Below are 56592 nucleotides of genomic sequence, written 5' to 3'. Positions count from 1 at the left end.
GCATGCCGCGCTCGTGGCATTTCTCCCGTAGCGCGGCGAAGTAACCTTCGGGCGGTTCGATGATCCCGCCCGCGCTGAGGATCGGCTCGACGATGCAGGCGGCGAGGCTGCCGACCGACTGAGCGTCGATCAGCTCGAAGCCGAAGTCCAGTTGCCGCCGCCAGTCGAGTTCACCGTCGGCGGTGGTGAAGTCGGGCCGGTACGCGTTGGGCACGGGGATGGCGAAGTTGCCCGGGACGGCCGGGCCGTAGCCCTTGCGGCCCGCGCTGTACGTGGCGGACGCCGCGGCCTGCGTCATGCCGTGCCACGAGCGGGCGAAGGACACGATCTCGTGCTTGCCGGTGACGAGCTTGGCCAGCCGGATCGCGGCCTCGTTCGACTCGCCCCCGGTGGTCAGCAGCAGGGCCTTCTCCAGGGGAGCCGGCAGCGTCTCGGCCAGCCGCCGGGCGAGGTCGACGACCGGACGGCTCAGCATGCCGCTGAAGAGGTGGTCGAGCCTGGCCACCTGGTCCCGCACGGTGGCCACGATCTCCGGGTGCGAGTGGCCGAGGATCGCGCTCATCTGACCGGAGGTGAAGTCGAGGATCTTCCGGCCGTCCTCGGTGTACAGGAAGCTCCCGGCGGCACGGTCGATGATCTCGCCGGTGAACTCGCCGGCACCGGCGTAACGCACGAGATGCCGGTCGGCGTCGGCCCAGAAGGCTTCGGCGGACAGCGGGGCGGAGGTCGGAGCAGCCATGCCCCCGACCGTAAGAGCCCGCCGAGTGACACGTCCATCTCACGATCCCGGCGGTACTGTTCGGAAGAACCGCACAACAATGGACGTGTGATGTTCAACCCATGGCGGCTGCGGCTGCTGGTTCAGCTGGACACTCTGGGCACCGTACGCGCGGTCGCCCAGGCCGCGAACCTGAGCGCGTCGAGCGTGTCCCAGCAGCTGTCCGTGCTGGAGGCGGAGACGCGCACGCGTCTGCTGGAACGCACCGGGCGGCGGGTACGGCTCACCCCGGCCGGGCTGATCCTGGCGCGGCGAGCCCGGGAGATCCTCGACCACATGACCGCGGTCGGAGCGGAGCTGCGCGGCCTTGGCGAGGAACCGTCCGGGCTCGTCCGGCTGGGCGTGTTCCAGAGCGCGATCCACAGCCTGGCCGTCCCGGCGGTCACCCGGCTCGCCGAGGCGTACCCGCATCTCGACGTCGAACTGCTGGAGCTGGAACCGCACGAGAGCATGCCCGCCCTGCGCGTGGGCGACGTCGACGTGATCATCACGACCACGGACTTCGTCGAGCAGCCGCTGGGACCCGACCTCGACATCGTGCCGCTGGCCACCGACCCGATCGTGCTGGTGATGCCGCCCGGACATCCCGCCGCGGGCCGCGGCCCGGCCGACCTGGCCGCCTTCGCGGACGAGCCGTGGGCGTTCGACATGCCCCAGTCCTACATGGCGAACCTGGCCACCCGACTGTGCCGCGAAGCCGGGTTCGAGCCGCGGGTGGTGTGCCGCTTCAGCAACTACATGCTGACCACGCAGCACGTCGAAGCCGGCCTCTCCATCGCACTGCTGCCCGGCCTGGCCGTCGACCCGCGGTACCGGGTCGCCACCCGCGACCTCGCCGCCCCGGTCACCCGGACCATCACCGCGGCGATCCGCCGCGGCTCACCGCCGCGGGCGGCGGTCAACGTGGTCCTCGACGCCCTACGCCACGACCCAGACCACCCCGAACTGACACCACAGGCCCATCCTGGAAGCGTTCAGCACCTTCCGGGCGACGCCCACGCGGGGCACCTGAAAATGAGCACTGGGGAGGCATCACATGACGCATGACCAGCACGGCCACTCCGTCACCACCGTTCAGCTGAACCACACCATCGTCTACGCCACCGACCGGCGGCGGTCGGCCGAGTTCATCGCCGGGATCCTGGGACTGGAGGTCGGCGCGCCGTTCGGGCCGTTCCTGCCCATCGACCTCGGCAACGGCGTGACGCTCGACTACTTCGAGAGGCGCGACGAGCCGGTCCAGCCGCAGCACTACGCGTTCCTCGTGCCGGAGGGGCGGTTCGCCGAAATGATCGCCCGCTTGGAAGCGGCCGGCGTCGCGTACTACGCCGACCCCCATCACTCCGAACCCGGCCGGACCAACGACCTGTTCGGCGGCCACGGCGCGTACTTCGACGACCCGGACGGCCACAACATGGAGATCATGACCCGGCCTTACGCACGTCCCTAGCAGGCCGGCGGGCGGCCAAGCACCTAGCTTGTTCTTCAACCTCTTCGATCTTGATGTTCCCGGTCATGGTGAGGTCGCGCGGTTTTCCGACGTTGTAGCGGGGTGCGGGTCGGCGGTTTTTCGAGCCGGGTGGGCATCCGGGACCGGGCTTGCCGGGTTTCGGCGCGCTGGCGGGCAGAGTGGTTGTCGGGCGGATGTTCCGGAACCCGCGCCGGACCCGCGCGGGGGTGAGTTGTCCCGGTTCGGCGGCCGATCGGAACGTACGGCCGGACCGGGGACGTACGTACGGGCCGGCTGCTACCGTTCCCGGCATGACGCAGCCGCGACACCCGGCCGGGGCGCCCGACCTGCTGGAGGTTCTGCGGCGGGACTCCGAGGCCGCGCAGACGGCGGCCTGCCCGTTCGAGTTCGACATCGCGCGCGCCGACCATGTCGAGCCCGTGCGGCTCGCGTCCGGCGCGACGCTGGAGGCCATCGCGGGCGACGACACCGGCGGAACGTACTTCCTGTGCGGAAACCACCCCGCCCGGCGCGATCTGCGGCCCGTCCTCTACGCCGACTCCGAGGGGGCCGCCGGTCTGATCGCCGACCGGCTCGGCGACGCGCTGGAAATCCTGATCGGGCTGCCGTCCTGGCTCGGCCTGGCCTGCAGGCCGGCTGCTGGCGGGGACGAGGCGCTGGCGGGGGCCGTCGCGGAGGCGGAGGAGGAACTGCGCGAGGACAATCCCGACATCGAGGAGGAGCGCGGTGCGCTGCTGGCCTCCCTCGGCCTGCGCAGGCTTCCCCCCGTGGACCTCGTGCACCGGCTGCGGGATGCGCTGGCGCGCACCGAGCCCTGCTACGTACTCCTCAACGCCGAGGAGGGGCACGCCTACAGCCGTCTCGACCGCGCCCCGGTCCCGCCCCTGAGCGACACCCTCCTGGCGGAGGCCGCGGCCGGTCTCGCCCGGCTGCGCGCGGCCCCGGACGCCGGGGACGAGGCCGGCGGCGGTCGGCGCGCCGCCGTCCTGCGCGCGGCCCAATACGACCGCGGGGACGGCGACGCGCCGCTCTTGCACCGTCTGCTGGAACAGGAACTCGCCCACCGCCAGGGCGGCGGGCGCACCGAGCCGGACGGTGAACTCGCCCTTGCCGCCGTCCTCCTGGCCGGTCATGGCAGGCTGGCCGACCTTCCGCTGCTGGGCCGTGCCCTCGATGCCCTGGGCGCCGTCCCCGGAGCTGGCGCCGAACAGGAGGAGGTCCTGCGCTGGGCGCGGCAGACCGACGCCGCGTACTTCGGGCAGGACCGGCGGTACGAGGACGACGTCGTCTGGGCCGGCGTCGCCCGGCGCTTGGGCCTGACCGAGACCGCGCGGGTGATTCTTCTGCACCTGCTCGACGAACACCAGTTCGGCCGCTACCTGGAGGCCCACGACCCAAAGCTCGCCCGCGAGGAGGCGCTGCGCACCCTCGGCGTCCCCGCGCTGACCGCCCTGCGCGACGAGTTCAGTCGGCTCGGCGACGCCTGGCAGACGGGGCGGGCCCAGCGGGTCCTGGACCAGGAGACCGCCTGGACGCCGCGCAGTAGGACAGCGGGGCTTTGAGACAGGCCTTAGCGCCTTAGGTCCGACGGACGAGGGCGGATCGGTCCCTGGGCCGGTGCGCGCGAGCCGACCCGTGGTCGACGATCGGGGACATGGACGGAAACGGCACGCTGGAAGAGGCCTACGAACGGCTCCATCAGACCGGACCGGAGTTCGAGGGCTGGCTCACCAATCACGGGCCCATGGCGGTCGAGGCCATGGTCCGGCACGGGCATTCACGGCAGGTCCACCGCTGGCTCGACGTCTACGCACGCCGACTGGACGATCTGCCGCGTGGCTCCTCGCCCATCACCGCCGACGAGTGGCGTTCGGCGCTGGGAGACCCACACCGTCTCGGGGACTGGCTCGCGTTCTTCGCACGCGAGGTGACCGAACAGCCCTGGCGTACGGTGCTGGAGACCTGGTGGCCACGGCTGCTCCCGGGCATCGCGGCCGGCGCCACCCACGGAGTGATCCGTACGGGCCACGCGGTCCATGCCCTGCTCGACCACGAAGACGGCCCGCTCCTGGCCGAACTCGGCCAGGCCCTCGGCTACTGGGCGGCCCGCTGGCAGCAGGTCGCCGGATTCACCGCGCCCTCCGGCACCACCGGTCCGGCGGCGGCCCTCGCCGCCGTCCCGCGCGTTCCCGAGCAGGCGGCCGGTATCAACCACCGGCTCGGCCAGCTGACCGACCTCGCCGGATGGCCGGTGGCGCTCGCCGCGCTGCGACCCGCCGTCGACGCCGAGCAGGCCCGGAACCTCCTGGCCGACCTGACCACCGCCGCCACCGTGCGCTACCTTCCCAACGCGCACGGTTCGGCCGTCATGCTGGTCCACGCCGCGACCGCACCCATGGCCGTACTCCGCGCCCTGCCCGCGCTGCCGCGCACCCAGTGGGCCGAGAGCCTGTACGCCGCCTGGGCCGCGAGCGCGGCCGTGACCGCCGCGTACGCCCCCGCCGCACCCGCGCCCAGGCACGGCCTGCCCGCCGCACCGGACTCGGCCGACGAGGTGTTCGCCCGTGCCGTCCGACACGGAGACGAGCACGTCATCAAGCTCGCCGACACCAGCATCGACGTCCATTGGCGAACGGGCGACTCCGACGCCCTCGCCGCCGTCATCCGCGCGACCGAACTGATCGACAAGCTCTGACGGGAGGATGGGCGGCATCCGGTCCGCTCAGGCCCTGACGCCGTAGCCACCCAGGGACGGCTCGAGCAGGTCGAAGGCCCGGCCGGCTTCAGCCGCGAGCACCTGGAAGATCTCGTCGTGCGGCCGGCCGGCCAGGCTGTGCCTGGTGCCTTCGGCGAACAGGACCCGATGAACCGATGCCAGCTGGGCCGCCACGATCCGCTGCCGCGCGTCGTCCACGCCGGTCTCGGCGGCGATGGCGTCGCCGAGCGCCCGCTCGCACAAGTCGGCGATCTCCAGGGCCCGGCCGGTGAGCACGTGGCTGTTTCGAACCATCCGGGCGAACGACGCGGTGGGCACACCGAGGGTGGCGTCGCCCGCGGCGATCCGCTCGGCGTAGTCACGGCGGATCGCCGCGAGCAGGCTCTCGCCGGGAGCGCGCGCGGCGACGGCATCGGCCAGGCTGCGGATGACCACCTCGGCGCGGTCGAAGACCAGGTCCTCCTTGCGCGGGAAGTAGTTCGTGACGGTCATCTTCGACACCCCGGCCGCGTCGGCGACCTGGGCGATCGTCACCTCGTCGAAGCCCTTGGCCTCGAACATCTCCATCGCGACGCCGGAGATGGCCTGCCGGGCCTCCTGCTTCCAGCGCTCCCGCAATCCCGTGGGCATGCTGTCACGCTACCACTACATAGGTCGAATCAATGACTTATGTTTGACATAATAATTATGTCCGACCTAGAGTCCATCCCATGTTCGATGAGACCACTGAACGCCGGGCGATCCTTGAGCTCGGCCGGGCCCTGCAGGACGCCTGGAACCGCAACGACGCCGCGGGCTATGCGTCGCTGTTCACCGACGACGCCGACTTCGTCGCCTGGACCGGGGAGTACGGACAGGGTCGGCAGGCCATCGAAGACGGTCACCGACCGCTCTTCGACGGCCCGTTGGCCGGCTCCCGGATGGTTCTGGTGGACGACAACGCGGAATCCGCACGCCCCGAGTCGCTGCGATTCATCCGCCCGGATGTGGCGATCATGGTCACCTCGGGCGTGGTGACGCTCGCCGACCAGAACGCGACCGGCGCGGACCACGAATCCGTGCAGACCTTCGTGCTGACCAAGACCGACGGCCGTTGGCGGGCCGCGGCCTTCCACAACACCCGCCGGCAGGTGTGATCAGCCCGGCCGCGCAGGTTTCATGACCTCTCACGTAATCGCCCCGGTGCGGTGTTCCACGGCAATGTCGACCTCGCAGGCCGACAGAGCAGGAGAGGAACACCATGACCGCCATCGAGGCGCCCGCGTCCGCCCCCGTACGGGTGGCGGCTCCCGGTTGGGGGACCTTGCTGGTCCTCCTCACCGGGGTCTTCATCACCACTCTCGACTTCTTCATCGTGAACGTCGCGATCCCCGCCACCCAGCGGGATCTCCAGGCCACGGTGTCACAGGTCCAGTTCCTCGTCGCGGGCTTCGGGATCGCGCTGGCCGCCGGGCTGATCACCGCCGGGCGGCTCGGCGACCTGTACGGGCGGCGGCGGATGTTCACGATCGGCCTCGCCGTGTTCACGCTGGCCTCGGCGGCCTGCGGGGAGGCCCCGACCGCCGGGGCCCTCATCGGTGCGCGGGTCGCACAGGGCCTCGGCGCGGCACTGCTGATGCCACAGGTCCTGGCGATCATCAACACCGTCTACACCGGCGAGCACCGGGCCAAGGCGTTCAACGCCTACGGCGTCGCGATGGGCTTCGGCGGCGTGTTCGGGCAGCTCATCGGCGGAATCCTCATCAAGGCGGACATCGCCGGCTTCGGCTGGCGCACCATCTTCCTGATCAACGTGCCGGTGGGCGCGGCCGCCCTCGCGCTGGTCCCGCGGCTCGTGCCCGAGTCCCGCGCCGAGGCCGGCGCCCGGCTCGACCCGATCGGCACCGCGCTGGTCTCCCTCGGCCTGGTCGCGATCGTCTTCCCGCTGGTGCAGGGCCGCGCGCAGGGCTGGCCGATGTGGACGTGGGAGTGCCTGGGCGCGGCGGCCGTCCTGCTGACGGCGTTCGCCCTGTACCAGCGGCGGGCGGCGGCGCCCCTGGTCGCCCCGGCTCTGTTCCGGCACCGCTCGTTCACCGCGGGCGCGGTCGTCAGCCTCCTGCACGCGATGACGATGGGCTCGTTCTTCCTGGTCCTGGCCCTCTATCTGCAGCAGGGACGTGGCCTGTCCGCCCTGGGCTCCGGGCTGATCTTCCTCCCGTTGGGACTCGGCTACTTCCTGTCCTCGACTCGTGCCGCAGCGGTCGCCGAAAGGCTCGGACGGCAGGTCATCACGGTCGGCGCGCTGAGCATGGCGCTCGGCTACGCGACGCTCGCGCTGACCGTCTCCGGCCTCGGCGGACACGGCGCCGTCGGCTGGGTCATCCCCGGCCTGGTGGTCGCGGGCGCCGGGATGGGCCTGGTCATGGCACCCCTGCCCGCCCTGGTGCTGAACGGTGTAGAGCCCCGGCACGCCGCCGCCGCGTCCGGCGTGCTCAGCACCGCCCAGCAGGCCGGCGGCGCGATCGGCGTGGCCCTCATCGGCGTCGTCTTCTACGGTGCCCTCGGCACCTTCCCGCACGCCTTCGCCGCCGGGCTCATCCTGCTGATCGTCCTGGACGTGCTGGTCGCGGCCCTCGTACAGGCCCTCCCCCGCTCACGGTGAGACGCGCGTCCCCACGCCGGGCGACCCGGCATCCGGACGGCTCCCCGACCTCCCGCCTCGACGCACACGCGTCGAGGCGGTTCGGCTTTTCCGCCCGCTTCTCCGGGGAGCCCATCCGCGTCGCGAAGGCGCGTCGCAAGTCGGCACGCCACGGCCAAGGGCGGACACGGAGGTGCGCTCGCCGGCCGCGGTTGGTTCGATGTCTTCATGGACGAGGCGCTGGAGTGGGCCGAGCGCCGGTTGGCCGGCGGAGGTGTCGTCGAGCGATCGTTCCGGCTCGTCCGGGCATCGGGCACCGTTCCGGGCATGCTGTGGCTGCCGCCTTCGGTCTCCGCCCCTCCCCTGGTCCTGCTGGGGCACGGGGGCAGCGGGCACAAACGAAGTGAGCGGATCGTCAGCCGCGCCCGGTGGTTCGCGTCCCAGGCCGGCCTGGCGGCACTCGCGATCGACGGGCCGTACCACGGCGACCGCGTTCCCTCCCCGATGGCCGCCGAGGAGTATCAGCCGCGCATGGCGGCGGAGGGGATCGAGGTCGTCCTCGACCGGATGACCGACGAATGGCGGGCGACCGTGGACGCCCTCGGGGCGCTGGGCATCGTGGACACGTCCCGCCTCGGATATCTGGGAATGTCCATGGGAACGCGGTTCGGTCTTCCCCTCGCGGCCGCCCTGGGCGACGAGCTTCGCTGTGTGGTCTTCGGGAAGTTCGGTCTTCGGCAGTGCACGGCCATGGATGAGGGCTTGGCCGTGCCGGAACGGGTCGCGGAGGACGCCCGGCGGGTCACCGCTCCCGCCCTCTTCCACCTCCAGTGGGACGACGAGGTCTTCCCTCGGGACGGCCAACTGGACCTGTTCGACCAACTGGGATCACCGGACAAACAACTGGTCGGCTACTCCGGTACGCACGGCGAGACCAGACCTACGGCCATCGACCTCTGGCGCGACTTCATCTCACGCCACCTGGCCACCGGCACCTGAGCCCCTTTACATCACCTGCGCCGCGCGCGCTTGCCGGATCAATGCTCGGCCGGGTCACAGATCAACGTTTTCTGCCCGGACGTCACCGTGACCTGGGGGTAACCGGCATGCGGGATCTCCGGGAATTTCAGGTCCTTCACCTGCTGCCCCTTGGTCACGGTGAACTGCTGGTGCGCCTCCGGTGGCGGCTCGGACTGGTCCGCCATCGACAGGTCGACGCTGATGTTCGCCGGGCCGGGATACTGCACGTGAACCCGTGTACCGGAGCTCGCGGTGGTGTACCACGAATGCAGGCACACGCCGAACGCGTGCGTGACACCAGCGGATGATGCGACCGGCCCGGAGAATCCGGGAACGTTCGCGTTGTTCGCCGGGAGGCCTGCGGAGTCGGCCTTCGGCGACTTGGCCGGCGCCGCGGCAGCCGATGCGGCCGGGTGGGCGTTCGAACCACAGGCCGACGTCAGCGCGAGTGCAGCGACGGTCATGATCGTGAGGGGGCGCATGCACGTATCATCGTGCAGACGCTTAGTCCTTCGCCAAACGACCCGCCGAAAGCGACGCCCGCACGTCCGGGCACCCGATGGGCTCGTGCTCTCCCACCACCAGTGACGAAAGCCGACTACCCAGCCGCCTTCTCCGCCACGGCGACCTCCACGCACGCGCCACCGTTCTCTCCGCTGCGCTTCGACTTACGCCAGTCAGTGATCAGAACCATCGTTCCTCCGCCGTTCTGCGAATGAAATCGATTGACTCGTGCTGTGGCATTGCGAACGACCGAACGGACTCCCAGGCACGCGAAAGGATCGAGACATCGTCCTGCGCGCTGGTGACCAGACCGCGCACCGCAGTCTCCAGGTAGGCCACGTCGCGTCCGCCCGCCGTCGCAAGGATGTACGCCCCAAGTGAGCGGGGATTCACGTCCGAGCGTACAACCTGAATCGTGAGACGAGGCCCAACGGAGTCGGCGATATGCATTAACTGGTCATGCATGACCTTGGATCCCCCACGTCCTCGATAAAGGACCGCTTCATCGAGCACAAAGTGCAGTGCAGGTGGGGACGGGGACTCTCTGGTCAGGATCTGCTGGCGGTCCATCCGGGCTGCGACGGCCGCCTTATCCCCTCCCAGCAGGACGGACGCGTAGTCCTCGGTCTGGAGTAGCCCAGGGATGATCGACAACTCGACCCAGCGGAGGACGTCGGCGGTGGTCTCGACGTCGCGCCACTCGCGGAACCACTGGGGCGTGGGGTCGATGTCGAGTTGCTTGCAGACCTCCATGAGGACGCCGGCCGGGACGTGGAGCGCCTCCTCGATCGCCGCGATCTGATCCGCTTTCGGAAGCAGCCGCCCGGTCTCCAGGGCGCTCATCCACGGCTCGCTGTAACCGAGAAGGTCGGCCAGCTCGCGCTGACGCAGCCCGGCCGCGTCGCGGTACCGCCGGATTTGACGCCCGAGAGTGATCAATGCTGGGCTCGGCATCCTGCCCATTTTTGTCCCCTTTCGCCGGACCATAGCGCGCATTAACCTGCGCCGCTGCACCGTCGCCTTGCCGTGACAAGCATCTGAATGCGTTCCGATCATAAGTGGTCAGAGGAATTCTGGAGGCACCATTCAAGAAAGGAACGCCGACATGCAAGATCAGACGACCGAAAAGACACGCGCCTACGCGAAGTGGCTGGCTCAGGCCTGCCAGGTGGCCGGCCTCGACGCGGAGCAGTACGGCGAGTCGGTGTGGGTCATCGCCGAGGATCATCGCCTGTCCGAGCAGGTCACCTGTGGGCCGGATGAGAACGGCGCCCTTCGGTGGCTGTGGTCCTGGGGCAGTCCGATCACTCACCTCCGCGACAGGACGCGGATCCTCACGCCGGATGAAGTCGACGAACTCGTCGCGGCGATCAAGAACGTCGTCTCCATTCAGGTACGTCGGTGATGACTCCCGAAGAAGAGCTCATGCGCTCGCTCTCGCGGCTACGGAAGTCGATTGACTCATTGACGGAGAAACCGCCGTCCTCGTCCACCGAGTTGCTCCAACTCGACTCTCTCATCCGCAAGTATCCGGCGGCGGCGAGCATGAGCTTGAAATTCGCGCAGCGTATCCCCGCCGACCTTCCCGCGCCTCCGGGCTGGTCACCGACCTCGAATCTGAACGGCGTCCCGCTATGGGAGTGGCACGGCGACGGTCCTGTCTACGTGGCGACCGCGGACCTGGACCAACTGCGGTTCCTCGGCGTCGCGCTTTCCCACTTCGACCGCATGACCGCCGAACAACTCCGCGCCTACGTCAAGGGATGACCCGTCGGGCGTCCCGGAACGGCGTAGGGCATCGGCGGCGCCCATCGCGGGTAGGTTCGTCGCCGGAAGCGATCTCTTCATGGCCTGGTGGAACGCGCATGGATTTCGGGCTCAATCTTCCCTCGTACGGGTCGGTGGCGTCACCCGCGACGATCGTCCGGTTCGCCGAAGAGGCCGAGCGGATCGGGCTCGGGGCGGTGTGGACGTTCGAGCGGCTGCTGCGCGTCGTGGAGCCGGTCTCGTACGGCGGGTTCGCGCCGCCGGCGCCGCTGCCGAAGGCGTACGCGACCGTCTATGACCCGCTGGAGACGCTGAGCTACCTGGCGGCGCGGACGAGTGGGATCCGGCTCGGGACCAGTGTGATCCCCGCCCCGCTGCACAGCCCGGTCGTGCTGGCCAGACGGCTGGCGACGCTCGACGTGCTCAGTGGCGGGCGGCTGGTCGTCGGGCTCGGGCAGGGGTGGATGCGGCAGGAGTTCGCGGCGGCCGGTGTGCCGCCGGAGCGACGCGGTGCGCGGTTCGCGGAGCATGTCGCGGCGATGCGGGCGGTCTGGGGGCCGGACCCGGTGCGGTTCGACGGGGAGTTCTACGAGATCGCCGAGTCCCAGATCGGCCCGAAACCCGTATGGCCGGGTGGGCCGCCGCTGATCGCGGGTGCCGTCGCCCCGGCCGCGGTGGCGCGCGCCGCGCGGCTGGGGCTCGGACTGAACCCGGTCGTCATGTCCTGGGAGCAGCTCGACGAGACGGTCGCCGGATTCCGGCGGGCGGCGGAGCAGGCCGGGCGCGACCCGGCGTCGTTGCCGGTCGTCGTACGGGTCAACGGCTCCGTCACCGCCAAGCCGCTCGAGGAGCGGGCGCCGCTGACCGGATCGGTGGATCAGGTTCTGGAGGATCTGCCCCGGGTCCGGTCGCTGGGCGCCGCCCACGTGCTGTGGGCGATGCGGACGCACCCGGACGCGCAGCTCGCGGTGATGGAGGAGCTGCTGGCCCGGGCGCCGTCGTGATCCACGGCGCCCGGACCGTCGTGCGTCAGCGCGGATCGGCACCGGCCGCCGCGGCCATCGCCTCGACCGCTTTCTCGGCCTGCTCTACGGTGTGCCGGCCAAGGCCGCAGGCCGTGGCGACCGCGTACACCTCGCGGCCGGCCGCGGCCTCCACGAGTCTCAGGCTTTCGGCGCTCCCCTCCGAGTCGGTCGCGGCCGCGACGCCCGCGATCACCTTCCACTCGGGGTCGAGCCGCCGCAGCGGCCGGTAGAACTCCTCCGTCTTCGGCGATGGGTGCGCACCGTACGCCGCCGGGATGTGGACCGGCGGCAGCGGACGGCCGCGGCGGCGCAGGGCGCCCGCGAGGAGGTTGAGGTACTCCACGGCCGGTCCCAGGTCGCGAGGGGCTACCAGCTCGGTGTTCCGGTGGTTGCCGTAGCACAGGTGCAGGATCATCTCCGCGTTCGCCGGGAAGCGCGCGAGCAGGCCGGCGACCTGGCGGGTCAGCAGCCGCGCGGCGAAGGTCCGGCCGCCCGGCAGCCGCCTGGCCATGTCCATTCCGATCAGGACGGCGGGCGTCTCCAGCTGGAACACGACGTCCTGTCCCGCGTCGGCGGTCAGTGCGGTGACCTCGTCCACGGCGGCCTGGGCGAACACCGGCAGGTGTCGCAGGGACCACCACGGGCGACCGCTGAAGACGAAGATCGCCAGGTCGAGAGGGTTGGGGATGCCGAACTGCAGCCGGACGTCGGCGAGTTCGGGACGCTCGGCGCGCAGCGCGCGGAACTCCTCCAGGATCTGCCGGAGCCGGTCCTCGCGGTTCATCGACACGTCGGCGGGCCGCAGTTCGTGGCCGCGGCGCACGCCGTACGTGCGCATGTCTTCGTAGTCGGCGTACTCTCCCGGACGCTTGATTTCGAACGCCGGCCGCTCGGCGAGATTCCGCAGGTAGGCGACGATCCAGTTGGGATCGATGTCGCAGGGCAGCGTGGTGAGCCGGTGGCCGTCGGCCTGGTCGACGATCCACCGCATGGCCTGCTGCGGGGAGCCGCACAGGTCCGGCGGCAGACTACCGACAAAGTGCATGGTGCGTGACATAGCGTTACTTTCGCATGGAACGCTTCCAATTCGGGCGAAGATCGCTTGCGAACACGCCGCCGTGACACCGGGAAGGCCACGCCCCGCCGGGTCGCGACTGTTCCCCTTACGGTCTGCGGAAGCGGGATCATTCGGACCGGCCGTCCTTTGCGGCACCGCTCAGTACGATTTTCCGCGTTCCCGTCGGTGATTGGCAGGGCAAGGGGGACGCACCGGGCGTCGCGTGGTGATCCGCCGGCCTACGGTTTGCGGGCGTACCCCAGGTAGGTGACGACCGGGCGGTGGTCCGGGTCGAGGACGAAGGGGCACGCCTCGGCGATGTCGTCGTCGGTGATGCGGCCGCGCCGGCGGGCGAGCACCGCGGTGACGAGGTCGCGCGGGCGGGTCGGTTTGAAACCGCAGACGTCCTCGCCGTGCAGGCCGTGGCGCTCGAGTACGCGGGCCACCTCGGCCGGTGGGCGCAGGCGCGCCGCGGCGTATCGCCCACGCGGCATGATGCGGGTCTGCGGAACACCCTGGAAGGCGCCCAGGTAGATGAGCCGGGAGACGAGCGTCCGCGTGACCGTGTCGTACATCAGCACACCGCCGGGTCGCAGGACCCTCGCCGCGTGCCCGACGACACGGTCCAGGTCCGGCGTGATCTCGAACGTGTCGGCGTAATAGGCGAGGTCGAACGATCCGTCCTCGTGGCCGAGATCCTCGGCCGTGGCCGTCTCGTGGACGATCCGGTCGCCGTGCCGCTGCCGCGCCAGCGCCGTCGCGGAGGGCGACGGGTCGACGGCGGTGACGTCGAAGCCGAGCCCGCCGAGCGCGGCGGCCAGGTCGCCTCGGCCGCTGCCGACTACCAGTGCCCTGCCGCCGTGCCGCTCCAGCACGCGCTGGACGTACTCCACGCGCACCTTCTGAAAGGCGACCGCCCGGATGTGGCGTCCGTCGATCGCGTCGGGTGAGTCCAGTTCGATGTGCGGTGCCGCCATGCCGCGCCTCCCGAGTGAGTTCCCTAAAGGAATCTAACAGGGTTCGTTTCCTGAGGGAACTCGGGGTACATTCGGGGCGTGACCCGGACCCGACTCACCGACGTGGCCTGCTCGATCGCGCGCGCGACCGACCTGTTCGGTGACGCCTGGACGGCGCTGATCATGCGTGACGTCATCACCGGTGTGACGCGTTTCGACGACATCGCCCGCGACCTGGGCATCTCGCGGAAGGTGCTCGCCGCCCGGCTGACCCGGCTCGTCGAGGAGGGCGTCCTCGTCCGCGAGCGTTACCAGGAGCACCCGCCGCGCGACGACTACCGCGCGACGCGCAAGGGCGAGGAGCTGTACCCCGTACTGCTCGCCCTGATGGAGTGGGGTGACCGCTGGTACGCCGAGCCCGCCGGGCCACCGGCCCGCATCCACCACCTCGACTGCGGCCACGACACGCACGCCGTGGCCGCGTGCGCGCACTGCGGCGAACCGCTCACCGTGCACAACACGACTCAGCTCCCGGGGCCGGGCGGGCGGATCGGCCCCGGCACGCGCGTGCTCGGCCCGCTCATGGCCGCCCGCGGGCCCGACGCATCGTCCGCCGGAAAATAAAACGTCCAGGTCGGCCCGTGCGGGCCGGCCTGGACGTTCTGATCAGGCGAGATCAGACGAGGTCGAACCGGTCGAGGTTCATCACCTTGTCCCACGCCGCGACGAAGTCCGTCACGAACTTCTCCTTGGCGTCATCGCTCGCGTAGACCTCGGCGAGCGCGCGCAGCTCGGAGTTCGACCCGAAGACGAGGTCGGCGCGGGTGCCGGTCCACTTGACCTCGCCCGTGGCGTCGCGACCCTCGAACGTGGTCGCGTCCTCGGACGTCGACTTCCACGTCGTGCCCAGGTCGAGCAGGTTGACGAAGAAGTCGTTGGTCAGGGTGCCAGGGTTCGCGGTGAGGGCACCGAGCTTCGACTGCTGGTGGTTCGCGCCCAGGACGCGGAGGCCACCGACGAGGACCGTCATCTCGGGGGCGCTCAGGGTCAGCAGGTTGGCCCGGTCGAGCAGCAGGTACTCGGCCGGCAGCCGGTTGCCCTTCCCGACGTAGTTGCGGAACCCGTCGGCGGTCGGCTCGAGCGCGGCGAACGACTCCGTGTCGGTCTGCTCCTGCGACGCGTCCGCGCGGCCCGGCGTGAACGGGACCTCGATCTCGAAGCCGGCGTCCTTGGCGGCCTTCTCCACGGCCGCGCAGCCGGCGAGCACGATCAGATCGGCGAGCGAGACCTGCTTGCCCCCGGTGTTGAAGGTCTCCTGGATGTTCTTCAGGGCGCTCAGCACCGTCGCCAGCTGGTCGGGGTCGTTGACCTCCCACCCGGCCTGCGGCTGGAGGCGGATGCGGGCACCGTTGGCGCCGCCGCGCTTGTCACTGCCGCGGAAGGAGGAGGCCGACGCCCACGCGGTGGACACGAGCTGGGACACCGACAGGCCGGAGGCGAGGACCTGGCTCTTGAGAGAGGCGATGTCCTCGGCGTCGACGAGCTCGTGCGTCACCGGCGGCAGCGGGTCCTGCCACAGCAGCACCTCGTCCGGGACCTCCGAGCCGAGGTAGCGCACGACCGGGCCCATGTCGCGGTGGGTCAGCTTGAACCACGCCCGGGCGAAGGCGTCCGCGAGCTCGTCGGGGTTCGCCAGGAAGCGCCGCGAGATCGGCTCATAGACCGGGTCGAACCGCAGCGCGAGGTCGGTCGTGAGCATCGTCGGGGCGTGGCTCTTCGACGAGTCGTGGGCGTCGGGAATGGTGCCCGCGCCGGCGCCGTCCTTCGCCGTCCACTGGTTCGCGCCGGCGGGGCTCTGGGTGAGCTCCCACTCGTAGGCGAACAGGGTCTCGAAGAAGGTGTTGTCCCACTTGGTCGGGGTGGGCGTCCACGTCACCTCGAGACCGCTGGTGATCGCGTCGCCGCCCTTGCCGGTGCCGAAGGAGCTCTTCCAGCCCAGGCCCTGCTCCTCGATCGGGGCGGCCTCGGGGTCGGCGCCGACGTTGTCCGCCGGGCCCGCGCCGTGGGTCTTGCCGAAGGTGTGACCGCCCGCGATCAGGGCGACCGTCTCCTCGTCGTTCATCGCCATCCGGCGGAACGTCTCACGGATGTCACGAGCCGCGGCGAGCGGGTCCGGGGTGCCGTTCGGGCCCTCCGGGTTGACGTAGATGAGGCCCATCTGGACCGCGCCCAGAGGGTTCTCCAGCTCACGGTCGCCGGTGTAGCGCTCGTCGCCGAGCCAGGTGGTCTCCGGACCCCAGTAGACGTCCTCCTCGGACTCCCAGACGTCCGCGCGGCCACCGCCGAAGCCGAAGGTCTTGAAGCCCATCGACTCCAGGGCGACGTTGCCGGCGAGGATCATCAGGTCGGCCCACGAGATCTTCTGGCCGTACTTCTGCTTGACCGGCCACAGCAGGCGGCGCGCCTTGTCGAGGTTTCCGTTGTCCGGCCAGCTGTTGAGCGGGGCGAAGCGCTGCTGCCCGGCCCCGGCGCCGCCGCGGCCGTCGCTGATCCGGTAGGTGCCCGCGCTGTGCCACGCCATCCGGATGATGAGCGGGCCGTAGTGACCGAAGTCGGCCGGCCACCAGTCCTGCGAGGTGGTCAGCACCTCGGCGATGTCGCGCTTCACGGCGGCGAGGTCGAGGCTCTCGAACGCCTCGGCGTAGTCGAACGCCTCACCGAGGGGGTTGGCCACGGCGGGGTTCTTGGCGAGGATCTTCAGGTTGAGCCGGTCCGGCCACCACTGGCGGTTTCCGCCACCCTGCGTCGGGTGCGCGGCACGACCGTGCGCGACCGGACAGCCTCCTCCGGCCTCCTCCGTCTTCGACTCAGTGACGATCGCGTCATGGTTCTCGGTCATGGAAATCCTCCGGACTAGTCGGATCGCAATGCTCAGGAACTACGGGTGGTGGAACAGTCGGAGCACAGGCCCCAATAGATGACCTCGGCCTCGTCGATCGCGAAGCCGTGGTCGTCGGACGCGATCAGGCACGGCGCCTCGCCGACCGCGCAGTCGACGTCGGCGACGACGCTGCACGACCGGCAGACGATGTGGTGATGGTTGTCCCCGACGCGTCCCTCGAACCGGGCCGGGCTGCCGGGTGGTTCGATCCGTCGTACGAGTCCCGCCGCGGTGAGCGCGTGGAGGGCCTCGTACACGGCTTGAAGCGAGATGTGGCCCACGCGCTCGCGCACGCCGGAGGCGAGCGCCTCGACGTCGAGGTGGTCACCGCTCCGGACGGTCTCGAGCAGTGCGACGCGGGCAGCCGTCACCCGCAGGCCGGCACCGCGCAGCTCATCGGCGGTGGCCGGATTCCGGGGTGCGGTCATGCCGCCCAACCTACCGCCAGAAACACGAACGATTCAAGGGAACGAACCTTCCAAGTTTCGTAACGTGTCAGGCAAAGGGACGGTTCTGCCTGCTCGCGGCCCTCGTCGCCGCCGCGACGCTCGTGCTGTGGCTCACCGGGATGGAGACCGCCGGGCGGCCACTGGTCGAGGCGGAGACGGGCTGACCGGATCGGCGGCGGGCTCGGCCTGGTCCACCGGCTCGGTGCGGCTGGACCGCTCGGTACGGGTGGACCGCTCGGGCGACTCGGCACCGGTGGACCGCGTGGCCGGGGCCGTCCGCTCGGCGGGCAGCCGGACGGTGAAGGCCGCCCCCGCGCCGGGGCGGCCGTCCACCTCGATCGTGCCGCCGTGGCCGTCGACGACCTCGCGCACCAGGGCCAGCCCGAGGCCGAACCGGCGGCCCGCCCCGTGCTCCCCGCGGGCGAACCGGGTGAACAGCCGCTCGGCGTCCCGCGGGTCGAGCCCCACGCCGTCGTCGCGGACCTCCAGCTCGACCATGGCCCCGTCGCGGAAGAGCGTCACCGTGATGTGGCCGCCGGGCGCGGTGTGGCCGAAGGCGTTGTCGACCAGTGAGGTGACCACCCGCCGCAGCGCGGGTTCGACGCCGCGCACGACGTGCGGGCCCAGGTCCCGGAGCCGTACCTCCAGGGTCACCTCGCGCGCCTCGGCGCGGGCGCTCTCGGCGGTGATCAGGCCGTCGGCGATGGCGCCGAGGTCGACCGGGCCGAACATCCGGCGCGTCTGCCGCAGCTGTGCGGACAGGAGCAGGTCGTCGATCACCTCGCCGAGCTGGCGGGTCCCGGTGACCATCCGGCTCACCTCGACGGCCAGGGCCGACGGGTCGGCGTCGGGCCGCAGCCGCCGTTCCAGCAGCTGCGCCCGCGTGTGCAGCTGGGTCAGCGGCGTGCGCAGTTCATGGCTCGCGTCGGCCACGAACCTCCGCTGGCGGGCGAGCGCCTCGCCCAGCGGCGCGATCGCCCGGCGGGCGAGCAGCTGACCCACGAGCAGCGCGGCCAGCAGCCCGGCGGCCTCGGCCGCGGCCAGCGCGACGTACAGGCGACGCCGCTCCTCCACCTGGTAACGCAGGTCGATGAGCGCCTGCCGGACCACGCCGACCCGGAACTCGGTCCGTACGATGTAGGCCCGCCCGCCGACCGTGAGCCGACCGGTCCGGGGGCGGTGGTCGGCGGCGACCCGGCGCAGGTCGGCGCGCAGGGGCAGATCGGTGGGTGCCCCGGGGGACGCGGTCAGGGCGTCGCCCCGCAGTTCGAAGAGCCAGATGCAGGGCGGCGGGTGGGCGAGGTCGGCACGCGCGACCGCGACGGCCAGGTCCCGCCGTGCGGAGGAGACCTGGCCATCGATCGTCACGCAGTAGACCAGCACCCCGACGAGTGCGATGACGAGGGTGACCGCGCCGGCGACCTGAGCGGTGATGACCATGCGGGCGCGGATCAGCAGACGGCGCTCGAGGTCCGGTGCTCTGGTCACGGCTCTCCCATCCGATGGTCCGGCGATCCGCTCACGGCTCCCCCGCGTGCCGCCCCCGATCCGGCTCACAGCTCACCTGCCTGGTAGCCCACGCCGCGCACGGTGCGCACGGCCTTCCGGCCGAGCTTGTTGCGCAGGTAGTAGACGTAGGTGTCGACGATGGACTCCGCCTGTGCCGCCTCGAAGACGCGTTCGCGCAGCGCGGCACGGGTGTGCACCTGGTCGGGGCGCGCCGCCAGCACCCGCAGCAGCTCGTACTCCCGGCCCGACAGCGCCACCTGCCCGCCGTCGGGCAGGGTCACGACCCGGGTCGTCAGGTCGAACCGGCCGTCGCCCAACGGCAGGACCTGGGCGCTGTCGCGGTTGCGGCGGTGCAGGGCGCGTACCCGCGCCAGCAGCTCGTCGACCTCGAACGGTTTGATCAGGTAGTCCTCGGCGCCCGCGTCGAGCCCGGCGACCCGGTCGGCGAGGGCGCCGAGCGCGGTCAGGACCAGGACGGGGGTGGCGACCGCCCGCCGGCGCAGCCGGATCAGCAGGTCGAGGCCGTCGATCGCGGGCAGCCCCCGGTCAATGATCATCGCGTCGTACGACCGGCTGAGGCCCAGGTGCAGGCCGCGCTGGCCGTCGCGGGCGACGTCGACGATGTAGCCCTCGTCGGAGAAGAGCCGGGCGAGCATCTCGCTGAGTTCCCCGTCGTCCTCGACGAGCAGAAGGCGCGACCGCGGCGCGTCCCGCGGCTCGGCTTGGGCGGTCATGACACCACCGTGTCATCTCGGATTCGATCTTGGTCAGAATTCCGCCAAAACCGTAGATCCTCGGCGCCATCGGCGTCTACGCGGGCCATGGTCCACCGGCGGCCGGTCGGCCGCCTTCCGACCGCGAAGTGCTGGGCACCACTCGGACGGATCGCTGGAGAGGCGGCTTTCGGCGGCACCCGGATCGCCGGGACCGCCCGTTACGAGCCCCTGGCCCGTTCCGGCCATGTGAAAAGCGCACGGGTGTGATGCGCGGCAATTTTCACGAACCGCGAAAGACGCCTTCCATGTCTGCACCCCGCTGATCCGGCCGCCGGCGAACACGCCCTCGACGGCGGCCCGGTCATGCCTGGAGATCGGCCGGGGGCGAGGGGTCGACGTTCAGGGTCGCCAGCGCCTGCCGGACCCGCCCACCGGACATCTCCAGCGCCGCTCGGCACTGCTGGGGCGCCGCCGCCGTGTGCCGCCGCGCGAGCAGGAAGACCAGCGCGGTCTTCAGGTCACCGCAGAGATCGAGTGCCTCCGCGCATTCGGCATCGTCCGCTCCGGTGGCCTGCACGAGCAACCGCATCGTCCGTCCGCGCAGTTTCGCGTTGGTCGCCCGCATGTCGACCATCAGGTTGCGGTAGGTGTGGCCCAGCCGCACCATCAGCGCGGTCGAGAACGCGTTCAGGATGAGCTTCTGCGCGGTGCCGGCCTTGAGCCGGGTGGAACCCGTGATCGCCTCCGGGCCGGTGTCGGCGACGAGCAGATGGTCCGCGAACTCTGCCAGCGAGGCGTTCGGGTTCGAGGTGATGAGCGCGGTGGCCGCCCCGGCGGTGCGAGCGGCCGTCAGCGCCGCCCCGACATAGGGAGTACGACCGGAGGCGGTCAGGCCGATCACCATGTCCGCCTCGGTGACGTCGGCGGCGTCGGCCCCGTGGTCCTCGTCCTCGGCGTCCTCGACGGCACGAACCAACGCCTTGGCGCCGCCGGCCTGATGGGCGATGACCACGTCATCGGGCAATCCGAATGTCGGGAGCAGTTCAGCCGCGTCGAGCACGCCGAGCCGTCCGGACGTCCCCGCACCGAAGTAGTGCACCCGGCCACCGTCGGTGACCCGCATCGCCGCGTCGTCCACCAGCGCGGCCAGTCGGGGCAGCACCACGGCGACCGCGTCGGGGACGGTGCGGTCCTCCTCGTGAAGCAGGCAGACGAGCTCGAGCGTCGACACGGCGTCGAGTTCGGCGGTCCGGGTGTTGACCTGCTCGGTCGGGGACGCGACCCGGATTCCGAAGTGGTTCACGAACGGCCTTTCTGTCGGAGACTTCTCTCAGCGGGCGGCCCTACCGCGCGGTCGAGGAGCGGCCCGTGGCCATGGTCACCGGCCCGCCCCCTCGGCCGTCGTTTCGCTGTTCACGACGTGGCAGGCCAGCCGATGCCCGCCGGACTCGGGAAGCATGAGCGGTTCGACCCCACGGCAGCGATCTTCGGACAGCGGGCATCGCGGGTGGAAACGGCATCCCGACGGCGGGTCGGCGGCGTCCGGAACCTCCCCGGTGACGACCACGTCGGCCGGCGGAGCGTCGAGCCCGGGGTCGGCGATCGGCACCGCCGCCTGCAGCGCCCTGGTGTACGGATGCCCCGGGGTATCGGACACGACGTCCCACGGTCCGTACTCGACGATCTTCCCGAGGTACATCACCGCGATCTGGTCGGCGAGATGGCGCACCATGCCGAGGTCATGAGAGATGAAGACGAACGTCAGCCCGAGCTCACCGCGCAGCCGGGCCAGCAGGTTGATGATCTCCGCGCGGACCGACACGTCCAGCGCCGACACGGGTTCGTCCAGCACGAGGATCTGTGGCTGGACGGCGAGCGCCCGGGCGATCCCGATGCGTTGCCGCTGTCCGCCGGAGAGCTGGTGGGGGTACCGGTCGGCGGTCGACGGCGGCAACCCGACCGTGTCGAGCAGCTCTTCGACACGGCCCGAACCGGCCCCCAGCCGGTGCACCGTCAGGACCTCGGCCAGCGCGGCGCCGATCCGCTGTCGTGGATCGAGGGAGGCGTACGGGTCCTGGAACACGAGCTGGACGACGCGCCGCAGTTCGCGCAGTTCTCGTCGCTTGGCGAGGTCGATCCGCCGGCCCATGATCTCGACGCTGCCGGAGTCCGGCCGTTCGAGTCGTGTCAGCAGCCGCGCGAGTGTCGATTTCCCGCAGCCGCTCTCCCCGACGACGCCGAGCACCTGACCGCGTCCGACGCTCACGCTCACCCGGTCGAGCGCGTGGACCTCGCCGCGCCCCGGCGTGCGGTAATGCTTTACGACGTCGCGGACCTCGATCGCGATCTCTCGGGAGGGGCCCTCCGCACCGGGCATCGGCCGGTCAGGCACGGGAGGTCACCTCCGCGGACGGCGCGCGCCATTCCCCGCGCGGCACCCAGCATGCGGCTCGTGAGCCGCCACGGTCGATCAAGGGAGGTTCCTCCGTGTCGCAGCGATCCTGTCGTTCGGGGCAGCGCGGCGCGAACGGGCAGCCCGGCGGGAGCGCGGACAGCGCGACCGGGCTGCCGCCGATCTGCGGCAACGGCGCCTGGTGCGGATCGGCCGGTGTCGGCAGCGAGCGCAGGAGGCCGTCGGTATAGGGGTGGTTCGGGGTGGCGAACAGCTCGCGCGTACGAGCCAGCTCGATTCCCCGGCCGGCGTACACGACGGCGACCCGATCGGCGATCCGCGCCACCACGCCGAGGTCATGGGTGATCCAGACGACGGCGAGCCCGTACTCGTCCCGCAGCCTGGAGACCAGCTGAAGGATCTGCTGCTGGATCGTCACGTCCAGCGCCGTGGTCGGCTCATCGGCGATCAGCACCTTGGGCCGGGGCGCGATCGCGCACGCGATCAGCACCCGCTGCCGCATGCCGCCGGAGAGCTGGTGCGGGTAGAGCCTCATCAGCGCCCGCGGCGACGGCAGGCCGACCTCGCCGAGCACGGTCAGCGCCCGTTCGCGGGCCTCCTCCTTCGACCAGCCGTGCGCCCGCAGCCCCTCGGTCACCTGTCTGCCGACGCGCATCATCGGGTTCAAGGACGTCATCGGATCCTGGTAGACCATGCCGATCTCGGCGCCGCGTACGGCACGGCGCTCGGCCTCGCGCAGTGCCACCAGATCCCGGCCCTCCAGGAGGACCTGACCACTGGTGACGGAGGCGCCGATCGGCAGCAGGCCGGCGATGCTCAGCGCGGTGAACGACTTGCCCGAACCGGACTCGCCCACCACTGCGAGGGTCTCGCCACGGTCCACCTCGAGGTCGATCCCCCGGAGGATCTCCAACGGCCCGGACGGAGTGCGGATCGCGGTGTGCAGGCCGCGAACCGCCAGCATCGGTTCGCTCATCGGCGGGAGTCCCTTCGCGGGTCGAGTGCGCTGCGCAGGCCGTCGCCGAGCAGGTTGAGTGCTATCACCGCGACGACGATCGCGAGCGCCGGGAAGGTCAGCGTCCACCACGCGTCCGCGACGGTGTTCCGGGCCTCGGAGACCATCAGGCCGAGGCTGGGCGTCGGGGGGCGTGTTCCCAGGCCGAGGAACGACAGCGCGGACTCGGTGAGGATCGCCCAGGACAGCGCCAGCGTCACCTGCACGATGATCGGCGCGCTGACGTTCGGCAGTACGTGGCGGAGGAGGATCCGCGGCAGTGGCGTGCCGAGCACCCGCTGTGCCTTCACGTACTCCGAGACGCCGACGGCGAGTGTCGGCCCACGTGACACCCGGGCGAAGATCGGCGTGTACACGACGGCGATCGCGATCGCGGTGTTCTGCCATCCGCTGCCCAGGGCGCTGACGACCGCGAGCGCCAGCAGGATCGCGGGGAACGCGAAGAGAATGTCGACGAAGCGGCTGACGACCTGGTCCACCCAGCCGCGGAAGAAGCCGGCGCTGATGCCCAGGATCGAGCCGATCACGGCCGCGGCCGCCACCGAGACGACCGCGACACGCAGCGACGTCCAGATTCCGGCGGCGGCCCGCGCGGCGATGTCCCGGCCGAACTGGTCGGTACCGAACCAGTAGCGGCCGGACGGACCCTGCAGCCGGGCGGCCGGGTGCTGCGCGATCGGGTCGTGCGGCAGCACCCCGAACGCGCCGAGCACGGCGACGACGGCGAGCACCAGGATGGCGGTCAGGCCGATCCGCCCGTTGCGGTCCCGCCAGACCCGGGCGAGCAGCCACGACCGTCCGGGCGCGGCCGGGGCGGAGTCGATGGGCTCGGCCACCGTGGGCAGTACGCTCATGCGCCCTCCTCCGTACTCATGCGGCACGCGTCCGTGGGTCGATGATCCGGTAGAGCAGGTCGACGAGCAGGTTGACGAATACGAACAGCACCGCGATGACCAGCACCGTGCCCTGCACCACCGGGTAGTCCCGGTTGGAGATGGCGGTGAACAGCAGGCGTCCCATACCGGGCAGCGCGAAGATCTGCTCGATGATCACGGTGCCGCCGAGCAGGTAGCCGAACTGGATACCGGTCAGCGTGACGATCGGGATGGTGGCGTTACGCAGGATGTGCGAGGTTCGGACCCTGCCCGGCGACAGCCCCTTGCCACGTGCGGTGCGCACGTAGTCGGCCTCGGCCATCTCGACGTACTCCGATCGGGTCGTGCGCATCACGTTGGCCGCGAACGCGACCGCGAGCACGAGGGACGGGTAGAGGATCTGGCTCATGTTCCCCGCCACCGAGCGGGTCAGCGGCACGAACGTCCCGGTGTCGGGGAAGTAGTGGAACGCCTCGGCGAGGAGTGTCACCACGGCGGTGCCGAGCACGAACTCGGGGATCGCCAGGCCGACCAGCGACGCGCCCTGGGTGAGCGAGTCGGAGGCCCGCCCCGGCCGGCTGCCGGCGAGCACACCGAGCAGCACGCCGAAGGCGGTACCGATCACCGCGGACAGCACGGCGAGTTCGACCGTAACCGGCAGCGCCTTGCCCACCAGGCCGGTGACGGACTGGCCGCTGGTCAGCGACAGCCCCAGGTCGCCGTGCGCGACGCCCGAGATCCACCCCCAGAGCTGGGCGAACCAGGGCTTGTCGATCCCGTAGAAGTGCTCGAGCGAGGCCCGCTGCGCGGGGGTCAGCGTTCCGGACTCGACGCCGAGCGACGCGGTGATCGCGTTTCCCGGAATGGCGCGCAGGACGACGAAGACGACCACCGTCACCCCCAGCAGGGTGATCAGCGCGCCCAGGAGCCGGGCGCCCAGCCATCGCCAGTTCAGCATGCTCGCCGCTCTCAGGACGCGCCGGCCAGGGAGCTGAGCAGCTCGTCCGGACGCGGCGTGAACCCGTGGACGCCCGAGCCGACCAGGTAGTAGTCGTCCGAGCGGAACATCCAGACCCACGGGGACTCGGCCAGCAGCTCCTTCTGGAGGTCGCGGAAGGCCTGCTGCCGCTTGCCCTCGTCGCTGGTGGAGTTGCCCTGGCCGAGCAGGCCGGACAGCGTCGAGGAGTCCAGGCCCGCCGGTTTGGCGAGGCTGCCGCCGGAGGTGTAGTAGCGCCCGTACATCAGGAACGGGTCGTACGAGCCACCGTTCAGCGCGACGGCGGCGTCATAGTCCGCCGCGAGCCACGCCGACACGTACGGCCCGGTGGACATCTGCTTCAGCTGCAGGTTCACGCCGATCTTGGACAGCTGCGACTGGAGGTTCTGGGCCTCGGCACCGGCGGTGGCGTACTCACCGGTCTCGACGATCGTGGTGAGGGTGAAGCCCTTCGCGTAACCGGCCGCGGCCAGCATCGAGCGCGCCTTGGCCACGTCACCCGGCGTGCAGGGCAGGCCGTCCGTCGCCGAGTACGCGAAGGCCGGGCTGGTGATGGGGCCGGTCACGGTGCCGTCTCCGTAGGCCGCCGTCTGCACCACCTGGTTGCGGTCGATGGCGCAGCTGATGGCCTGCCGCACCTGCTGGGTCCGCAGCGGGCCCTTCCGGCCGTTGAGCATCAGGACGTGGTACGACAGGGCCGGCTGTTTGGCGAGCGAGTACGTGCCGGACTTGCCGGCCTGGCGAGCGACGCCGGGGTCGGAGATCAGGCCGAGCTGGAACGCGCCGGCCTTCATGCCGGACAGGATCGACGACTCGTCCGGGATGACCCGGAACTCGAGTTTCTTGATCTTCGGCGCGCCACCGAAGTACTTCGCGTTGCCGGTGAGGACGACCTGCTGGCCGGGGTTCCACGCGCTCCAGGCGAACGCTCCGGTCCCGTTGGGCTTCTTGCCGACCGTCCCGGCGGAGATGTCCTTGGCGGACTCGATCGAGGAGTTCACCGTCGCCAGCGAGTAGAGGAGCGATGCCGACGGCCCCGACAGGTGCAGCACGACCGTGGCGTTGTCAGGGGCGTCGACCTTCTCGATCGCGGTCAGGTTCGAGCGGGCGACCGCGCTGGTCTTCTGGTCGAGAATCCGCTCGATCGACGCTTTGACGTCGCCCGAGGTGAACGGCGAACCGTCCTGCCAGGTCACGCCCTGGCGAAGGGTGAAGTCGACGGTCCGCCCGTCAGGCGAGACCTTCCACTGGGTCGCCAGGTCGGGCTGGATCTGACCGGTGGGGCTGGTCGTCACCAACCTGGAGTAGACGAGGCCCAGTGTCTGCTGGGTCTGGAACGCCGTCGCCAACTGCGGATCGAGTTTGTCGACGTCACCCGTTCGGGCGACGACGAATGTGGAGGCGCCGGATGAGGACGAGGAGTTCTGTGAACCGCTGGGCGAGCAGGCGGCCACGGTGAGCGCGGCGGCGGTGAGAGCGATGGAGGTGGTCCAGAACCGGATACCGCTACGGCCGGGCGAAGTGAGGGTCGTCATGGAAGGTCCTCCGAGCAACGTGTTAACCGCAGACGTTAATGGTTGACCTTAATGACAGACAATAGGTTAACCATTAACATCTCCCTCGTGTCCGAAATTACCCGGCTCACCACTGACCCGCTGGTCACCGCCGTCACCGACCTGCTGGGGGCGTCCCCCGACGGGAGCGCCGCCCCGCCCGGGGCGCTCGTCGCCGTCGCCGAAGGCGGCCAGGTGCGCTACGCCGCCGGAGGGCTCGCACGGCACGGCGCGGCCGGACGGCCGGTCGAGATGGACTGGGCCACGAGAACGGACGCCGGGTCGGTCAGCAAGGTCGTCGCTACGACGGCCGCGCTGATGGCGCTGGTGGACGCCGGTGAGGTCACCCTGGACGCACCGGTCGCCCGCCACCTGCCGGAACTCGACCGGCACGGCACCGTCCGCGACCTGCTCGAACACCGCGCCGGCCGATGGGAATGGTGGCCGCTGTACCTGAAGGGCACGCGCGGCGACGACGCCGTCTCACTCGCCGCCCGCCTGCCGCTCCGCTACCGGCCGGGCGAGCGCCGGCACTACTCGGACCTCGGGTTCATCCTGCTCGGCGCGCTCGTCGCACGCGTCGGCGGCGACCTCGCGGCGACCGTGGACGAGCTGGTGCTGCGACCTTTCGGGCTGACCGAAACGCGCTACGCCACACCCGCACCCGGTGGACCGGTGACCGCGAGCTCCCACGGCGACGTCCTCGAACAGGACATGATCGGCACCGGAATCCCGTACCCGGTCGACGGCGCCGTCACCGACTTCGACGGCTGGCGTGACCATGTGCTGGTCGGTGAGGTGAACGACGGCAATGCCTTCCACGCGTTCGACGGAGTCGCCGGACACGCCGGGCTGTTCACGACGGCCGCCGACCTCCTGCGGTTCGCGACGGGCCTGCTGAGCCGGCTGGACGGTGACGGGCCGATCCGGCGTGACACGGTCGCCGAGTTCCTCACCGCCGGCGCCGACCCTCATCAGGCGCTGGGATTCCGGGTCTGGGACCTTCCCTCCGGTCCCGCCGTCGGGCACACCGGCTTTCCCGGAGTCGCGTTCGCGGTACTGCCCGAGCACCGAGCCGGAGTCGCGATGATCACCAACCGGCTGCACGCGGGCGGCCCGCCCCGGGCGACCGAACGAATGTGGCTGCGGGTACTCGCCGCGGCCGAGGACCACCTGAGGAGACCGCGATGGACCTGACCGTCATCGGCATGATCAGTGGTACGTCCTATGACGCGGTCGACGCCGCCGCCGCGGACTTCTCGCTGATCGGTGAGGAGGTCGTCTGCCGCCCTCGCGGGCTGTACAGCGAGGCCGTCCCGGATGAGCTCCGGGCCCGGATAGCGGCCGCCCTGCCGCCACACCCCACGACGATGGAAGAGGTGTGCCGGCTCGACACCGAGCTGGGCCGGCTGTTCGGCTCGGTCGCGGCGGCGGCCAACGAGCGCCTCACCGGCGGGAGCGCGGACCTGATCGTCTCCCACGGGCAGACCGTCTTCCACTGGGTCGAGGGCCCGCACGCGCTCGGCACGCTGCAACTGGGGGCCGCGGCCTGGATCGCCGAAACGACCGGCGTGACCACCGTCTCCGACCTGCGTACGCGTGACGTGACCCGTGGCGGCCACGGCGCGCCGCTCGCCTCGACGCTGGACGCGCTGCTCGTGCTGTCGGACGAGGTACGGCGCGGCTCCCTCAATCTCGGCGGCATCGCGAACATCACCGTCCGCGACGCGCACGGAAACGTGATCGCGTACGACCTCGGGCCCGCGAACGCGCTGATGGACAGCGCCGTCAGCGACGCCACCGCGGGCGCCGAGCGAATGGACGCCGGGGGTGCGCGCGCGGCACGGGGCACGGTGCACGCGGCGCTGCTCGATCGGCTGCTCGCCGAGCCGTACTACCGCGCCGAACCGCCCAAGTCCACCGGCAAGGAGCTCTTCCACGCCGACTACGTCCGTGACGCCGTCGGCGGGCTCGACATCGGAACCGACGACCTGCTCGCGACGCTCACGGAACTGACCGCGAGGCTCGTGGCCGACGCGTGCCGGGCACACGCGCTGGCCGAACTCGTCGTCGCGGGCGGCGGGGTGCGCAACCCGACCATGATGCGGCGGATCGCCGAGCTCTCGGCACCGGTGCGCGTACGGCCGATCGAGGACTTCGGCCTGCCGGCGCAGGCGAAGGAGGCATACCTGTTCGGACTCCTTGGCTACCTCTCCGTGCACGGCATCGAGGGCACGATCGCGTCGGCGACCGGCGCGCGTACCGGCTCGGTCCTGGGATCCCTGACCCTTGGCGCGGCCCCGCTGCGGCTGCCGGAGCCCGTGACCACCCGGCCGTGCCGGATGGCCGTCAAATGATCTCCTGTCGGGAGGCGGTCACCGACGACCTGCGCGCGATGGCCGGCATCTTCGTGGCGGCGTGGCGGGCCGGGTATCGAGGCGTCGTGCCGGATGAGGTGATCGACGCCCTCGACCCCGGCGCCGTCGCGGCCGACCTGGCCGCGGGGCTGAGCGGCCCCGGCCTCACGACCGTGCTCGCCGTCGACGGCACCGGGCGGCCGACCGGGTTCGTCCGCTACGGCGACGACGCCGATCACCCTGGCGGGGGCTATCTGGCCGCCCTCTACGTCCATCCGGCCGCCTCGGGGGCGGGCGTGGGGCGTGGCCTGCTCCAGCACGCGATCGACGCGATGCCCGGCGTGGACGTCCGGCTGTGGGTGTTCGAGGACAACGACCGCGCACGCACGCTCTACGAACGAGCCGGATTCCGTCCCGAGGGCGTGCGGCTGGTCGATCCGCGCTGGCGGGCACCACAGGCGAGGTACCTCCGCCCGGCCCCTCGGTAATGACCCCGGCACTGGAGCCGCGCATTCCGTCAAATCGACGGTTCGCACGAGTGATCGTCTGTGGGAACAGTCGATCGTGTTCCGGGCTCCATGACGACGCGGCCGGGGAGAAACCGAAACCCGAATCGGGTTCCATTGCGGCGTCCGCAGTCCTATCGTTGCGTCAAACAACCCAGTTGCTGTGGAGGGCCGATGCCCGAGACGACGACCGCGTACCGGATCTGCCCCCTGTGCGAGGCCACCTGCGGCCTCGAGCTGACGATCACCGACGGCCGGGTCACCGGCGCCCGGGGCGACCGCGCCGACGTCTTCAGCCACGGCTTCATCTGCCCCAAGGGCGCGACCATCGACGAGCTGGAGAACGACCCCGACCGGCTGCGCTCCCCCATGGTCCGCGACGGCGACGGCTGGCGTGAGGTCGGCTGGGAGGAGGCGTTCGCGGCGGTGCGCCGCGGCCTCGACGGAGTCGTCGGACGCCACGGTCGCCAGTCGCTCGCCCTCTACCTCGGCAACCCCAACGTGCACACTCTCGCAGGCGGCCTGTACGCCGGACCGCTCGCGCGGGCGCTCGGCAGCACGAACGTCTACTCGGCGAGCACCGTCGACCAGATGCCCAAGCACGTCTCCAGCGGGCTACTGTTCGGCGACCCCCTCGCCATCCCGGTGCCGGACCTGGACCGCACCTCCTACCTGCTGATGCTCGGCGCCAACCCCCTCGAGTCCAACGGCAGCCTGTGCACCGCCGCCGACTTCCCCGGGAAACTGAAGGCGCTCCGCCGACGCGGCGGCACCCTGGTCGTCGTCGACCCGCGCCGGACCCGCACCGCCCGCGTCGCCGACCGGCACCTGCCGATCCGGCCGGGCGCCGACGCCTACCTGCTGTTCGGCGTCGTGCAGACCCTGTTCGCCGAGGGGCTGGTCGCCGACACTCCCGGTGTCGACGGCGTGTCGGACGTCGAGCGACTCAGCCGTGACTTCGCCCCCGAGCGGGTGGCGGAGGTCTGCGGCGTCCCGGCCGAGGACATCCGGCGGCTGGCCCGCGAACTCGCCGCCGCCCCCGGCGCCGCCGTCTACGCCCGCATCGGCACCTGCACCGCCGAGTTCGGCACGCTCACCAACTGGCTGGTCGACGTCATCAACGTGCTGACCGGCAACCTCGACCGGCCCGGCGGCGCGATGTTCCCCCTCGGCGCGCACCGCCGCCCGGGCACGGGCACCGGACCCGGCTTCCGGACCGGGCGCTGGCACAGCCGCGTCCGCGGACTACCGGAGGTGAAGGGCGAACTGCCCGCCACCACGCTGGCCGACGAGATCCTCACTCCCGGCGAGGGCCAGGTGCGCGCCCTGATCACGGTGGCCGGCAACCCGGTGCTGTCCACGCCCGGAGGCGAACGCCTCGGGGACGCGCTCGACGGCCTGGAGTTCATGGTCAGCGTCGATCCGTATCTCAACGAGACGACGCGGCGCGCCGACGTCATTCTCCCGCCGCCCCCGCCGAGCCGGTCTCCGCACTACGACATCGCCTTCGGGGAGTTCGCCGTGCGCAACAACGCACGATACTCCCCACCCGTGCTCCCCCTCCGGGACGGGGAACTCGATGAGTGCGCGGTCCTGTCCCGCCTCATCGGCATCGTGTCCGGCCAGGACGCCGACGTCGACGAGTCGGTCATCGCCCATCTCCTCGGCAAGGCGATCGCCGACCCGTCCTCCCCCGTCCACGGCCGGGACCCGGCGGAGCTGCACCCGCTTCTCACCGGCGACACCCCGGCGCTGCGCCGCCTCGACCTCATGCTGCGCCTCGGAGCGTACGGCGACGGCTTCGGCGCGACCCCCGGCGGCCTGTCCCTCCAGGCGCTGCGGGACGCACCGCACGGCATCGACTTCGGCCCGCTGAAGCCCCGGCTGCCCGAGGTCCTACGGACTCGGTCCGGCCGGATCGAGCTGTGCCCGCCGCCACTGGCCGAGGACACGGGCCGCCTCCGCGACGGCCTCGCCCGCCGCCGTACGGGCCTGGTCCTCATCGGCCGCCGCCACCTGCGGTCGAACAACAGCTGGATGCACAACCTGCCCGGCCTGGTCCGGGGTTCGAACCGCTGCACGCTCCAGGTCAACCCCGACGACGCCGGCCGGCTGGGGCTCACGGACGCCGGAACGGCCAAGGTGACGAGCACCGGCGGCACGATCGAGGCCGAGGTGGAGGTCACCGCCGAGGTCATGCCGGGCGTCGTCAGCCTTCCCCACGGCTGGGGTCACGGCCTGCCCGGCACCCGGATGTCCGTGGCCGCCGCGCACCCCGGGGCGAACGCCAACGCCCTCACCGACCCGCTCGCCCTCGACCCGCTGTCGGGCAACGCCGTGCTCAACGGGGTGCCGGTGGAGATCCAGCCCGCCTGACGGACGCCGGTCCAGTATTTTTGGCTGTCATGAACCGGGCACCCGCCTCGGCTCTCGAACGCCGTGTCGTCGCCGCGGCCGAGGCCGCCCTAACGAGCTCCAGGTCAGTGTCCATGATCGACGTCCTGACCGGACTCGGCTGGCTGCCCGGCCGACGGGTGGACGAGTGGCGTCAGGGGCGCATCGCCGACCTGGAGGAGGCGCTCAGCGTACGCCCCGACAAGCTCGCCACCGCGCTGGCGACCCTTCGCGAATGGGCGGAGCGCCAGGGGCTGAGGCCGAGCGAGACCGCGTACGTCGCCGCCGCCCGCGATCGTCGGCCCCTTCGGTTCACCTCCGATGGCGACGAGGCCGTCGAGCGGGCGTTCCGGACGCATTGGCTGTCCCCCGACCTGTCCGAGGCCAGGCGCGAACGGCTGATCGAACGGCAGAATCGCGCTCCGGACCTGGTGGTCGTCATGCCGCTCAAGGACTGGAACTGCGTCGTCTGCCACGGCACCGGCGACCTCATGATCGTGGAGGATGACCAGTCGACCTGCCTGACCTGCGCCGACATGGATCACCTGGTCTTCCTGCCGTCAGGCGACGCCGCGCTCACCCGGCGGGCGAAGAAGGCGAGCACCCTGTCCGCCGTCGTCGTCCGATTCAACCGGCGGCGCAAGCGGTACGACCGGCAGGGGCTGCTGGTCGAGGAGCCCGCGCTGGAGCTGGCCGAGGAGCAGTGCCTGGCCGACGAGGACGTACGGGCCCGGCGGCGGGAGCGTGACCGGGAACGGCGTGCCGATGAGGACCTGGAGTTCCAGGCGAGGATGGCCGGCGAGATCAGGCGGGTGTTCCCCGGGTGCCCCGCCGACCGAGCGGAGGCGATCGCCCGGCATGCCGGGACACGCGGCAGCGGGCGCGTCGGGCGGTCCGCCGCCGGGCGCGCCCTGGATCAGGGGGCGATCAGAGCCGCGGTCGTCGCGTCGATCCGGCACGAGGACACCGGCTACGACACGCTGCTGATGTCCGGAGTACCGCGGATCACCGCACGGGAGCGGATCCGAGCCGACGTCGACGCCGTCCTGGAGCGCTGGCAGGGCTGACCCGCTCCTGGTGGATCAGGCGACGAGCTCGGACTCCTCGTCGGCGGGGGTGGCCAGACGTCCGGCGCTCGCCGCCGTGACGGTGCCGCTGGCCTTCTCGTGCGGGAACACCCACTTCTTCATCGCCCACCAGCGGAAGGCCATCCCCAGCAGGGTGCCGATGATCATGCCGCTGAGAAAGTCGGAGAGCTCCTGGGTGACGTGGCTGACGTTCGGGTACTGCAGGTCGAACGCGTAGCGTGCCAGGTAGAGCGGGATGTCGTTGACGGCGACGCCCAGGGCGCTCACGCCGAAGAACAACATCGCCTCGACGTGCCGGCTGCGACCCCCGCGAGCGCGGAAGGACCAGCCGCTGTTCATCAGGTACGACGCGATCGTCGCGACGATGATCGCGATCGTGAGCGCCGACACGGGCTTCGTCTTCATGACGGTCAGCTTCAGCCCGTAGTTCACCCCGGCCGTCAGCACGAAGCAGACGCCGCCGGTGAAGGCGAACTTCACCAGCTCACGGTGCTTGACCAGCAACGGGCGCAGTGGCGCGGGGACTCGGGAGAGCGTGATCCGGGTAAGCGACACCCGGGCAGTCTACGGGCCACGGGCCATCGGATGTGCCCGTCCCCCGACATGTCGGGCCGGATCGCGCGGTATCCGCCTATCCAGGGCCGCGCGCGCCACCGGTCGTCCCGCCCGGCACGGACCGGCGAACGCGCGCGCCGCCGGGAATTCGATGGATTCGCCGACCCGCTCGCCCCTATGGTCGTCGCGGCCAGGAGAATCGTCGGTCGGCGGCAGGAGCGGATCATGCGAGCGCACTATCCCCGCACTCCTCACCTGCCCTGGTCGCCGGGTGTCGGCCCGGACGACGTGCGCGCCGCCGACCTGTCCGGCTTCGCGGGCCGGGACGTCGTCGTCACCGAGAAGCTCGACGGCGAGAACACCACGATGTACCCGGACGGGCTGCACGCCCGTTCGACGGACAGCGGGCACCACCCGTCCCGCGCGTGGATCAAGGCGCTGCACGGGAGGATCGCCCACCGGATACCGGACGGCACGCGGGTGTGCGGGGAGAACCTCTACGCTCGTCACTCGATCGCCTACCGGGACCTGGAGGGCTGGTTCTACGCCTTCTCCGTGTGGGAGGGCGACCACTGCCTGGACTGGGACCGCACCGTACGGTTCGCCCGGCGGCTGGGCCTGCCCGTCCCCGCCGTGCTGTGGCGCGGCGTCTTCGACGAGCGGGCCGTCCGGGCGCTCCGCCTCGACACGGAGCGGCAGGAGGGCTACGTCGTCCGCACCGTCGGCGGCTTCCACCGCGACGAGTTCGCCCGCCGGGTCGCCAAGTGGGTGCGGCGCGAGCACGTACGAACGGACCGGCACTGGATGCTCGGCCCCGTCGTCGAGAACGGCCTGGGCCCCGTCGCCGCGCTGTGGCAGGCGCGTTCGGGGGCGATCCCGGACCCGGCGGCCCTCCTCGGCGCGGTGGGGATGACGACGGCCGACCTGGCCGCCCCCAGGCCGGCCCCCGGCACCTCCGCCGTCGCGCCCGGCACCTCCGAAACCGCTCCCGGTGCTTCCGCGGCAACCCCCGGCGCGCCCGAAACCGGCCCCAGCGCACCCGGAACCGCTGCCGGTGCCTCTGCGTCCGCCCCCGGCAGATCCGGAACCGCCGCCGGTGCCTCCGCGGCCGACCCCCGCACACCCGAAACCACTCCCGGCGCCTCCGCGGTCACCTCCGGCGTTCCCGAAACCCTCCCCGGTGCCCCGGTCCCCGGCGCGTCCGAGGCCTCGCTCGCGGCGTCGGATGCGGCCGGCGAGCGTGCCGAGTCCGTGCTCGCCGACGTGTCCGCCCGCCTCGACCTCCTGGGGCGCTCCGGAGACGAGCGCCTGGCGGGCCTGCTGGCGGCCCTCCTCCACAACGCCGACCGGGCCGGGCTGATGCCGCGGCTGGCGGAGCCGCTCGGCGTGCCCCTCGCCCGCCGGGTCGCGGACCTCGTCGGCCTGCACACCGGCCTGCACCATCCGTTCCCCGACGAGGCGCGGCGCACCGGCCTGAGACGCCTGGCGGTCATGGCCGACGTGGGCGTACTGCACGCGGTCGCCGCCGCGGTGCTGACCGGGCGCGACGGTGCCGAGGCCGCCGAGGCGCGCGAGCAGGTCGGCTGGTCCGAACTGCACGCCGACGAGGCCGGGCTCCTCACCGAGGCGCCCCTGGAGCCGCTTCGGGCCGGCCTGCGCCAGGCGCTCGACGGCTCCGGCATCGACCAGGACGCGGCGGACCGCTGCTGGGCGGAGGCGCGGGAGGCGTACGCACTGGGCCGGATCTCCACGCCGGAGGAGGCCCTGGCCCTCACCTGGCGATGGCGGTCCGGCGCCTTCCCCCGGCTCGTCGTCATGACGGGGCCGTCGGGCAGCGGGAAGAGCACCTTCGCGGCGGGCCTTCCGGGCGTCGACGCGGTCGTCTCGCTCGACGACCTGCGCCAGGCCCGCGGCTCCCGCGCGGACCAGCGGGCCAACTCGGAGGTTCTCCGGGCCGGGCTGCACCGGCTCGGAGCGCTCCTCGCGGAGGGCGCGACCGTCGTCTGGGACGCCACGGCGCTGAACCGGCACCAGCGTTCCCTGGTCCACACCGTGGCCCGCCGGCACGACGCACTGACGACGCACGCGGTCATGCTGGTCTCCGGCGACCTGCTGGCCCGGCGTAACGCCGGCCGCGACCACCCGGTACCCGCGGACGTGCTCTCCGCCCAGCTTCGCCGCTTCTCCCCGCCCTATCCCGGTGAGGCGCACCGCACCTGGTATGTCGGCCCGGACGGCGATGTCGGCGACGTCGCCGGAGCCATCGACGACGAGATCCACCCGAACACCAGGAGCGACCGTGCGTACCAGTGAGGAGATCTACCACCGGATCCGCTGGGACCCGCGCTTCGACCCCGCGCGGTTCCTGCTGGGGATCAACGTCCGCGGGGCCGCGCCCAAGCGCGTCCCGCTGCCCGCGTTCGTGCCGGGCGGCGACGTCCCGTGGCACCGGATCCTCTTCATCGAGGCCGACGGCGAGGTCGTCTGGGACCGTCGCGCGGGAGTGGACCGGGTCGACGCGTCACCGGCCGGCCGCGTGCGGGAGGCCCGCAGACTCCGGGCGCCGTTCTTCACCGCCAGGACGCCGGTGGCGTGGGACCCCGTCGCGGGCTGGCGTCCGGCCGAGCCCGTACCGGCCGGCCCGGCGCCGGCCGGCCTGCGGGTGCTGACGTGGAACACCCTGTGGGACCGCTACGACGCCGACCGCATCGACACCGCCCGCCGCCGGCCGCTGCTGCTGGAGTCCCTCGAACAGGCCGACGCGGACGTCATCGCGCTCCAGGAGGTCGAGGCCGGTCTGCTCGACCTGCTGCTGCGGGCCCCCTGGATCCGCTCCGGCTACGCGCTGGGCGCCGATCCGGCGGGGCCCGACGTCGATGAGACCGGGCTCCTCCTGCTCAGCCGCCTGCCCGTACGCGAGGCGGGCCTGCACGTTCTCGGCCCGCACAAGGGCGTCGCGGCCGTCACCGTGGAGTCCGCCGCCGGGCCGGTCGTCGTGGCGGCGACCCATCTGACCAGCGACCACGCCGAGAACGGCCCCGCCCGGCGCGAGGCGGAGCTCGCGCGGCTCGCCGAGGTCCTGGCCGGCGTGGACGGGGACATCGTCCTCCTCGGCGACTTCAACGACGGCGGTACCGGCCTCGCCGGCATACTCGGCGTTCGGGACGCCTGGATCGAGGTCCACGGCCCCGCCGACCCGGCCGTGACCTTCGACCCGGCGGCCAATCCGCTGGCCGCCGTGTCGTCGCTCTCCGGCCGGGCGTCCCGGCTCGACCGGGTGTTCCTGAGCGGCTCCGCCCTTCGCGCCACCGCCGCGCGTCTTCGCGGAGACTCCCCGATGACGCCGGATGGCCTGTTCCCGTCGGACCACTACGGCGTCGCCGCCGACGTCGCCGCCGACGGGGCGCAGCCGTCCCCCGGCCTGTCCGACGTACGGCCGACGGCGCGGACGGCGGTGGTGTGGATCCCGCCGGAGGACGTACGGCCGACGATCCAGGAGATCCGCCGGGAACACGACCCTCGGTTCGACCGGTGGCCACCGCACGTCACCCTGATGTTCGGCTTCGTACCGGAGTCGGAGTTCGACCGGGCGGCGCCACTGCTGTCCGCCGCCGTGGCCGCGACCGCCCCGTTCACGGCGCGGCTCGAGGGCGTCCGCGCCTTCCACCACCGGGACGACGCGACGGTATGGCTCGATCCGGCCGCGGGTGGAGCGGCCCCCTGGGCGGATCTGCGCGAGGCGCTGGAGCGCGCGTTCCCGCGCTGCCGGGGCGAGAGTCATGTCCCCCACCTGACGCTGGGAAGGACGCGGGAGGCGGAACGTCTCATCGCCCGCTGCACCGCACGGCTCGATGGCGTGTCCGCCCACGTCGGCGAGCTCATGCTGCTGTCACGCCGGGGCGACGAGCCGATGCGCCCCAGGGCGACCATCGCCCTGGGAACGGGCGAGATCCACTGGCTCGACGACGGACCGCCCCTCGTGAACGGCCAGGGAACGTCGCCCGAGCGGCGCCCCGGGAACGCGTCGGTGCTGACGGTCGAGACCAACCGGCAAGCCGAACCGACCCGGACGGCCGAAGCCGATCCGCGCACCACGCCGACCCGGACAGTCGAGACCAACCCGCGCACCGCCCCGGCCCGGACGGCCAAAACCGACCCGCGCACCACGCCGACCCGGGCAGACGAAACCAACCCGCGCACCGCCCCGACCTGGCTGCGCGCGGTCGAGCCGGTCTTGGAGCGGCTCCGTGCCGCGCTGGCGGAGGGCGTCGTCGAGGTCGTCGGGTCCCGGCGCATGGGCTGTACCCTGACCGGCGCGGACCTGGACGTGGTGGCGGCGCTGCCGGGGGCGCCCGACCCGGCGGACGTCCGGGCGCGTGTGACGGCGGCGCTGCCGGAGTCGACCGGGATGCGGCACGTGACCGGCGCTCGGGTACCCGGTCTCCGGTTCCGATACGCCGGGCTGGACGTCGATCTGATGGTGGTCGCCGCGGGGAGCGTCGCCCCGGCCGAGGCCGTGGCACGCCGCGCGGAACTGGACGAGGCGTCCGCGATCGCGCTGAGCGCCGTCAGCGACGCCGACGCCGTCCTGGCTGCGGTCGGCGGGCACCGGGACCGGTTCACCGGGCTCGCCCGGCAGGTGAAGGCATGGGCGAAGGCACGCGGCCTGGACTCGGCTCCGTTCGGCGGCCTGCCCGGCCTGGCCTGGACGATCCTGGCGGCGCGCACGGTCCGGGAGGCGGGGGACCTCCCCGAGGGCGACCTGCTCCGCCACTTCTTCGGCACCTGGGCCGCCTGGGACTGGCGGCACCCGGTCCTGCTCCGCCCGGACCAGCCCGAGCCGGGATCGGGACCGGATCAGCCCGCGCCGGGATCCGGGCCAAACCAGTGTGTGCCAGGATCCGGGCCGGACCAGCCTGAGCCGGATCCGGTGGTGCCGGCGGCCGTCCGGATCATGACCCCGACCGCTCCCGTCCGGTCGTGCGCCGACCAGGTCGGCGATGGCGGGCGGGATCTCCTGACGCGGGAGCTGTACCGAGTCTGGGAGATGCTGGAGGAGACGAGGACCGACCAGGAGCTGCCGGCCGGGCTCCTGTCGCCTCCGCCGATGCACCGGCGGCACGCCGCGTGGGCAGTCATCACCGTACGAGAGACGCCGACGGAGGAGTTCGGCGTGACGCTCGGCCGCGTGCGAGGCCGGGTCCGGGCCCTGCTCGCCGCGCTGGAGCACGCGGGGATCGCGGACGCGCATGCCTGGCCCCGGCCGTACGAGACGGGACCGGGGTCGGCGCGCTTCGCGGTGGGGCTGGGCCGCAGGCCCCCGGACGCCACCGGGCTCGCCGCGATCGCCGGCCCCTGGGCCTCGACGCTGCGCGGCGTCGGTGTTGAGTGGGCCGGATGCGGCGAGGTGCCGACGCTCCCCTGACCCCGCGGGCGGTGTCAGGCGGGCGCCGGTCCTCTTAGCCTCGTAGTGGGCCCGGCTGACCCCACGCGGGCGGTGTCCGCGGCGACCGGCCGGAAAGGGCGCGGGTTCAGGGTCCCCGGCGAGCGGTCAGGATGCTGGATCCAGTGGTGAGCGCTGCTGGAGGAAGTCCGCGACCGCGGCGGCGATCAACTCGGGTGCTTGGAGCTGCAGCAGGTGGTTCGCGTCGGGGATGTCGGCGTCCGCGCACTGGGCGAAGCGCTGATGCAGGAGATCCCGGCCTTCTTTGAAAAAGGGCCCGCTCCGGGTCCCCATCACCGACAGCACCGGGCTCTTCACGGCGGCGGCGCGTGTCTCGTCCAGCGTCCAGGTGGTGAAGGCCGGCCACTCTACGCGGTAGAAGAGCTCGGTGTCACGCACCGCCAGGTCAAGGGCGTCCGGGCCGGCGGTCGATACCAGCTCCCGCCAGTCTGAACCTCCGAGGCCGGCGAACGTCGTGGTCACCGCGCCGGCCATGTCGCCGGCGGCGTAGCGGCTCATGACGGGTTCCATGCCGGCCTTGAACGACGTCCACGATGGCACCTCGGTCAGGATCGGTTCGAGGAGTGCCAGGCTTCGTACGCGGGCGGGTGCCGAGAGTGCGGCCTCAAGGGCGATCACGGCTCCGTAGGAGTAGCCCAGCAGGTGCACGGACGGCAGGCCGAGGGCGTCGAGCAGGCCGAGGGCGTCGTCGGCCTGCTGTCGGATGCCCATCGGTTCGCCTCGTCCGCCGCTCCCGGCCATCCCGCGCCGGTGGTAGCGCACGAGCCGGAGTGGCGGGGCCTCGACGGCCAGCGCGGCCGCCAGCGGCGCGAGCCCCGTGGCGAGGTTGGAGCCGTGAATGAGCAGCAGTGGTTCGCCTCGGCCGATGACGTCGTACTCGATCTCGATGTCGTTGACGTGTGCCGTTCTCATGAGGTCTCTCCAGGGTGGGCCTGATCGTGCGGTGTCGTGCCGACGCCTGCCGCACGCCGCCCCGGCGTGCGGCAGGCGGTCATCTCTCGCCGCGTCCGGTCACTCGCCGGGGAGCAGGGCCGCGACGACGTCGATGTGATCGATCGAGGGCGACCCGACGAACAGCTCCGCACCGGCCTCGCGCAGCGCCGGGCCGTTCGCCTCCAGGTGAGCCTTACGGTCGGCGTCGTCGGCGAACGCGTCGTAGATGGCGAACGTCGTCGGCCCGAGCCGCAGCGCGAACCAGACGACCGCCTTCCCCTCCTTGCGCACGATGTCCACCACCTCCTTCAACTTCTCCTCGACCTCGGCGACCTTGTCCGGCTTGGCCTCGACCCGGATGAAAAGTCCCACGGTCACCATGTGCGCTCCTCACTTCTGTAACGATCGTTCGAGAAGTACGCTAACCCACTTCTCGAACGATCGCTATAGAATTGCGGCATGAGAACGGGACGGCCCCGGTCGTTCGACCGCGACAAGGCTCTTGAGGGCGCCATCGCCGTGTTCTGGGAGCACGGCTACGACGCGACCTCGATCGCCCTGCTCACCAGCGCACTCGGCATCGGGGCGGCCAGCCTGTACGCCGCCTTCGGCGACAAGCGGGCCCTGTTCCTCGAGTCGCTCGACCGCTACATCCGCACCTACGGCGCCTTCACGCAGCGCGCGCTGGCCGAGGAGCCGAACGCCCGCGACGCCGTCGAACGCCTGCTGCGTGAGGCGGCGGCCGCCTACACCAGGCCTGATCGCCCGCGCGGCTGCCTCCTGATCACCGCGGCGACCAACTGTTCCCCGCAGTCCGCCGACATCGCGGCCCATCTACGCGACCTGCGCGCTGCGGGAACCCGCGCGCTCGAAGACAAGATCGCCGCCGCCGTGCGGGCGGGAGAGCTTCCCGCCCGCACCGACGCTCATGCCCTGGCGACCTTCTGCTCAGCCGTCATCCAGGGCATGTCCGCCCAGGCCCGCGACGGCGCCACAAGGACCGACCTGGAGCGGATCGCCGAGGCGGCCCTCCATGCCTGGCCGTCGGCCACCGGCCGGAGGGCCGCCGACGGTACGGGCGCAGCGCCGAACTAACGACCCGTCGAACCAACGACCCGCCGAACCAACGGCCCAGCCGGTCCGCGGCCTGGTCAGAGGCGACCGGCCGCCACCGGCTCGCGTGCGGGCTCGGGCGGGAGCGGGGCGGGGCGGACACGGAGCGCGCGGGCCGCCCAGCCGGGCAGCCACCAGTTCCAGCGGCCGAACAGCGACACGAGGGCGGGGACCGCCTCGGCGAAGTCGACGCCGATCGCGGCCGTGCCGCCGACCCCGGTGCCGGCGGGCACCGCGGCGCGGACGCGGCGGGCCGTGTCCTTCCCGGCGGCGGAACCGCCCTCGGCGGCGGGGACCACCGTGACCAGCGCCGTGCCGTCGCGCCGCCAGGCGGGCGTGTCCGGGGCGACGGCCGTGACGACGCCCGGAACCCGGGCGAGCCGCGCCGCCGTCGCCTCCGGGTCCCCGCCCCTGGGCACCAGGACGTCGATCGGGGTGAGGACGCCGGTCGGCACTCCGGCACGCACCAGGGCGGCCCGGCCCTCGTACGCGGGCCCGGACGAGGCGAGGGCGTCGCTCTCGGCGTCGCCCAGGTGCAGGCCGAGGGCCGCGACGGCGAGGACGCCGAGGAAGGCGCCGGAGACCGCGACCGCCGCCCACCGGAACCGGACGACGCCGCGCGCCCAGGCGGTCCAGCCGCGCCCGGCCCCGCCGCCCCGGCGCAGCCGCGGTCGGTCGATCCGTGACCCGAACCTCGCCAGCAGCACCGGCAGCAGCGTGAGGACGGCGACCACGCTCACCACCGGGATGATGATCCCGCCGTACCCGACGCTGCGCAGGAACGGCACCGGGAGGACGACCATCGCGACCAGGCCGATCGCGACCGCTCCGCCGCTGAACACGATGGCGCGCCCGGCCGTCGCCATCGCCCGGCGCACCGCCTCGTCGCCCTGATGCCCGGCGGCCTGTTCCTCCCGCCATCGGGTCACCAGCAGCAGCGAGTAGTCGATGGCCACGCCCAGGCCGATCAGCGCGACGATGAACTGGACGATCACGCTCACGTCGGTGACCGCCGTGAGCCCGTAGACGACCAGGAACGACGTCAGGATCGAACAGGCGGCGATGAGCAGCGGCACGAGGGCCAGCAGGGAGCCGAAGACGAACGCGAGCACGGCGAGCGCGCCCAGCCCGCCGACGAGCGTCTCGGACAGGACGCTGACGCCGTGGCCCGACCCGCCACCGCCGGACTCCAGCGGCCTCATCCCGGTGACGCGAAGGGTGGCGCCGGGAGGCAGTGCCGCACGCATCGCCGCCGTGACGGGCTCGGTCGGGGTGGTGGCGCGCATCCCGCCGCCCTGGCCGGACGGCATGTACACGAAGCCGAAGGTCGTCCGGGCGTCACGCCCGACGAGACGCCGGTCGCCGGTGTCGGCGTAGGAGACCGCGCGCCCGTGCACGGCCGTGGCCGCCGCCGTGAAGGCCCGGCCGACCTGAGCGCGGACGCCCGGCGAGTCGACGGTCCGCCCCGCGGGCAGGACGATCACCGGCACGAGGGGGTCGCCGCTCCCACCGGTGCCGTACGTCCGCGCGATCGCCGCGTTCGTCTCGTACGAGGGGCGTCCCGGCATGGTGTTCTGTGCGGAGAGCCGCCCTCCGATCTGCGACGTCGCGAGAACACCCGCGACGGCGAGCGCGAGCCAGGTGAGCGTCACGGCGAGCTTCTGACGCAGCACGAAACCGGAGAATCTTTCCATGCCGGTCAGGACAGCAGCCCGCTCTTCGGGCGCCGTGTGCCCGTTCTGGGAGTTCCCTGTCACAGAATTCTCACAGCGTTCTCACAGGACGACGCGCGACACTGGGCTCCGTGACGGACCCCACCATCCGGGTGCTCGTCGTCGACGACGAGCCCTACCTCGCCGATCTGGTCGCCACGGCGCTGCGGTACGAGGGATTCGAGCCGGCCGTGGCGGGCACGGGCACCGAGGCCATCGCCCAGGTCACGGCGTTCCGGCCGGACCTCATCGTGCTCGACGTGATGCTGCCGGACGGCTCCGGGATCGACACCTGCCGCAGGCTGCGCCGGGACGGCTGTGACGCCCCGGTGGTGTTCCTGACCGCCCGCGACGCCACCGAGGACAAGATCGCCGGACTGACCGTCGGCGGCGACGACTACGTCACCAAACCGTTCAGCCTGGAGGAGCTCATCGCCCGGATCCGCGCCGTGCTGCGCCGCACGAGCCGTCCCGACGCAGCCGCGGCGCGGCTCGCCTTCGCCGACCTGGAGATCGACGAGGACGCCTATCAGGTCTCCCGGGGCGGTACGCCGCTCGAGCTCACGCCGACCGAGTTCAAGCTGCTGCGGTACCTCGTCATCAACGCCGGGCGGGTGCTGTCGAAGCGCCAGATCCTCGACCACGTCTGGGACTACGACTTCGGCGGCAACGACAGCGTCGTCCAGACCTACATCAGCTACCTGCGCCGCAAGGTCGACGCCGTCGATCCCCCGCTGATCCACACGGTGCCGCGCATCGGGTACGTCCTTCGCCTGCCCCGGGCGTCGTGATGTCCCTGCGCCGACGGCTCATCCTCACCCTGCTCGTCCTGCTCGCGGCCGGCCTCGCGGTCGCCGCGGTGGGCAGCTTCGCGGCTCTGCGGCACGACATCGTCCGCCGGACCGACCGGCAGCTCAACGTGGTCGGTATGGCGATGGAGGCGGCGTTCGGGGCGCGCACCGACCCCGTACGGGTGGGCCCGAACGGCGCGTGGGTGGCCCAGGCACTGGCCGCCAGCGGCACGATCCCGTCCTTCATGCAGATCCGCGCGGCGGACGGCCAGGTCGTACAGACGCTGGCCGCGGTGGACCGGCCGCCGATGCCGCCGCACCCCACCCCCGCGGCCGTGACGACGCGGAACCCCGACGGCGCGCGGATCTACAAGGTCGGCGGCCTGCACGCCTCGGCCGACTGGCGGCTCCGCGTCTCCCGGCTCCGCAACGGCCGGATCCTGCTCATCGGCACTCCCACCAAGGACGCCGACAGCGCGATCAGGCACCTGGCCAGGGTCGAGTTCGTCGTCTCGTTTCTCGCCCTGGCCGCGGTGGCCCTCCTCGCGGCCAGGGCCATCCGGCGGGGCCTGCGCCCGCTGGAGGAGATCAGCGTCACGGCGCGCGCGATCGGCGCCGGCGACCTGTCCCGCCGCGTACGGCACGCCGAGCCGCGCACCGAGGTCGGACGCCTCGGCCAGTCGCTGAACGACATGCTCGGCCAGATCGAGACGGCGTTCCGGGAGCGTGAGGCGTCCGAGGAACGGCTGCGGCGGTTCATCGCCGACGCCTCCCACGAGCTGCGCACGCCGGTGGCGACCGTCCGGGGATACGCCGAGCTGTTCCGCCGAGGGGCGGCCGAACGCCCCGACGACCTCGCCAAGACGATGGCCCGCATCGAGGCCGAGGCCGAGCGCATGGGATCGCTCGTCGACGAACTCCTCCTCCTGGCCCGGCTCGACCAGGGACGCCCCCTCGAACGCGAGCCGGTCGACCTGACCCGGCTCGCGGCCGACGCCGTGGCCGGCACCCGCGCCGTCGAACCCGACCGGCCGATCGATCTGGAGACGGCGGACGAAGCCGTGGTGCTCGGCGACGCGATGCGCCTGCGTCAGGTCCTCGACAACCTGCTCGCCAACGTACGGCGGCACACGCCCGCGGGCACCCCGGCCACGGTACGGATCGGCGTCGCCGGCGACCAGGTGGAGATCGCCGTGACCGACCACGGCCCCGGCCTCACCGGGGACCAGTGCGAGCGGGTCTTCGAACGCTTCTACCGGACCGACCGGTCCCGCTCCCGCGAACACGGCGGCGCCGGCCTCGGCCTGTCCATCGTCGCGGCCGTCGCCGAGGCGCACGGCGGCACTGTCGCCGTCACGTCCGAGCCGGACGAGGGCACGACGTTCACAGTCCGCCTTCCCCGCGCCCCGGGCGATGGTCCGCCGGCGCGTCAGGACCTTTCCGCGACGTCGCCATAGGACTCCAGAAGCGACGACAGCAGGGCCGTGAGGTGTTCGAGATCCGCGTCGTCCAGGCCCTGAAGCAGGCGTGCCTCGTTGGCCAGGTGAAGCGGGAGCAGCCCGTCGATCACTTGGAGGCCGTGCTCGGTGAGACGGATCTTGACGACCCGGCGGTCGACGTCGTCACGGACCCGCTCGACCAGGCCCTTGGCGATCATCCGGTCGGTGCGCAGGGTGATCGCGCCCGAGGTCACCAGGGAGGCTTTGAGAAACGCGCCGGCCGTCAGCTCGTACGGCGGACCGGACCGGCGCAACGTGGAGAGCACGTCGAACTCGCCGGATTCCAGCCCGTTCTCGGCCAGGAAGTCCTTGATCGCCTTGTCCCACAGGCGGGACAGCCGCATGAGCCTGCCGACCGTGCCGATCGGGGACACGTCGAGGTCGGGACGCGCCCGACGCCACTGGTCGAGCACGACGGAGACCGAGTCCGCCATGGTGACTCCTCGTCGCAATAGTTGAGCACTAAGAGGTTTGACATAGAGACTAACGGCCGCCGGGCGGACTGCATGCCTTCCGCAACGAGTCCGGCGCGCCCACCTCGCTACTGATGCTGTTCGCCCCCGGCGCGGACCGCGAGGGCTACTTCGAAGGCATCACCGAACTCGGCGACCTGAACGATGAGGAGCGGGCGCGGTTCTTCCTCGAGCACGACAGCTTCTTCGCCTGAGCCTCGCGCCCGGCCGCCACCCGGGCGCTGCGGCCGGGCTTCAGTGGCCCCTGGGGGCGTACATGCAGCCTCTCCTCGTGGGCGGGGCATGCGACGTGGGGTGATCAGCGGCGTGCAGCCCATACGGTGCGCTCGGTACGCACCGTGAGGTCGCTGCGACGCAGGATGCTGTGAGGGCTGTCGGTGTCGAGCAGCCGGTCGAGCGCGGCGAGGTCGTCGGCGGAGAGCCCCTGGGCGACGGTGCCGCGCAGGCGCTGCAGACTGGCCAGGGCGTAGCGACCGATGGCCTCGGAGTGAGCGCGATCGAGATTCACGGCGATGGTGCGTTCGTCCTCGACGGTGAATCCGGCGGCGGACAGCTTGGCACCCCAGTCGGCGCCACGGTGGGGAACGTGCTCGGCGTGGTAGCGGTCGCCGGCGGCGTGACAGCGCTCTTCGAGGCCGGGCGCGTCCTCCGGGGCGTCTTCGGGCAGAAAGCGAGGGAAGCCGGCCAGCTCGACGACGGCGAACAGCCCGCCGGGCCCGAGCGTGTCATGGACTTGGCGCAGGGTGCGATCGGGCTCGGCCATGTGGTGCATGGAGGCCGATGCCCACACGAGTTCGGGACTGCCGAGATCGGGCCAGACGGCGTCGAGATCGGCTTCGATGATGCGCACCCGGTCGGCTACTCCGTCCGCCTCCGCCTTCTCCCGCAGGCGGTGCAGGTGGCCTGCGGATGAGTCGACCGCCGTCACCTTTGCGTCGGGGAAGCGCATGAGCAGGGCGAGCGTGCCGGCCCCCGTGCCGCACCCGAGATCGACGATGTGACGCGGGGCGCGGTCGACGGGCAGCCATTCGATGATGGAGGCGATGTGCTCGGCGAGCACTTCCGCGTCCAGGTCGAGGATCTCCGCCTGATCGACGGTGTCGTTCTCGTGCTGGTGGCCGGGGTGTGCGGCGTGGTGCACCGGGTGGTTCATGCACCCCACGCTAGGTCGATCACGCGCTTGTGCCTCGTCAGGTTTCGCAATGCGCAAGACGATGACGTCTACGGCTGCCGAAAGCGCAAGCGGCCCTCCGTCGGTGGGCTGGTCACTGTGGTGGGCGGCTCGTTCTGCCGGAGTCTTCCCCGCGTTGGTGGCCGCGACGGGCGTCGCGGTCGAAGATGCCCAGGATCTCGCACGGTCCCCCTTCGGCGCCGATGGCGTGCGGGAGCATCGTGGGGAACTCGGCCGCTTGGTCGGTCTCGACTCTGAAACGCCGGTTGCCCAGCAGCAGGATCGCGGTGCCGGACAGGACGACGAGCCATTCGCGGCCGGGGTGGGCGCGCATGCGCGCGGGACTGTCGGGCGGTGGGTCGGTCATGCGCTGACGCACGACGGTCATGCCGGGTTCCGCCTTCATGGGCCAGCGCTTCAACGCATGGGCCGCGTCGATCATCGGGTTGGAGATGACGTCGTCCGTGGCCGTCTCGACCAGTTGGTCCAGGGAGGTGTCCAGGGCTCGGGCGAGGGTGACGAGCTGGTCCAGCGCCAGGCGGCGCCGGCCGTTCTCGATGCGGCTGAGCGTGGACTGGCTGACCTGGGCGCGTGCGGCCAGTTCCTCCAGGGACCAGCCTTGCGCCACGCGCAGGGCGCGGATGCGTTTGCGTACCAGGCTGTCCAGCTCGCCATCTTCTTGCGTCATGAGCAACAGCTTATGCCTTAGATGCAAGGTGGCCGTACGGTCGACACAGAGACCGTGATCGGGTCCCTCGGCGCCATATCTCTGAAAAAGCGCCGACTCTTGCCTGCCTCCTTCATGTGCTTTTGAGAGGAAAAATGAGTACGAACCAGCCTGCCCAGGCGAGCGCTGACCCGAGTAGCGCCGCCGGCGAAGGCATGCCGGACGCGCACCAACGGCGCACGATCCTGACTGCTGTCTGTATCGCGTTGATGGCCGTCATCGCCTCGGTGTCCGGGCTCAACGTCGCCCAGCCGGACCTCGCCGTCGCCTTCGACGCCTCGCAGAGCACGATCCTGTGGATCATCAACATCTACACCCTGAGCCTGGCCGCGCTCCTGTTGCCGCTCGGCGCGATCGGAGACCGCTTCGGCCGCAAACCCATGCTGCTCACCGGCCTGACCGTCTTCGGTCTCGCCGGCGCGGCAGCCGGACTCGCCCCCTCGGCGGAAGTCATGCTCGCCGCACGTCTGTTCAGCGGCGTGGGCGCGGCGATGATCATGCCCATCACTCTCGCCGTCATCACCTCGACCTTCCCCGATGAGGAGCGGGGACGGGCGATCGGCGTATGGACCGGTGTGGCCGGCGGTGGCGGCATCCTGGGCATGTTCCTTTCGGCCGCCCTGGTCGACGTGGCGAGCTGGCGGTGGCTGTTCGTCCTGCCCGTCGCGCTCGGCGTCGTCGCTCTCACCATGACGCTGCGTTCCGTCCCGAACTCCCGCGAGACGTCCGGGCACACGTTCGACACCGTCGGCGCGCTGACCTCCATCGTCGCGGTGGTCGGACTCATCTTCGTCCTCCAGGAAGGGCCCGAGCGGGGATGGACGGCCCCCGCGACGTTGCTCAGCCTCGCCGTCGGTCTTGTCGCCGCCATCGGCTTCGTGGCCTGGGAACTGCGCCGCCGGGATGCCGCGCTCCTGGACATGCGCCTGTTCGGCGAGCGCGGCCTGGCCGGCGGCTCGATCACGCTCCTGGCGGTCTTCGGGGTCCAAGCGGGCATCTTCGTGGTCCTCTTCCCGTTCTTCCAGGCCGTCCTCGGCTGGTCGGGGCTGCTGTCCACACTGGCGCTCATGCCCATGGCCGTGCTGATGATGACGGCCTCCGGCCTAGCCCCACGACTCGCTTCGCGTGTCGGTCCTAAAGCGACCATGGCGACGGGAATCCTCCTCGCCGGCGCCGGTCTTGCTCTCATGGCATCCGTCGTCTCCGTCGACGGCGGCTACCTCTCCGTCCTTCCCGGCATGCTCGCCATGGGCATCGGCATGGGCCTGTCGATGACACCTTCCACCGAAGCCATCACCGGCTCTCTCCCAAGCGAGCATCAGGGCGTCGCGTCCGCGCTCAACGACGTCACCCGGGAATTCGGCACCGCGCTCGGCGTCGCCCTACTCGGAGCACTCCTGTCCTCCGGCTACCGCAATGCCATCGACTCCCGGCTCGATGGCGTCCCACAGGGTGCTGCCGACACCGCACGCGAAGGCGTCGCCAACGCCATCGAGGCCGCGAACGGGGCAGGCTCTCACGCGCGAGCGCTGGTCCGTGCCGCCCAGGAGTCCTTCGTCGACGGCTGGCAGCAGGCCATGTGGGCAGGCGTCGCCGTCATGGCCGTCCTGTTCGTCTACGTCCTCGCCCGAGGCCCGCAGCGCCCGATCTCCGCGCCGGTGAACGAAGCGGAAGCAGCCGCCGCGATGGATCCGTGATCCCGATGCCTTCCCGTATCGGACGGCCAGGGCACCGGTTCTTCCTCGACCACGACGACTTCTTCGTCTGAGCCCCGCACCCGGCCGCCGCCCAGGCGCGGCGGCCGGGCTTCAGTGGCCCCTGGGGGCGTACATGATGACGGCCATCCCGGCCAGGCAGATCAGCGCGCCGATGATGTCGAAGCGGTCGGGACGATATCCGTCGGCCACCACACCCCAGGCGAGCGACCCGGCGACGAAGACCCCGCCGTAGGCGGCCAGGACCCGCCCGAAGTGGGCGTCGGGCTGGAACGTGGCGACGAACCCGTACAGACCGAGCGCGACGATGCCGGCGCCGGCCCAGGCCCAGCCCCGATGCTCACGCACCCCTTGCCACACCAGCCACGCCCCGCCGATCTCGAACAGGGCGGCGAGAACGAACAGCGCGACGGAACGGGCCACGAGCACGGCGAACAGGTCCTTCCTGGCGGATCCGAGGTGGCGAACCATGTCGATTCTCCCGCACGACCGGCGGCGCTCACCCTGGTCGGCTGCCCCAGCCGGCCAGCCGATTTTCTTGCGCGGACGCCCGGGGCGGAAGAGGCCCGGACGACCGGCCGGGCGCTGGCCGATCACTTCGGGGTGCCGTTCCGCTTCGCGAGCCCGGACGCTCCCGAGCTTTCCTGATCGCCTCGCTCGTTCGCCGGTCCCGGCGCTGACGCATCCGTTGTGACCATGGCGTCTTCGGTGCTGGAACGTTCCGATCAACAGACCACAGCCGACGTTACACCACGGCGATCGACTTGCTTTCAGTCGAATGAATGTTCGATGATTGACGAGTGAGCGAGCTATCGTCGCAGGTCACAGAGGGCTTCTCGCCTCTGGCGGGCGTTGACCTGGTCCCTGTGCTGCCGGCGCTGCGCGCGGTGATCCCCGGCGGCGGGCTGCGGCCCGGGACGGTCACCGGCGTGGACGGCTCGACCACTCTGGCCCTCGCGCTGGCGGCCGGGCTCGGGGACCGGTGGTGCGCGGTCGTCGGCCTGCCGGAGGCGCATGTTCCCGCCGCCGCGGCGTTCGGCGGTACGGACGGCGGCCTCGACCCGATGCGGGTCCTGCTCGTCGACGACCCGGACCGGAGGTGGGCCGACGTGGTCGCCGCGCTGACCGACGGCTGCGCGATGGTCGTCGTACGGCCGCCGGAGGAGCCGCCCGCGCACGTGGCACGGCGGCTGACCACACTGGCGCGGCGCAACGGGTGTGCGCTGGTCACGACCGGCCCGTGGGCGGGCGCGGCCCTGCGGCTGCGCGTCGAGGAGAGCCACTGGGCCGGCATCGGGGACGGCACCGGGCACCTGCGCGGGCGCCGGGCGCTCGTGGCCGTCTCCGGGCGGGGTTCCGCCGCGCCCGGACGGCAGGTCTGGCTGTGGCTGCCCGGGCCGGACGGCGCCGTGGCCGTCGCCGAGCACGAGGGACCGGCGCGGCTGGAGGCCGTCGCCGGATGAGGGGTACGCCATGTCCCTCCCTGACTCATCGGGCTCCGGTTGCGGACCGGTGGATGGGGAGTACGCCATGCCCCTCCCCGACACACCAGGCTCCGGCGGTGGACCGGTGACGGCGCCGCGCGTGCTCGTCGTGTGGTGTCCGGACTGGCCGGTCACGGCGGTGGGCCTGGACGCCGGCACCCCCGCCGCGGTGGTCGCCTCGGCCCGGGTCGCGGCGTGCTCGGCGGCGGCGCGTGCCGCAGGCGTTCGCCGGGGGCAGCGGCTGCGCGACGCGCAGCGGCACTGCCCCGACCTGGTGGTCCGCGACCGCGATCCCGACGCCGAGGGGCGGCTCTTCGAGACGGTGGCCGCCGCCGTCTCCACCATCACTCCCTGGGTCGAGGTCGTACGCCCCGGCGTCTGCGCCATCCCGGTGCGGGGCGCGGCCCGCTACCACGGCGGCGCCGACCGCGAGACGGCGGAGGAGTCGCTGCGGATCCACGTCCAGGACACCGTGGTCGAGCACGGATTCGACTGCGGCGTGGGGATCGCCGACGGCCTGTTCGCCGCCGAACTGGCCGCGCGCACCGCGGACGGCGGCATGATCGTGCCGGCGGGCGGGGCCGCGGACTTCCTCGCGCCGTACCCGGTGACCGTCCTCGACCGGCCGGAGCTCGCCGACCTGCTGCCCCGGCTCGGCATCCGCACGCTCGGCGCGTTCGCGGCCCTACCGGCCCGGCACGTGGCGGGCCGCTTCGGCACCGACGAGGTGCGCGCGCACCGGCTGGCCCAGGGGTTGGACCCACGGCCGCCCGCTCCCCGGCCGCCGCACACGGACCTGAGCGTGACGACGGAGTTCGACCCGCCCGCGGCAGCGGCCGAGCAGGTCGTCTTCGCCGCCAAGGCGCTCGCCGAACGCCTGCACGAGGCACTCGCCGCCGAGGCCCTGACCTGCGTACGGATCGGCGTCGAGGTGACGGACGCCCACGGGCGTACGCAGTCCCGGCTGTGGCGGCACGACGGAACGCTGTCGGCCCTCGCCGTCGCCGAGCGGGTCCGCTGGCAGCTGTCCTCCTGGGAGACCTCCCCCGACGAGGAGGGCGTCGGCGGCATCGCCTTCCTGCGGCTCCTGCCCGACCAGCTCGTCCCCGACGAAGGGCGGCAGGAGGCGCTGTGGGGGCAGGTCACGCTCTCCGACCGCGTCATGCGGGCGGCAGCGCGAGTGCAGGCCATGCTCGGCCATCAGGCGATCACCCGGCCGTTCCCCGCAGGCGGTCGCGGACCCGGAGATCGCGTCGTCCGGGTGCCGGTCGGCGACCTCCCGCCCGAACCGGGCTCCTCGGAGGGCCACTGGCCCGGGCGGATCCCCGACCCGGCGCCGGCGGTCGTCCACCCCGACCCGCTGCCCGTCCGCGTGACCGATGCCGACGGCGCACCGGTCACGGTCAGCGCCCGCTGCGCGGTCTCGGCCCCGCCTCACCAGATCGAGATCGCCGGGCGCGTCCTGCCGGTGACCGCGTGGGCGGGCCCGTGGCCGGCCCGGGAGCGCTGGTGGGACCCGGTGCGGTTCCGCCGCCGCGCGCGGTTCCAGGTCGTCACCGCCGACGGCGGCGCGCGCCTGCTCGTCGTCGAAGGCGGCCGCTGGTACATCGAGGCCGACTATGCCTGACCGGAGCCGGTATGGGCTGGGATAACCCGCGGATCCCGTGGCGGGAGTTCGAGCGGCGGCTCTCCTGGGGCTCTCATCCGCACGCGGGCGACCCCACGCCGGAACCGGACGCGCCGCCCGTGCGCCTGCCACGCCGTACGGGGGGATGGGCGGAGCTGCACTGCCACTCGTCGTACAGCTTCCTCGACGGCGCCTCCGACCCGGAAGAGCTGGTCGCCGAAGCGGTACGCCTCGGCGTGGAGGCGCTGGCCGTCACCGACCACGACGGCATGTACGGGGCCGTGCGGCTCAAGGAGGCCGCGAAGGGGACGGGCGTCGGCACGATCTTCGGTGCGGAGCTGAGCCTCGACCTGCCCGCCGCCGCTCCGGGCGAGCCCGATCCGGGCGGGCGGCACCTCCTCGTCCTGGCCCGCGACGTCGAGGGGTACGGGCGGCTGAGCTCCGCGATCAGCCGGGCGCAGCTCGCCGGCGGAGAGAAGGGCCGGCCCGTCTACGACCTTGCCGACCTGGCGAGCGCGCACGGCGGGCACTGGGTGATCCTCACCGGCTGCCGCAAGGGCGCGGTGCACGCGGGCGAGGACCCGGAGGCGGAGCTGCGCGCGCTGATCGAGATGTTCGGGCGGGAGAACGTCTTCGCCGAGCTGATCGACCACGACCAGCCCCTCGACGACGCGCGCAACGACGCCCTGTACGCGCTGTCTCGGCATACCGGCATCGGCGTCGTGGCCTCGAACAACGTGCACTACGCCGCGCCGAGGGACGCCCCGCTCGCCCAGGCGCTCGCCGCCGTACGGGCCCGGCGCAGCCTCGACGACATGGACTCCTGGCTGCCCGCGACCGGCACCGCGCACCTGCGGTCGCGCGAGGAGATGGCGGCGCGGCTCGCCCGGTTCCCCGGCGTGCTGGAGCGGACGGTGGAACTGGCCCGTTCCTGCGTCTTCGACCTCGATCTCGTGGCGCCGAACCTGCCGGACTGGCTCGTCCCCGACGGGCACACCGAGGTGACGTGGCTGCGGCACCTCGTCGCCGAAGGGGCGCGTGAGCGGTACGGGACGCGGCGGCAGGCGCCGAGGGCGCACCGGCAGATCGCGCGGGAGCTGAACGTCATCGAGCAGCTCGGCTTCCCCGGCTACTTCCTGATCGTGCACGAGATCGTGGAGTTCTGCCGGGACAACGACATCCTGTGCCAGGGCCGCGGGTCGGCGGCGAACTCCGCGGTCTGCTTCGCGCTGGGCATCACCGGCGTCGACGCCGTGAAGCACAACCTGCTGTTCGAGCGGTTCCTGTCCCCCGGCCGCGACGGGCCGCCCGACATCGACCTGGACATCGAGCACCGCCGCCGGGAGGAGGTCATCCAGCACGTCTACGAGAAGTACGGGCGCGACCGGGCCGCCCAGGTCGCCAACGTGATCACCTACCGGCCGCGGATGGCCGTGCGCGACGCCGCCCGCGCGCTCGGCTTCTCCCCCGGCCAGCAGGACGCCTGGTCCCGCCAGCTCTCGCCCCATGAACCGCTGCCGCCGGACGGCATCCCGGAGGCGGTCACCGTGCTGGCCGACCGGATGCAGCGGCTCCCCCGCCACCTCGGCATCCACTCCGGCGGCATGGTGATCTGCGACCGGCCGATCGGCGAGGTCTGCCCGGTCGAGTGGGCGCGGATGCCGGGCCGCAGCGTGCTGCAGTGGGACAAGGACGACTGCGCCGCCGTCGGCCTGGTCAAGTTCGACCTGCTCGGCCTGGGCATGCTGGCGGCGCTGCACGACACGTTCGACCTCGTGGGCGAGTTCCACGGACGGCGCTACGACCTGCACAACATCCCGCCGGACGACCTGGACGTGTACGCGATGCTGTGCGACGCCGACACGGTCGGGGTGTTCCAGGTCGAGTCCCGCGCGCAGATGGCGACGCTCCCCCGGCTCAAGCCCAAGACGTTCTACGATCTCGTCGTCGAGGTCGCGCTGATCCGGCCGGGCCCGATCCAGGGCGGTTCGGTCCACCCGTACCTGCGCCGCCGCAACGGGCAGGAACCGCCGGACATCCCGCACCCGCTGATGAAGAACGCGCTGGAGCGCACCATGGGCGTGCCGCTGTTCCAGGAGCAGATGATGCAGCTCGCCGTGGACTGCGCCGGGTTCACGCCCGCGGAGTCCGACGCGCTGCGGCAGGCGATGAGCGCCAAGCGCGCGCCCGAACGCGTCGAGCGGCTCCGCGACCGGCTGCTGAGCGGCATGACCGAGCGCGGCATCCCCGCCGGGATCGCCGAGGACGTGTACGAGAAGATCCTCGGCTTCTCCAGCTTCGGGTTCCCCGAGTCGCACGCGCAGAGCTTCGCGCACCTGGTGTACGCCAGCGCGTACCTGAAGCGGCACTACCCGGCGGCGTTCACCGCCGCGCTGCTGCGCAACCAGCCGATGGGGTTCTACAGCCCGCAGACGCTGCTCGGCGACGCCCGCCGGCACGGCGTACGGGTCCTCGGCGTCGACGTCAACGCCAGTCCCGACCAGGCGACGCTGGAAGCGCCGTACACGCCCGCCGGCGACCGCCCGCACGCGCCCGCCGAGTCGCAGCCCGCGATCCGCCTCGGCCTGTCGGCCGTACGGAACCTCGGCGAGGACGCCGCGAAGCGGATCGCCGCCGGCCGGCCGTACGAGGACCTGGAGGACCTGGTGCGCCGGGTGTCCCTGTCCACGGCGGCGCTGGAGGCGCTCGCGACGGCCGGGGCGTTCGGCTGCTTCGGGCTCGGCCGCCGCGAGGCGCTGTGGGCGGCGGGCGCGCTGTCCCACACCCGCCCGGACCACCTGCCCGGCACCGCGCCGGGCACCGCCGCGCCCGAACTGCCCCCGATGACCGTCATCGAGCAGACCATCGCCGACCTCTGGGCCACCGGGACGTCCCAGACCCACCCGATCGCGCACGTCAGGGCGGCCCTCGACGAGCGCGGCGCCGTCCCGCTCGGAGCGGTCAAGGACGTGCCGGGCGACACGAACATCCTGGTCGCCGGGGTCGTCACGCACCGGCAGCGCCCGGGGACCGCCAACGGCGTGATCTTCTTCAACCTGGAGGACGAGACCGGCATGCTCAACGTCCTGTGCCGCCCGCAGATCTGGGAGCGGTACCGCAACGTCGCCTTCCAGGCCCAGGCCCTGCTCATCCACGGCCGCCTCGAACGCCACGACGGCGCCGCCAACCTCATCGCCACCCGCCTGCAGCGCCTCCCCGTCGCGACCATGGCCCGCAGCCGCGACTTCCGCTGATCACGACGGCTGCGGCCTTTACACTGTAGATCAACATCTGGGCTCATCCGGCGGACGTCGGCCGGACGAGCCCGGTGTCGTAGGCGAAGATGACCGCCTGGACGCGGTCGCGGACTCCGATCTTGGCGAAGATGCGCCCGATATGGGTCTTGACGGTCGACTCGGCCAGGACGAGGCTTTCGGCGATCTCGGCGTTGGTCCAGCCGGCCCCGATCGCGACCAGGACCTCGCGCTCCCGATCGGTGAGGCGTGCGAGGCGCGGGTCGCCGTCGTCCCCGGGCCGGTCGGGATCCGGCAGATGCGGTGCGAACACCTCGAGCAGGCGGCGCGTCAGGCCGGGTGCGACCACGGCGTCACCGGCGGCGACCGCGCGGATGCCCGAGAGCAGGTCCGAAGGTTCAGCGTCCTTGAGCAGGAATCCGCTGGCGCCCGCCCGCAGGGCGGCGTACGCGTACCGGTCCAGGTCGAACGTCGTGAGGATGAGAACGCGCGACCGTCCGCCGGAACGGACGATGCGGCGGGTGGCCTCGATGCCGTCCATACCGGGCATGCGCACGTCCATCAGGACGACGTCGGGTGCCAGCTCGGCGGCCATGCGGACGGCCTCGGAACCGTGCCCCGCCTCTCCGACGACGGTCAGGTCGTCCTGGCTCGCCAGGACGAGGCGAAACCCCATACGCTGCAACGCCTGGTCGTCGACGATGAGCACGGTCGTCACCGGAGCGTCAGCTCCACCCGCCGGATGCCGAGACGAGCATGGACCCGCCACCCGCCGTCCGCGTCGCGCCCCGACTCGACGACACCTCCATAGACGGCGGCACGCTCGGCCATGCCCGAGATCCCCCGACCCTGGCCGGCGACCGGGCCGTCGCCACGGCCGGTGTCGGCGACGTCGACCGTGACGCCGTCCGGGTCGTAGCGGAGCCGTACGGCGGCGGTGGCGTGCGGACCGGCATGCTTGATCGTGTTGGTGAGCGCCTCCTGCACGATCCGGTACACCGCGAGCTGGACACCGGCGGGCAGGTCCCCTGGGGTGCCGTCGGTCCGGAGGACGACGGGCAGCCCGACGGCCCGTACGCGGTCGATCAGCTCGCCGAGATCACCGAGTCCGGGCAGCGGACCCAGCTCCGCCACGTCGTCGTCGCGCAGCAGGCCGAGCAGCCGGCGCAGCTCACCCAGGGCCTGACGACCGGTGACGGACACCTTCTCCATCGCCTCCTCGGCGTGCTCGGGGGATTTGGGAATGGCGTACCGGGCACCATCGGCAAGCCCGATCATGACGGAGAGGTTGTGCGCGATGATGTCGTGCATCTCGCGCGCGATGCGCGATCGTTCGGCGGCCGCGGC

The 56592-nt window shown here is 71.9% G+C and carries 52 protein-coding genes (2 of these 52 only partly in view); 25 read left to right on the top strand and 27 right to left on the bottom strand.

Annotated features, from left to right (window positions below):
* A protein-coding gene (locus AB0I04_RS02130) for an aspartate aminotransferase family protein (protein ID WP_360877521.1) crosses the window boundary here: on the bottom strand, positions 1 to 739 show its 5' portion. Its footprint begins 596 nt before the window's first position; only the first 739 of its 1335 coding nucleotides appear in the window; the start codon lies at positions 737 to 739; its stop codon lies off the left edge, out of view.
* A 90-nt stretch (positions 740 to 829) separates the two neighbouring features.
* On the opposite strand from AB0I04_RS02130, the gene AB0I04_RS02125 reads away from it, so the two are divergent.
* From AB0I04_RS02125 to AB0I04_RS02110, 4 genes are all read left to right on the top strand, one after another.
* A complete protein-coding gene (locus tag AB0I04_RS02125; protein ID WP_360877609.1) occupies positions 830 to 1825 on the top strand; it encodes a LysR family transcriptional regulator in 996 nt (331 codons plus the stop codon).
* Positions 1815 to 2228, top strand: a complete 414-nt coding sequence (locus tag AB0I04_RS02120) for a VOC family protein (RefSeq protein WP_360877518.1) — start codon at positions 1815 to 1817, stop codon at positions 2226 to 2228. Before AB0I04_RS02125 ends, AB0I04_RS02120 begins: the two co-directional genes overlap by 11 nt.
* 311 nt (positions 2229 to 2539) lie before the next feature.
* The gene (locus AB0I04_RS02115) at positions 2540 to 3811 is read left to right on the top strand and encodes a hypothetical protein (RefSeq protein ID WP_360877515.1); all 1272 of its coding nucleotides are present in this window, start codon (positions 2540 to 2542) and stop codon (positions 3809 to 3811) included.
* A 92-nt stretch (positions 3812 to 3903) separates the two neighbouring features.
* Entirely contained in the window at positions 3904 to 4944 is a 1041-nt protein-coding gene (locus AB0I04_RS02110; RefSeq protein WP_360877512.1) for a questin oxidase family protein, read from the top strand.
* Positions 4945 to 4971: 27 nt separating this feature from the next.
* Here AB0I04_RS02110 and AB0I04_RS02105 read toward each other — a convergent pair whose 3' ends face one another.
* A complete protein-coding gene (locus AB0I04_RS02105) occupies positions 4972 to 5595 on the bottom strand; it encodes a TetR family transcriptional regulator (protein ID WP_360877509.1) in 624 nt (207 codons plus the stop codon).
* Between the two features lie 80 nt (positions 5596 to 5675).
* On the opposite strand from AB0I04_RS02105, the gene AB0I04_RS02100 reads away from it, so the two are divergent.
* The 3 genes from AB0I04_RS02100 to AB0I04_RS02090 all read left to right on the top strand — a co-directional run bounded on the left by AB0I04_RS02100 (position 5676) and on the right by AB0I04_RS02090 (position 8584).
* The gene (locus AB0I04_RS02100) at positions 5676 to 6101 is read left to right on the top strand and encodes an SgcJ/EcaC family oxidoreductase (protein ID WP_360877507.1); all 426 of its coding nucleotides are present in this window, start codon (positions 5676 to 5678) and stop codon (positions 6099 to 6101) included.
* A gap of 104 nt (positions 6102 to 6205) precedes the next feature.
* On the top strand, positions 6206 to 7606 hold the full coding sequence (locus AB0I04_RS02095; protein ID WP_360877504.1) for an MFS transporter: 1401 nt from the start codon (positions 6206 to 6208) through the stop codon (positions 7604 to 7606).
* 207 nt (positions 7607 to 7813) lie between these two features.
* Positions 7814 to 8584 (top strand): dienelactone hydrolase family protein, encoded by a 771-nt coding sequence (locus tag AB0I04_RS02090; protein WP_360877501.1) that lies wholly within the window; start codon positions 7814 to 7816, stop codon positions 8582 to 8584.
* A 38-nt stretch (positions 8585 to 8622) separates the two neighbouring features.
* On the opposite strand, the gene AB0I04_RS02085 is transcribed toward AB0I04_RS02090, so the two are convergent.
* The 3 genes from AB0I04_RS02085 to AB0I04_RS02075 form a co-directional block, all read right to left on the bottom strand.
* A complete protein-coding gene (locus AB0I04_RS02085; RefSeq protein ID WP_360877496.1) occupies positions 8623 to 9087 on the bottom strand; it encodes a hypothetical protein in 465 nt (154 codons plus the stop codon).
* Positions 9088 to 9203: 116 nt separating this feature from the next.
* Positions 9204 to 9299, bottom strand: coding sequence for a DUF397 domain-containing protein (locus tag AB0I04_RS02080; protein ID WP_360877493.1), 96 nt, complete (start codon positions 9297 to 9299; stop codon positions 9204 to 9206).
* Complete coding sequence (locus AB0I04_RS02075) at positions 9290 to 10072, bottom strand: helix-turn-helix transcriptional regulator (RefSeq protein WP_360877490.1); 783 nt, start codon at positions 10070 to 10072, stop codon at positions 9290 to 9292. The genes AB0I04_RS02080 and AB0I04_RS02075 overlap by 10 nt, the downstream gene beginning before the upstream one ends.
* Positions 10073 to 10214: 142 nt before the next feature.
* Between AB0I04_RS02075 and AB0I04_RS02070 the strand changes: the two genes are divergently transcribed.
* The 3 genes from AB0I04_RS02070 (at position 10215) to AB0I04_RS02060 (ending at position 11880) form a co-directional block, all read left to right on the top strand.
* Positions 10215 to 10514, top strand: coding sequence for a hypothetical protein (locus tag AB0I04_RS02070; RefSeq protein WP_360877488.1), 300 nt, complete (start codon positions 10215 to 10217; stop codon positions 10512 to 10514).
* Between the two features lie 59 nt (positions 10515 to 10573).
* Positions 10574 to 10876 carry a hypothetical protein gene (locus AB0I04_RS02065; RefSeq protein WP_360877485.1) on the top strand — a complete coding sequence of 101 codons (303 nt, stop codon included), beginning with the start codon at positions 10574 to 10576 and terminating at the stop codon, positions 10874 to 10876.
* Between the two features lie 98 nt (positions 10877 to 10974).
* Positions 10975 to 11880: a TIGR03619 family F420-dependent LLM class oxidoreductase gene (locus AB0I04_RS02060; protein WP_360877482.1), complete on the top strand. Its 906-nt coding sequence runs from the start codon at positions 10975 to 10977 to the stop codon at positions 11878 to 11880.
* 25 nt (positions 11881 to 11905) lie between these two features.
* Here AB0I04_RS02060 and AB0I04_RS02055 read toward each other — a convergent pair whose 3' ends face one another.
* On the bottom strand, positions 11906 to 12946 hold the full coding sequence (locus AB0I04_RS02055; RefSeq protein WP_360877479.1) for a hypothetical protein: 1041 nt from the start codon (positions 12944 to 12946) through the stop codon (positions 11906 to 11908).
* A 251-nt stretch (positions 12947 to 13197) separates the two neighbouring features.
* The gene (locus AB0I04_RS02050) at positions 13198 to 13935 is read right to left on the bottom strand and encodes a methyltransferase domain-containing protein (RefSeq protein WP_360877476.1); all 738 of its coding nucleotides are present in this window, start codon (positions 13933 to 13935) and stop codon (positions 13198 to 13200) included.
* Between the two features lie 78 nt (positions 13936 to 14013).
* Here AB0I04_RS02050 and AB0I04_RS02045 point away from each other — a divergent pair, with 78 nt between their 5' ends.
* Positions 14014 to 14538 (top strand): helix-turn-helix domain-containing protein, encoded by a 525-nt coding sequence (locus tag AB0I04_RS02045; RefSeq protein WP_360877473.1) that lies wholly within the window; start codon positions 14014 to 14016, stop codon positions 14536 to 14538.
* A gap of 52 nt (positions 14539 to 14590) precedes the next feature.
* On the opposite strand, the gene katG is transcribed toward AB0I04_RS02045, so the two are convergent.
* The 10 genes from katG to AB0I04_RS01995 form a co-directional block, all read right to left on the bottom strand.
* Positions 14591 to 16813, bottom strand: coding sequence for a catalase/peroxidase HPI (katG, locus tag AB0I04_RS02040; protein WP_360877470.1), 2223 nt, complete (start codon positions 16811 to 16813; stop codon positions 14591 to 14593).
* Positions 16814 to 16845: 32 nt separating this feature from the next.
* Entirely contained in the window at positions 16846 to 17283 is a 438-nt protein-coding gene (locus AB0I04_RS02035) for a Fur family transcriptional regulator (protein WP_360877467.1), read from the bottom strand.
* Between the two features lie 132 nt (positions 17284 to 17415).
* Complete coding sequence (locus tag AB0I04_RS02030) at positions 17416 to 18792, bottom strand: HAMP domain-containing sensor histidine kinase (protein ID WP_360877464.1); 1377 nt, start codon at positions 18790 to 18792, stop codon at positions 17416 to 17418.
* 65 nt (positions 18793 to 18857) lie between these two features.
* The gene (locus AB0I04_RS02025; RefSeq protein ID WP_360877461.1) at positions 18858 to 19547 is read right to left on the bottom strand and encodes a response regulator transcription factor; all 690 of its coding nucleotides are present in this window, start codon (positions 19545 to 19547) and stop codon (positions 18858 to 18860) included.
* Positions 19548 to 19890: 343 nt separating this feature from the next.
* Positions 19891 to 20832, bottom strand: coding sequence for an N-acetylmuramic acid 6-phosphate etherase (locus AB0I04_RS02020; RefSeq protein ID WP_360877458.1), 942 nt, complete (start codon positions 20830 to 20832; stop codon positions 19891 to 19893).
* Positions 20833 to 20907: 75 nt separating this feature from the next.
* Entirely contained in the window at positions 20908 to 21921 is a 1014-nt protein-coding gene (locus tag AB0I04_RS02015) for an ABC transporter ATP-binding protein (RefSeq protein WP_360877455.1), read from the bottom strand.
* Positions 21914 to 22918, bottom strand: coding sequence for an ABC transporter ATP-binding protein (locus AB0I04_RS02010; protein WP_360877452.1), 1005 nt, complete (start codon positions 22916 to 22918; stop codon positions 21914 to 21916). Before AB0I04_RS02010 ends, AB0I04_RS02015 begins: the two co-directional genes overlap by 8 nt.
* Positions 22915 to 23811, bottom strand: a complete 897-nt coding sequence (locus AB0I04_RS02005) for an ABC transporter permease (protein ID WP_360877449.1) — start codon at positions 23809 to 23811, stop codon at positions 22915 to 22917. Before AB0I04_RS02005 ends, AB0I04_RS02010 begins: the two co-directional genes overlap by 4 nt.
* A 16-nt stretch (positions 23812 to 23827) precedes the next feature.
* Positions 23828 to 24790, bottom strand: a complete 963-nt coding sequence (locus tag AB0I04_RS02000) for an ABC transporter permease (protein WP_360877446.1) — start codon at positions 24788 to 24790, stop codon at positions 23828 to 23830.
* Positions 24791 to 24801: 11 nt separating this feature from the next.
* On the bottom strand, positions 24802 to 26364 hold the full coding sequence (locus AB0I04_RS01995) for an ABC transporter substrate-binding protein (RefSeq protein ID WP_360877443.1): 1563 nt from the start codon (positions 26362 to 26364) through the stop codon (positions 24802 to 24804).
* A gap of 87 nt (positions 26365 to 26451) precedes the next feature.
* On the opposite strand from AB0I04_RS01995, the gene AB0I04_RS01990 reads away from it, so the two are divergent.
* From AB0I04_RS01990 to AB0I04_RS01970, 5 genes are all read left to right on the top strand, one after another.
* Positions 26452 to 27579, top strand: coding sequence for a serine hydrolase domain-containing protein (locus tag AB0I04_RS01990; protein ID WP_360877440.1), 1128 nt, complete (start codon positions 26452 to 26454; stop codon positions 27577 to 27579).
* Positions 27570 to 28739, top strand: coding sequence for an anhydro-N-acetylmuramic acid kinase (locus AB0I04_RS01985; protein ID WP_360877437.1), 1170 nt, complete (start codon positions 27570 to 27572; stop codon positions 28737 to 28739). The genes AB0I04_RS01990 and AB0I04_RS01985 overlap by 10 nt, the downstream gene beginning before the upstream one ends.
* Entirely contained in the window at positions 28736 to 29227 is a 492-nt protein-coding gene (locus AB0I04_RS01980; RefSeq protein WP_360877434.1) for a GNAT family N-acetyltransferase, read from the top strand. Before AB0I04_RS01985 ends, AB0I04_RS01980 begins: the two co-directional genes overlap by 4 nt.
* A gap of 192 nt (positions 29228 to 29419) precedes the next feature.
* Positions 29420 to 31621 (top strand): molybdopterin oxidoreductase family protein, encoded by a 2202-nt coding sequence (locus AB0I04_RS01975; protein WP_360877431.1) that lies wholly within the window; start codon positions 29420 to 29422, stop codon positions 31619 to 31621.
* A 29-nt stretch (positions 31622 to 31650) separates the two neighbouring features.
* Positions 31651 to 32706, top strand: a complete 1056-nt coding sequence (locus AB0I04_RS01970) for a DUF2293 domain-containing protein (protein WP_360877428.1) — start codon at positions 31651 to 31653, stop codon at positions 32704 to 32706.
* A 15-nt stretch (positions 32707 to 32721) separates the two neighbouring features.
* On the opposite strand, the gene AB0I04_RS01965 is transcribed toward AB0I04_RS01970, so the two are convergent.
* Positions 32722 to 33282: a GtrA family protein gene (locus AB0I04_RS01965; protein WP_360877425.1), complete on the bottom strand. Its 561-nt coding sequence runs from the start codon at positions 33280 to 33282 to the stop codon at positions 32722 to 32724.
* A 225-nt stretch (positions 33283 to 33507) separates the two neighbouring features.
* Here AB0I04_RS01965 and AB0I04_RS01960 point away from each other — a divergent pair, with 225 nt between their 5' ends.
* Together AB0I04_RS01960 and AB0I04_RS01955 are read left to right on the top strand one after the other, a co-directional pair.
* Entirely contained in the window at positions 33508 to 35595 is a 2088-nt protein-coding gene (locus AB0I04_RS01960) for an RNA ligase family protein (protein WP_360877422.1), read from the top strand.
* On the top strand, positions 35582 to 38707 hold the full coding sequence (locus AB0I04_RS01955) for a poly(A) polymerase (protein WP_360877419.1): 3126 nt from the start codon (positions 35582 to 35584) through the stop codon (positions 38705 to 38707). The genes AB0I04_RS01960 and AB0I04_RS01955 overlap by 14 nt, the downstream gene beginning before the upstream one ends.
* Before the next feature lie 126 nt (positions 38708 to 38833).
* On the opposite strand, the gene AB0I04_RS01950 is transcribed toward AB0I04_RS01955, so the two are convergent.
* Both AB0I04_RS01950 and AB0I04_RS01945 read right to left on the bottom strand, forming a co-directional pair.
* Positions 38834 to 39658: an alpha/beta hydrolase gene (locus AB0I04_RS01950; protein WP_360877416.1), complete on the bottom strand. Its 825-nt coding sequence runs from the start codon at positions 39656 to 39658 to the stop codon at positions 38834 to 38836.
* Between the two features lie 99 nt (positions 39659 to 39757).
* The gene (locus tag AB0I04_RS01945) at positions 39758 to 40060 is read right to left on the bottom strand and encodes an antibiotic biosynthesis monooxygenase (RefSeq protein WP_360877413.1); all 303 of its coding nucleotides are present in this window, start codon (positions 40058 to 40060) and stop codon (positions 39758 to 39760) included.
* Between the two features lie 78 nt (positions 40061 to 40138).
* Here AB0I04_RS01945 and AB0I04_RS01940 point away from each other — a divergent pair, with 78 nt between their 5' ends.
* Entirely contained in the window at positions 40139 to 40774 is a 636-nt protein-coding gene (locus tag AB0I04_RS01940) for a TetR/AcrR family transcriptional regulator (RefSeq protein ID WP_360877410.1), read from the top strand.
* Between the two features lie 56 nt (positions 40775 to 40830).
* Here AB0I04_RS01940 and AB0I04_RS01935 read toward each other — a convergent pair whose 3' ends face one another.
* Positions 40831 to 42486, bottom strand: coding sequence for an MMPL family transporter (locus tag AB0I04_RS01935; RefSeq protein WP_360877407.1), 1656 nt, complete (start codon positions 42484 to 42486; stop codon positions 40831 to 40833).
* Between the two features lie 110 nt (positions 42487 to 42596).
* Here AB0I04_RS01935 and AB0I04_RS01930 point away from each other — a divergent pair, with 110 nt between their 5' ends.
* Positions 42597 to 43295 (top strand): response regulator transcription factor, encoded by a 699-nt coding sequence (locus AB0I04_RS01930; protein ID WP_360877404.1) that lies wholly within the window; start codon positions 42597 to 42599, stop codon positions 43293 to 43295.
* Complete coding sequence (locus AB0I04_RS01925; protein ID WP_360877401.1) at positions 43295 to 44752, top strand: HAMP domain-containing sensor histidine kinase; 1458 nt, start codon at positions 43295 to 43297, stop codon at positions 44750 to 44752. Before AB0I04_RS01930 ends, AB0I04_RS01925 begins: the two co-directional genes overlap by 1 nt.
* Here the strand turns inward: AB0I04_RS01925 and AB0I04_RS01920 are convergent.
* The 3 genes from AB0I04_RS01920 to AB0I04_RS01910 all read right to left on the bottom strand — a co-directional run bounded on the left by AB0I04_RS01920 (position 44725) and on the right by AB0I04_RS01910 (position 47126).
* Positions 44725 to 45228 (bottom strand): MarR family transcriptional regulator, encoded by a 504-nt coding sequence (locus AB0I04_RS01920; protein WP_360877398.1) that lies wholly within the window; start codon positions 45226 to 45228, stop codon positions 44725 to 44727. The two genes, AB0I04_RS01925 and AB0I04_RS01920, sit on opposite strands and share 28 nt — an antisense overlap.
* A gap of 337 nt (positions 45229 to 45565) precedes the next feature.
* Positions 45566 to 46420 (bottom strand): methyltransferase domain-containing protein, encoded by an 855-nt coding sequence (locus AB0I04_RS01915; RefSeq protein WP_360877396.1) that lies wholly within the window; start codon positions 46418 to 46420, stop codon positions 45566 to 45568.
* Between the two features lie 112 nt (positions 46421 to 46532).
* The gene (locus tag AB0I04_RS01910; protein WP_360877393.1) at positions 46533 to 47126 is read right to left on the bottom strand and encodes an XRE family transcriptional regulator; all 594 of its coding nucleotides are present in this window, start codon (positions 47124 to 47126) and stop codon (positions 46533 to 46535) included.
* Between the two features lie 134 nt (positions 47127 to 47260).
* Between AB0I04_RS01910 and AB0I04_RS01905 the strand changes: the two genes are divergently transcribed.
* Complete coding sequence (locus AB0I04_RS01905) at positions 47261 to 48862, top strand: MFS transporter (protein WP_360877390.1); 1602 nt, start codon at positions 47261 to 47263, stop codon at positions 48860 to 48862.
* 111 nt (positions 48863 to 48973) lie between these two features.
* Here AB0I04_RS01905 and AB0I04_RS01900 read toward each other — a convergent pair whose 3' ends face one another.
* A complete protein-coding gene (locus AB0I04_RS01900; protein ID WP_360877606.1) occupies positions 48974 to 49309 on the bottom strand; it encodes a YnfA family protein in 336 nt (111 codons plus the stop codon).
* A gap of 371 nt (positions 49310 to 49680) precedes the next feature.
* Here AB0I04_RS01900 and AB0I04_RS01895 point away from each other — a divergent pair, with 371 nt between their 5' ends.
* The 3 genes from AB0I04_RS01895 (at position 49681) to AB0I04_RS01885 (ending at position 55245) form a co-directional block, all read left to right on the top strand.
* Positions 49681 to 50343: a hypothetical protein gene (locus AB0I04_RS01895; RefSeq protein WP_360877387.1), complete on the top strand. Its 663-nt coding sequence runs from the start codon at positions 49681 to 49683 to the stop codon at positions 50341 to 50343.
* A gap of 67 nt (positions 50344 to 50410) precedes the next feature.
* Positions 50411 to 51991 (top strand): DNA polymerase Y family protein, encoded by a 1581-nt coding sequence (locus tag AB0I04_RS01890; protein ID WP_360877384.1) that lies wholly within the window; start codon positions 50411 to 50413, stop codon positions 51989 to 51991.
* Between the two features lie 11 nt (positions 51992 to 52002).
* The gene (locus AB0I04_RS01885; RefSeq protein ID WP_360877381.1) at positions 52003 to 55245 is read left to right on the top strand and encodes an error-prone DNA polymerase; all 3243 of its coding nucleotides are present in this window, start codon (positions 52003 to 52005) and stop codon (positions 55243 to 55245) included.
* A gap of 43 nt (positions 55246 to 55288) precedes the next feature.
* Here the strand turns inward: AB0I04_RS01885 and AB0I04_RS01880 are convergent, their stop codons facing one another.
* A complete protein-coding gene (locus AB0I04_RS01880; RefSeq protein ID WP_360877378.1) occupies positions 55289 to 55963 on the bottom strand; it encodes a response regulator transcription factor in 675 nt (224 codons plus the stop codon).
* A protein-coding gene (locus AB0I04_RS01875) for a histidine kinase (protein ID WP_360877375.1) crosses the window boundary here: on the bottom strand, positions 55960 to 56592 show its 3' portion. The gene runs 537 nt beyond the window's last position; only the last 633 of its 1170 coding nucleotides appear in the window; its start codon lies beyond the right edge, outside the window — the gene reads right to left on this strand; the stop codon is at positions 55960 to 55962. Before AB0I04_RS01875 ends, AB0I04_RS01880 begins: the two co-directional genes overlap by 4 nt.

The organism is Actinoallomurus sp. NPDC050550 (assembly GCF_040655075.1).
GTDB lineage: Bacteria > Actinomycetota > Actinomycetes > Streptosporangiales > Streptosporangiaceae > Actinoallomurus.
Note: the sequence above shows the minus strand (reverse complement) of the source record. Positions and strands in the feature narration are given on the sequence as shown.

What these genes read in the sequence shown, in the direction of transcription:
- AB0I04_RS02095 (WP_360877504.1), top strand. Translation starts at nt 6,206, where the DNA reads ATGACCGCCATCGAGGCGCCCGCGTCCGCCCCCGTACGGGTGGCGGCT.
- AB0I04_RS02100 (WP_360877507.1), top strand. Translation starts at nt 5,676, where the DNA reads ATGTTCGATGAGACCACTGAACGCCGGGCGATCCTTGAGCTCGGCCGG.
- AB0I04_RS01960 (WP_360877422.1), top strand. Translation starts at nt 33,508, where the DNA reads ATGCGAGCGCACTATCCCCGCACTCCTCACCTGCCCTGGTCGCCGGGT.
- AB0I04_RS01985 (WP_360877437.1), top strand. Translation starts at nt 27,570, where the DNA reads ATGGACCTGACCGTCATCGGCATGATCAGTGGTACGTCCTATGACGCG.
- AB0I04_RS01935 (WP_360877407.1), bottom strand. Translation starts at nt 42,486, where the DNA reads ATGGAAAGATTCTCCGGTTTCGTGCTGCGTCAGAAGCTCGCCGTGACG.
- AB0I04_RS01980 (WP_360877434.1), top strand. Translation starts at nt 28,736, where the DNA reads ATGATCTCCTGTCGGGAGGCGGTCACCGACGACCTGCGCGCGATGGCC.
- AB0I04_RS01885 (WP_360877381.1), top strand. Translation starts at nt 52,003, where the DNA reads ATGGGCTGGGATAACCCGCGGATCCCGTGGCGGGAGTTCGAGCGGCGG.
- AB0I04_RS02000 (WP_360877446.1), bottom strand. Translation starts at nt 24,790, where the DNA reads ATGCTGAACTGGCGATGGCTGGGCGCCCGGCTCCTGGGCGCGCTGATC.
- AB0I04_RS02075 (WP_360877490.1), bottom strand. Translation starts at nt 10,072, where the DNA reads ATGGGCAGGATGCCGAGCCCAGCATTGATCACTCTCGGGCGTCAAATC.
- AB0I04_RS01945 (WP_360877413.1), bottom strand. Translation starts at nt 40,060, where the DNA reads ATGGTGACCGTGGGACTTTTCATCCGGGTCGAGGCCAAGCCGGACAAG.
- katG (WP_360877470.1), bottom strand. Translation starts at nt 16,813, where the DNA reads ATGACCGAGAACCATGACGCGATCGTCACTGAGTCGAAGACGGAGGAG.
- AB0I04_RS02110 (WP_360877512.1), top strand. Translation starts at nt 3,904, where the DNA reads ATGGACGGAAACGGCACGCTGGAAGAGGCCTACGAACGGCTCCATCAG.
- AB0I04_RS02080 (WP_360877493.1), bottom strand. Translation starts at nt 9,299, where the DNA reads ATGGTTCTGATCACTGACTGGCGTAAGTCGAAGCGCAGCGGAGAGAAC.
- AB0I04_RS02070 (WP_360877488.1), top strand. Translation starts at nt 10,215, where the DNA reads ATGCAAGATCAGACGACCGAAAAGACACGCGCCTACGCGAAGTGGCTG.
- AB0I04_RS02085 (WP_360877496.1), bottom strand. Translation starts at nt 9,087, where the DNA reads ATGCGCCCCCTCACGATCATGACCGTCGCTGCACTCGCGCTGACGTCG.
- AB0I04_RS02090 (WP_360877501.1), top strand. Translation starts at nt 7,814, where the DNA reads ATGGACGAGGCGCTGGAGTGGGCCGAGCGCCGGTTGGCCGGCGGAGGT.
- AB0I04_RS01915 (WP_360877396.1), bottom strand. Translation starts at nt 46,420, where the DNA reads ATGAACCACCCGGTGCACCACGCCGCACACCCCGGCCACCAGCACGAG.
- AB0I04_RS01905 (WP_360877390.1), top strand. Translation starts at nt 47,261, where the DNA reads ATGAGTACGAACCAGCCTGCCCAGGCGAGCGCTGACCCGAGTAGCGCC.
- AB0I04_RS01975 (WP_360877431.1), top strand. Translation starts at nt 29,420, where the DNA reads ATGCCCGAGACGACGACCGCGTACCGGATCTGCCCCCTGTGCGAGGCC.
- AB0I04_RS01970 (WP_360877428.1), top strand. Translation starts at nt 31,651, where the DNA reads ATGAACCGGGCACCCGCCTCGGCTCTCGAACGCCGTGTCGTCGCCGCG.
- AB0I04_RS02025 (WP_360877461.1), bottom strand. Translation starts at nt 19,547, where the DNA reads ATGACCGCCCAAGCCGAGCCGCGGGACGCGCCGCGGTCGCGCCTTCTG.
- AB0I04_RS01920 (WP_360877398.1), bottom strand. Translation starts at nt 45,228, where the DNA reads ATGGCGGACTCGGTCTCCGTCGTGCTCGACCAGTGGCGTCGGGCGCGT.
- AB0I04_RS01940 (WP_360877410.1), top strand. Translation starts at nt 40,139, where the DNA reads ATGAGAACGGGACGGCCCCGGTCGTTCGACCGCGACAAGGCTCTTGAG.
- AB0I04_RS02105 (WP_360877509.1), bottom strand. Translation starts at nt 5,595, where the DNA reads ATGCCCACGGGATTGCGGGAGCGCTGGAAGCAGGAGGCCCGGCAGGCC.
- AB0I04_RS02115 (WP_360877515.1), top strand. Translation starts at nt 2,540, where the DNA reads ATGACGCAGCCGCGACACCCGGCCGGGGCGCCCGACCTGCTGGAGGTT.
- AB0I04_RS02055 (WP_360877479.1), bottom strand. Translation starts at nt 12,946, where the DNA reads ATGCACTTTGTCGGTAGTCTGCCGCCGGACCTGTGCGGCTCCCCGCAG.
- AB0I04_RS01925 (WP_360877401.1), top strand. Translation starts at nt 43,295, where the DNA reads ATGTCCCTGCGCCGACGGCTCATCCTCACCCTGCTCGTCCTGCTCGCG.
- AB0I04_RS01910 (WP_360877393.1), bottom strand. Translation starts at nt 47,126, where the DNA reads ATGACGCAAGAAGATGGCGAGCTGGACAGCCTGGTACGCAAACGCATC.
- AB0I04_RS02005 (WP_360877449.1), bottom strand. Translation starts at nt 23,811, where the DNA reads ATGAGCGTACTGCCCACGGTGGCCGAGCCCATCGACTCCGCCCCGGCC.
- AB0I04_RS02035 (WP_360877467.1), bottom strand. Translation starts at nt 17,283, where the DNA reads ATGACCGCACCCCGGAATCCGGCCACCGCCGATGAGCTGCGCGGTGCC.
- AB0I04_RS02125 (WP_360877609.1), top strand. Translation starts at nt 830, where the DNA reads ATGTTCAACCCATGGCGGCTGCGGCTGCTGGTTCAGCTGGACACTCTG.
- AB0I04_RS01890 (WP_360877384.1), top strand. Translation starts at nt 50,411, where the DNA reads ATGCCCCTCCCCGACACACCAGGCTCCGGCGGTGGACCGGTGACGGCG.
- AB0I04_RS01995 (WP_360877443.1), bottom strand. Translation starts at nt 26,364, where the DNA reads ATGACGACCCTCACTTCGCCCGGCCGTAGCGGTATCCGGTTCTGGACC.
- AB0I04_RS01950 (WP_360877416.1), bottom strand. Translation starts at nt 39,658, where the DNA reads ATGAGAACGGCACACGTCAACGACATCGAGATCGAGTACGACGTCATC.
- AB0I04_RS02120 (WP_360877518.1), top strand. Translation starts at nt 1,815, where the DNA reads ATGACGCATGACCAGCACGGCCACTCCGTCACCACCGTTCAGCTGAAC.
- AB0I04_RS02050 (WP_360877476.1), bottom strand. Translation starts at nt 13,935, where the DNA reads ATGGCGGCACCGCACATCGAACTGGACTCACCCGACGCGATCGACGGA.
- AB0I04_RS02010 (WP_360877452.1), bottom strand. Translation starts at nt 22,918, where the DNA reads ATGAGCGAACCGATGCTGGCGGTTCGCGGCCTGCACACCGCGATCCGC.
- AB0I04_RS02060 (WP_360877482.1), top strand. Translation starts at nt 10,975, where the DNA reads ATGGATTTCGGGCTCAATCTTCCCTCGTACGGGTCGGTGGCGTCACCC.